This is a genomic window from Micromonospora sp. NPDC048907 (genome assembly GCF_055586885.1).
Genome location: NZ_JBVJHI010000005.1, coordinates 454,264 through 510,098, shown reverse-complemented (window position 1 = coordinate 510,098; position 55,835 = coordinate 454,264). Strand labels below are relative to the sequence as shown.

At 72.4% G+C, this 55,835-nt stretch carries 53 protein-coding genes (1 of these 53 running past the window's edge); 31 read left to right on the top strand and 22 right to left on the bottom strand.

What is annotated here, in order from left to right:
• The 3 genes from ACZ6PY_RS20430 to ACZ6PY_RS20420 all read left to right on the top strand — a co-directional run.
• Positions 1–1,089: the 3' portion of a glycoside hydrolase family 13 protein gene (locus ACZ6PY_RS20430; RefSeq protein ID WP_466074383.1), read on the top strand. The gene continues 537 nt to the left of window position 1, outside the view; only the last 1,089 of its 1,626 coding nucleotides appear in the window; the start codon falls outside the window, past its left edge; the stop codon is at positions 1,087–1,089.
• A 125-nt stretch (positions 1,090–1,214) separates the two neighbouring features.
• A complete protein-coding gene (locus ACZ6PY_RS20425) occupies positions 1,215–4,079 on the top strand; it encodes a galactose-binding domain-containing protein (RefSeq protein WP_466074381.1) in 2,865 nt (954 codons plus the stop codon).
• 94 nt (positions 4,080–4,173) lie between these two features.
• Entirely contained in the window at positions 4,174–8,454 is a 4,281-nt protein-coding gene (locus ACZ6PY_RS20420; RefSeq protein ID WP_466074379.1) for a galactose-binding domain-containing protein, read from the top strand.
• Positions 8,455–8,521: 67 nt separating this feature from the next.
• Here ACZ6PY_RS20420 and ACZ6PY_RS20415 read toward each other — a convergent pair whose 3' ends face one another.
• The 5 genes from ACZ6PY_RS20415 to ACZ6PY_RS20395 form a co-directional block, all read right to left on the bottom strand.
• Positions 8,522–9,586 (bottom strand): SRPBCC domain-containing protein, encoded by a 1,065-nt coding sequence (locus ACZ6PY_RS20415; protein ID WP_466074377.1) that lies wholly within the window; start codon positions 9,584–9,586, stop codon positions 8,522–8,524.
• 50 nt (positions 9,587–9,636) lie between these two features.
• Positions 9,637–10,968 (bottom strand): low temperature requirement protein A, encoded by a 1,332-nt coding sequence (locus ACZ6PY_RS20410; RefSeq protein ID WP_466074375.1) that lies wholly within the window; start codon positions 10,966–10,968, stop codon positions 9,637–9,639.
• Positions 10,969–11,052: 84 nt separating this feature from the next.
• Positions 11,053–11,679, bottom strand: a complete 627-nt coding sequence (locus ACZ6PY_RS20405; RefSeq protein WP_466074373.1) for a GNAT family N-acetyltransferase — start codon at positions 11,677–11,679, stop codon at positions 11,053–11,055.
• A 52-nt stretch (positions 11,680–11,731) separates the two neighbouring features.
• Positions 11,732–12,073, bottom strand: coding sequence for an MmcQ/YjbR family DNA-binding protein (locus ACZ6PY_RS20400; protein WP_466074370.1), 342 nt, complete (start codon positions 12,071–12,073; stop codon positions 11,732–11,734).
• Between the two features lie 30 nt (positions 12,074–12,103).
• Complete coding sequence (locus tag ACZ6PY_RS20395; protein ID WP_466074368.1) at positions 12,104–12,694, bottom strand: TetR/AcrR family transcriptional regulator; 591 nt, start codon at positions 12,692–12,694, stop codon at positions 12,104–12,106.
• A gap of 104 nt (positions 12,695–12,798) precedes the next feature.
• On the opposite strand from ACZ6PY_RS20395, the gene ACZ6PY_RS20390 reads away from it, so the two are divergent.
• From ACZ6PY_RS20390 to ACZ6PY_RS20380, 3 genes are all read left to right on the top strand, one after another.
• A complete protein-coding gene (locus ACZ6PY_RS20390) occupies positions 12,799–13,269 on the top strand; it encodes a MarR family winged helix-turn-helix transcriptional regulator (protein WP_466074366.1) in 471 nt (156 codons plus the stop codon).
• Positions 13,266–14,906, top strand: a complete 1,641-nt coding sequence (locus ACZ6PY_RS20385) for an MDR family MFS transporter (RefSeq protein ID WP_466074364.1) — start codon at positions 13,266–13,268, stop codon at positions 14,904–14,906. Before ACZ6PY_RS20390 ends, ACZ6PY_RS20385 begins: the two co-directional genes overlap by 4 nt.
• 97 nt (positions 14,907–15,003) lie before the next feature.
• Positions 15,004–15,888, top strand: coding sequence for a phosphatase PAP2 family protein (locus ACZ6PY_RS20380; RefSeq protein ID WP_466074362.1), 885 nt, complete (start codon positions 15,004–15,006; stop codon positions 15,886–15,888).
• Between the two features lie 12 nt (positions 15,889–15,900).
• On the opposite strand, the gene ACZ6PY_RS20375 is transcribed toward ACZ6PY_RS20380, so the two are convergent.
• On the bottom strand, positions 15,901–17,976 hold the full coding sequence (locus ACZ6PY_RS20375; RefSeq protein ID WP_466074360.1) for a cellulose binding domain-containing protein: 2,076 nt from the start codon (positions 17,974–17,976) through the stop codon (positions 15,901–15,903).
• Between the two features lie 246 nt (positions 17,977–18,222).
• Here ACZ6PY_RS20375 and ACZ6PY_RS20370 point away from each other — a divergent pair, with 246 nt between their 5' ends.
• Entirely contained in the window at positions 18,223–18,969 is a 747-nt protein-coding gene (locus tag ACZ6PY_RS20370) for a lytic polysaccharide monooxygenase (protein WP_466074358.1), read from the top strand.
• Between the two features lie 71 nt (positions 18,970–19,040).
• Positions 19,041–19,604: a DUF305 domain-containing protein gene (locus tag ACZ6PY_RS20365; RefSeq protein WP_466074356.1), complete on the top strand. Its 564-nt coding sequence runs from the start codon at positions 19,041–19,043 to the stop codon at positions 19,602–19,604.
• 12 nt (positions 19,605–19,616) lie between these two features.
• Here the strand turns inward: ACZ6PY_RS20365 and ACZ6PY_RS20360 are convergent, their stop codons facing one another.
• A complete protein-coding gene (locus tag ACZ6PY_RS20360) occupies positions 19,617–20,117 on the bottom strand; it encodes an anthrone oxygenase family protein (RefSeq protein WP_466074354.1) in 501 nt (166 codons plus the stop codon).
• A gap of 81 nt (positions 20,118–20,198) precedes the next feature.
• Between ACZ6PY_RS20360 and ACZ6PY_RS20355 the strand changes: the two genes are divergently transcribed.
• Positions 20,199–21,131, top strand: a complete 933-nt coding sequence (locus tag ACZ6PY_RS20355) for an AraC family transcriptional regulator (RefSeq protein ID WP_466074352.1) — start codon at positions 20,199–20,201, stop codon at positions 21,129–21,131.
• A 163-nt stretch (positions 21,132–21,294) separates the two neighbouring features.
• Complete coding sequence (locus ACZ6PY_RS20350; RefSeq protein ID WP_466074350.1) at positions 21,295–22,881, top strand: DHA2 family efflux MFS transporter permease subunit; 1,587 nt, start codon at positions 21,295–21,297, stop codon at positions 22,879–22,881.
• An 82-nt stretch (positions 22,882–22,963) separates the two neighbouring features.
• Here the strand turns inward: ACZ6PY_RS20350 and ACZ6PY_RS20345 are convergent, their stop codons facing one another.
• Positions 22,964–23,479, bottom strand: coding sequence for a DinB family protein (locus ACZ6PY_RS20345; protein ID WP_466074348.1), 516 nt, complete (start codon positions 23,477–23,479; stop codon positions 22,964–22,966).
• Between the two features lie 154 nt (positions 23,480–23,633).
• Here ACZ6PY_RS20345 and ACZ6PY_RS20340 point away from each other — a divergent pair, with 154 nt between their 5' ends.
• The 3 genes from ACZ6PY_RS20340 to ACZ6PY_RS20330 all read left to right on the top strand — a co-directional run bounded on the left by ACZ6PY_RS20340 (position 23,634) and on the right by ACZ6PY_RS20330 (position 25,347).
• Positions 23,634–24,047 (top strand): nuclear transport factor 2 family protein, encoded by a 414-nt coding sequence (locus tag ACZ6PY_RS20340; protein ID WP_466074346.1) that lies wholly within the window; start codon positions 23,634–23,636, stop codon positions 24,045–24,047.
• Positions 24,048–24,101: 54 nt separating this feature from the next.
• The gene (locus ACZ6PY_RS20335; RefSeq protein ID WP_466074344.1) at positions 24,102–24,590 is read left to right on the top strand and encodes a GNAT family N-acetyltransferase; all 489 of its coding nucleotides are present in this window, start codon (positions 24,102–24,104) and stop codon (positions 24,588–24,590) included.
• A 253-nt stretch (positions 24,591–24,843) separates the two neighbouring features.
• Positions 24,844–25,347 (top strand): winged helix-turn-helix domain-containing protein, encoded by a 504-nt coding sequence (locus ACZ6PY_RS20330; protein WP_466074687.1) that lies wholly within the window; start codon positions 24,844–24,846, stop codon positions 25,345–25,347.
• A 127-nt stretch (positions 25,348–25,474) separates the two neighbouring features.
• On the opposite strand, the gene ACZ6PY_RS20325 is transcribed toward ACZ6PY_RS20330, so the two are convergent.
• Entirely contained in the window at positions 25,475–29,878 is a 4,404-nt protein-coding gene (locus tag ACZ6PY_RS20325) for a S8 family serine peptidase (RefSeq protein WP_466074342.1), read from the bottom strand.
• A 247-nt stretch (positions 29,879–30,125) separates the two neighbouring features.
• Between ACZ6PY_RS20325 and ACZ6PY_RS20320 the strand changes: the two genes are divergently transcribed.
• From ACZ6PY_RS20320 to ACZ6PY_RS20305, 4 genes are all read left to right on the top strand, one after another.
• A complete protein-coding gene (locus tag ACZ6PY_RS20320) occupies positions 30,126–30,749 on the top strand; it encodes a winged helix-turn-helix domain-containing protein (RefSeq protein ID WP_466074340.1) in 624 nt (207 codons plus the stop codon).
• Positions 30,750–30,937: 188 nt separating this feature from the next.
• Complete coding sequence (locus tag ACZ6PY_RS20315) at positions 30,938–31,663, top strand: hypothetical protein (RefSeq protein WP_466074338.1); 726 nt, start codon at positions 30,938–30,940, stop codon at positions 31,661–31,663.
• 31 nt (positions 31,664–31,694) lie between these two features.
• Positions 31,695–31,919, top strand: a complete 225-nt coding sequence (locus tag ACZ6PY_RS20310; protein WP_466074336.1) for a hypothetical protein — start codon at positions 31,695–31,697, stop codon at positions 31,917–31,919.
• A 36-nt stretch (positions 31,920–31,955) separates the two neighbouring features.
• Positions 31,956–33,047 carry an NYN domain-containing protein gene (locus ACZ6PY_RS20305; RefSeq protein ID WP_466074334.1) on the top strand — a complete coding sequence of 364 codons (1,092 nt, stop codon included), beginning with the start codon at positions 31,956–31,958 and terminating at the stop codon, positions 33,045–33,047.
• Positions 33,048–33,066: 19 nt separating this feature from the next.
• Here the strand turns inward: ACZ6PY_RS20305 and ACZ6PY_RS20300 are convergent, their stop codons facing one another.
• Positions 33,067–34,305 carry a hypothetical protein gene (locus ACZ6PY_RS20300; protein ID WP_466074332.1) on the bottom strand — a complete coding sequence of 413 codons (1,239 nt, stop codon included), beginning with the start codon at positions 34,303–34,305 and terminating at the stop codon, positions 33,067–33,069.
• An 89-nt stretch (positions 34,306–34,394) separates the two neighbouring features.
• Between ACZ6PY_RS20300 and ACZ6PY_RS20295 the strand changes: the two genes are divergently transcribed.
• Together ACZ6PY_RS20295 and ACZ6PY_RS20290 are read left to right on the top strand one after the other, a co-directional pair.
• Positions 34,395–34,868, top strand: a complete 474-nt coding sequence (locus ACZ6PY_RS20295; RefSeq protein ID WP_466074330.1) for a molybdenum cofactor biosysynthesis protein — start codon at positions 34,395–34,397, stop codon at positions 34,866–34,868.
• A 152-nt stretch (positions 34,869–35,020) separates the two neighbouring features.
• On the top strand, positions 35,021–35,596 hold the full coding sequence (locus tag ACZ6PY_RS20290; protein ID WP_466074328.1) for a sigma-70 family RNA polymerase sigma factor: 576 nt from the start codon (positions 35,021–35,023) through the stop codon (positions 35,594–35,596).
• A gap of 15 nt (positions 35,597–35,611) precedes the next feature.
• Here ACZ6PY_RS20290 and ACZ6PY_RS20285 read toward each other — a convergent pair whose 3' ends face one another.
• On the bottom strand, positions 35,612–36,349 hold the full coding sequence (locus tag ACZ6PY_RS20285) for a zf-HC2 domain-containing protein (protein ID WP_466074326.1): 738 nt from the start codon (positions 36,347–36,349) through the stop codon (positions 35,612–35,614).
• A gap of 378 nt (positions 36,350–36,727) precedes the next feature.
• On the opposite strand from ACZ6PY_RS20285, the gene ACZ6PY_RS20280 reads away from it, so the two are divergent.
• The 3 genes from ACZ6PY_RS20280 (at position 36,728) to ACZ6PY_RS20270 (ending at position 37,849) form a co-directional block, all read left to right on the top strand.
• On the top strand, positions 36,728–37,291 hold the full coding sequence (locus ACZ6PY_RS20280; RefSeq protein ID WP_466074324.1) for a RidA family protein: 564 nt from the start codon (positions 36,728–36,730) through the stop codon (positions 37,289–37,291).
• Between the two features lie 128 nt (positions 37,292–37,419).
• Positions 37,420–37,710 carry a hypothetical protein gene (locus tag ACZ6PY_RS20275; RefSeq protein WP_466074322.1) on the top strand — a complete coding sequence of 97 codons (291 nt, stop codon included), beginning with the start codon at positions 37,420–37,422 and terminating at the stop codon, positions 37,708–37,710.
• Entirely contained in the window at positions 37,682–37,849 is a 168-nt protein-coding gene (locus ACZ6PY_RS20270) for a VOC family protein (RefSeq protein WP_466074320.1), read from the top strand. The genes ACZ6PY_RS20275 and ACZ6PY_RS20270 overlap by 29 nt, the downstream gene beginning before the upstream one ends.
• A gap of 397 nt (positions 37,850–38,246) precedes the next feature.
• On the opposite strand, the gene ACZ6PY_RS20265 is transcribed toward ACZ6PY_RS20270, so the two are convergent.
• Entirely contained in the window at positions 38,247–38,936 is a 690-nt protein-coding gene (locus tag ACZ6PY_RS20265) for a DUF899 domain-containing protein (RefSeq protein WP_466074318.1), read from the bottom strand.
• A 122-nt stretch (positions 38,937–39,058) separates the two neighbouring features.
• Between ACZ6PY_RS20265 and ACZ6PY_RS20260 the strand changes: the two genes are divergently transcribed.
• Positions 39,059–39,478, top strand: a complete 420-nt coding sequence (locus tag ACZ6PY_RS20260) for a dihydrofolate reductase family protein (protein ID WP_466074316.1) — start codon at positions 39,059–39,061, stop codon at positions 39,476–39,478.
• Between the two features lie 388 nt (positions 39,479–39,866).
• A complete protein-coding gene (locus ACZ6PY_RS20255) occupies positions 39,867–40,346 on the top strand; it encodes a sigma-70 family RNA polymerase sigma factor (protein ID WP_466074314.1) in 480 nt (159 codons plus the stop codon).
• 13 nt (positions 40,347–40,359) lie between these two features.
• Here the strand turns inward: ACZ6PY_RS20255 and ACZ6PY_RS20250 are convergent, their stop codons facing one another.
• Genes ACZ6PY_RS20250 through ACZ6PY_RS20240 form a run of 3 tightly spaced genes read right to left on the bottom strand, consistent with a single transcriptional unit; the run spans position 40,360 to position 44,230 of the window.
• Positions 40,360–42,351 (bottom strand): hypothetical protein, encoded by a 1,992-nt coding sequence (locus tag ACZ6PY_RS20250; protein WP_466074312.1) that lies wholly within the window; start codon positions 42,349–42,351, stop codon positions 40,360–40,362.
• Positions 42,351–43,505: a 5'-methylthioadenosine/S-adenosylhomocysteine nucleosidase family protein gene (locus ACZ6PY_RS20245; RefSeq protein ID WP_466074310.1), complete on the bottom strand. Its 1,155-nt coding sequence runs from the start codon at positions 43,503–43,505 to the stop codon at positions 42,351–42,353. Before ACZ6PY_RS20245 ends, ACZ6PY_RS20250 begins: the two co-directional genes overlap by 1 nt.
• Complete coding sequence (locus ACZ6PY_RS20240) at positions 43,502–44,230, bottom strand: NUDIX hydrolase (protein WP_466074308.1); 729 nt, start codon at positions 44,228–44,230, stop codon at positions 43,502–43,504. The genes ACZ6PY_RS20245 and ACZ6PY_RS20240 overlap by 4 nt, the downstream gene beginning before the upstream one ends.
• A gap of 177 nt (positions 44,231–44,407) precedes the next feature.
• Between ACZ6PY_RS20240 and ACZ6PY_RS20235 the strand changes: the two genes are divergently transcribed.
• The gene (locus ACZ6PY_RS20235; protein ID WP_466074306.1) at positions 44,408–45,781 is read left to right on the top strand and encodes a hypothetical protein; all 1,374 of its coding nucleotides are present in this window, start codon (positions 44,408–44,410) and stop codon (positions 45,779–45,781) included.
• Positions 45,782–46,056: 275 nt separating this feature from the next.
• Positions 46,057–46,404, top strand: a complete 348-nt coding sequence (locus ACZ6PY_RS20230; RefSeq protein ID WP_466074304.1) for a DUF302 domain-containing protein — start codon at positions 46,057–46,059, stop codon at positions 46,402–46,404.
• Between the two features lie 143 nt (positions 46,405–46,547).
• Here ACZ6PY_RS20230 and ACZ6PY_RS20225 read toward each other — a convergent pair whose 3' ends face one another.
• Positions 46,548–47,108: a hypothetical protein gene (locus ACZ6PY_RS20225; RefSeq protein WP_466074302.1), complete on the bottom strand. Its 561-nt coding sequence runs from the start codon at positions 47,106–47,108 to the stop codon at positions 46,548–46,550.
• A 192-nt stretch (positions 47,109–47,300) separates the two neighbouring features.
• Between ACZ6PY_RS20225 and ACZ6PY_RS20220 the strand changes: the two genes are divergently transcribed.
• Positions 47,301–48,437: a CaiB/BaiF CoA transferase family protein gene (locus tag ACZ6PY_RS20220; protein ID WP_466074300.1), complete on the top strand. Its 1,137-nt coding sequence runs from the start codon at positions 47,301–47,303 to the stop codon at positions 48,435–48,437.
• 4 nt (positions 48,438–48,441) lie between these two features.
• Here ACZ6PY_RS20220 and ACZ6PY_RS20215 read toward each other — a convergent pair whose 3' ends face one another.
• Positions 48,442–49,017, bottom strand: a complete 576-nt coding sequence (locus tag ACZ6PY_RS20215) for a TetR/AcrR family transcriptional regulator (protein ID WP_466074298.1) — start codon at positions 49,015–49,017, stop codon at positions 48,442–48,444.
• Positions 49,018–49,156: 139 nt separating this feature from the next.
• Between ACZ6PY_RS20215 and ACZ6PY_RS20210 the strand changes: the two genes are divergently transcribed.
• Entirely contained in the window at positions 49,157–50,350 is a 1,194-nt protein-coding gene (locus ACZ6PY_RS20210) for a thiolase family protein (RefSeq protein WP_466074296.1), read from the top strand.
• 18 nt (positions 50,351–50,368) lie between these two features.
• On the opposite strand, the gene ACZ6PY_RS20205 is transcribed toward ACZ6PY_RS20210, so the two are convergent.
• Complete coding sequence (locus ACZ6PY_RS20205; protein WP_466074294.1) at positions 50,369–50,797, bottom strand: PPOX class F420-dependent oxidoreductase; 429 nt, start codon at positions 50,795–50,797, stop codon at positions 50,369–50,371.
• A 143-nt stretch (positions 50,798–50,940) separates the two neighbouring features.
• Here ACZ6PY_RS20205 and ACZ6PY_RS20200 point away from each other — a divergent pair, with 143 nt between their 5' ends.
• Positions 50,941–52,152 carry an LCP family protein gene (locus ACZ6PY_RS20200; protein ID WP_466074292.1) on the top strand — a complete coding sequence of 404 codons (1,212 nt, stop codon included), beginning with the start codon at positions 50,941–50,943 and terminating at the stop codon, positions 52,150–52,152.
• 107 nt (positions 52,153–52,259) lie between these two features.
• Here ACZ6PY_RS20200 and ACZ6PY_RS20195 read toward each other — a convergent pair whose 3' ends face one another.
• On the bottom strand, positions 52,260–53,318 hold the full coding sequence (locus ACZ6PY_RS20195) for a S8 family peptidase (protein WP_466074290.1): 1,059 nt from the start codon (positions 53,316–53,318) through the stop codon (positions 52,260–52,262).
• A gap of 102 nt (positions 53,319–53,420) precedes the next feature.
• Here ACZ6PY_RS20195 and ACZ6PY_RS20190 point away from each other — a divergent pair, with 102 nt between their 5' ends.
• Complete coding sequence (locus tag ACZ6PY_RS20190; protein ID WP_466074288.1) at positions 53,421–53,645, top strand: hypothetical protein; 225 nt, start codon at positions 53,421–53,423, stop codon at positions 53,643–53,645.
• Positions 53,646–53,694: 49 nt separating this feature from the next.
• Here the strand turns inward: ACZ6PY_RS20190 and ACZ6PY_RS20185 are convergent, their stop codons facing one another.
• The gene (locus tag ACZ6PY_RS20185; RefSeq protein ID WP_466074286.1) at positions 53,695–54,108 is read right to left on the bottom strand and encodes a nuclear transport factor 2 family protein; all 414 of its coding nucleotides are present in this window, start codon (positions 54,106–54,108) and stop codon (positions 53,695–53,697) included.
• Between the two features lie 69 nt (positions 54,109–54,177).
• Positions 54,178–54,618, bottom strand: a complete 441-nt coding sequence (locus tag ACZ6PY_RS20180) for a MarR family winged helix-turn-helix transcriptional regulator (RefSeq protein WP_466074284.1) — start codon at positions 54,616–54,618, stop codon at positions 54,178–54,180.
• A gap of 109 nt (positions 54,619–54,727) precedes the next feature.
• On the opposite strand from ACZ6PY_RS20180, the gene ACZ6PY_RS20175 reads away from it, so the two are divergent.
• The gene (locus tag ACZ6PY_RS20175) at positions 54,728–55,231 is read left to right on the top strand and encodes a MarR family winged helix-turn-helix transcriptional regulator (protein WP_466074282.1); all 504 of its coding nucleotides are present in this window, start codon (positions 54,728–54,730) and stop codon (positions 55,229–55,231) included.
• Between the two features lie 62 nt (positions 55,232–55,293).
• On the opposite strand, the gene ACZ6PY_RS20170 is transcribed toward ACZ6PY_RS20175, so the two are convergent.
• Positions 55,294–55,815, bottom strand: a complete 522-nt coding sequence (locus tag ACZ6PY_RS20170) for a TetR/AcrR family transcriptional regulator (protein WP_466074280.1) — start codon at positions 55,813–55,815, stop codon at positions 55,294–55,296.
• Positions 55,816–55,835: the final 20 nt, after the last annotated feature.

The following is a 55,835-nucleotide window of genomic DNA, read 5'->3' as shown; positions in this document are numbered from 1 at the left end:
CCGGACTTCAACTGGGACCACCCGCGGGTGCGCGCCGAATTCGAGGACGTCCTGCGGTTCTGGTTCGACCGGGGCGTGGACGGCATCCGGATCGACTCGGCCGGCCTGCTGGTCAAGGACGGCACGCTGCCCGAGACCCTTCCCGACCGGCCGCACCCCTTCCGGGACCTCGACGGGGTGCACGAGATCTACCGGAGCTGGCGGCGGGTCGCCGACTCCTACCCCGGCGACCGGGCGCTGATCGGCGAGGTGTGGCTGCCGGACCGGCAGCGGTTCGCCAACTACCTGCGCCCGGACGAGCTGCACGCCGCCTTCAACTTCGACTTCCTCGGCTGCGCCTGGGACGCCTCGGCGCTGCGCGAGAGCATCGACGGGACGCTCAGCGCGCACGCGCCGGTCGGCGCCCCGGCCACCTGGGTGCTCTCCAACCACGACGTCACCCGGCACGTCACCCGCTACGGCCGGGCGGACACCCGGTTCAGTTTCGCGGCCAAGCGGGAGGGCATCCCCACCGACCTGGAACTGGGCACCCGACGGGCCCGGGCCGCCGCGCTGCTCTCCCTGGCGCTGCCCGGCGCCGCGTACGTCTACCAGGGGGAGGAGCTGGGCCTCTGGGAGGTCGAGGACATCCCGTACGAGCTGCGCCAGGACCCCATGTGGGAACGGTCCGGCCGGGTCGACCCGGGCCGGGACGGCTGCCGGGTGCCGCTGCCCTGGGCCGGTGACACCCCGCCGTTCGGGTTCAGCCCCGACGGCGCGGCGGCCGGGCCCTGGCTGCCTCAGCCGGCCGACTGGAAGGACCGCACGGTCCGCGCCCAGACCGGCGACCCGCACTCGATGCTGGAGCTCTACCGGGCGGCCATCGCGATCCGCCGGTCCGAGGCCGCGCTCGGCGACGGCACGCTCACCTGGCTGCCCGCCCCCGACCGGGTGCTCGCCTTCGCCCGGGAACCCGGCTTCACCTGCCTGGTCAACCTCTCCGCCGCCGCCGTGCCGCTGCCCGGGCACGAGCGGCTGCTGCTGGCCAGCGGTCCGCTCGACGACGACCGGCTGCCGCCGGACACCGCCGTCTGGCTGCGGACCGGCTGACCCGTCCCCGGTGCCGGCGGACCACCCCGCCGGCGCCGTCCGCCGCGCCACCCCGAGAGGAGGGAGGAGGAACCACCGCACCGCACGGGGGACCTGGCCATCCGACGAAAGGGAGCGCACCCCTCATGGCCGAGCACACCACCCCGCACCATCCCCGCCGCAGCCGGCTCCGCGCGGGGCTCGCCGTCCTGGCCGGCGCCGCGCTGGCCGCCACCTCCGTCACCGTCGTGGCGCTCACCACCACCGCCACCCCGGCCCGCGCCGCCGGGCTGTCCCCGTTCGACATCGCCGGTCGCGGTGCCACCGTTCCCTTTGTCGAGCACGAGGCCGAGAACGCCGTTCACACCGGCACCCGGATCGGCCCGGACCGCCGCTACGGCACCCTCCCGTCCGAGGCGTCCGGCCGGGAGGCGGTCACCCTCGACGCCGTGGGCGAGTACGTCGAGTTCACGCTCACCGCGCCGGCCAACGCGGTCACCTTCCGGTACAGCCTGCCGGACAACGCCGCCGGCACCGGCCGGGACGCCAGCATCGACCTGCGCGCCGGCGGCGCCCTGGTCAAGGCGGTCCCCGTGACCTCCCGGTACGGCTGGTACTACGGCGGGTACCCGTTCAACAACAACCCCGGCGACACGAACCCGCACCACTTCTACGACGAGACCCGCACCCTGTTCGGCACCACGTACCCGGCGGGCACGAAGATCCGCCTCCAGGTCTCCTCGACCGCGCAGTCGCCCAGCTTCACCATCGACCTGGCCGACTTCGAGCTGGTCGGCGGGCAGATCGCCAAGCCCGCCGGCGTGCTGGACGTGGTCACCGACTTCGGCGCCGACCCGAGCGGCGCGACCGACTCGACGGCGAAGTTCCAGGCCGCCGTGGACGCCGGCAAGGCCCAGGGGAAGACCGTCTGGATCCCCGCCGGCACGTTCACGCTGTGGGACCACGTGGTGGTCGACGGGGTGACCCTGCGCGGCGCCGGGCCGTGGTACTCGGTGCTCGGCGGCCGGCACCCCACCGACCGCAAGCGGGCCGCCGGCATCTACGGCAAGTACGTGCCCGGTGGCGGCTACAGCGGTGGGATCCGGCCGCACGAGGCCGGCGGGCCCAGCCGCAACGTCACCCTGCGCGACTTCGCCATCATCGGCGACATCCGCGAGCGGGTCGACGAGGACCAGGTCAACGCCCTCGGCGGGGCGATGTCGAACTCCGTGGTGGACAACCTCTGGTTGCAGCACACCAAGGTCGGCGCCTGGATGGACGGCCCCATGGACAACTTCACCATCCGCAACAGCCGGATCCTCGACCAGACGGCCGACGGGGTGAACTTCCACTGGGGCGTCACCAACTCCACGGTGACGAACACGTTCGTCCGCAACACCGGTGACGACGGCCTGGCCATGTGGGCGCAGAGCGTGCCGAACGTCAACAACGCCTTCACCTTCAACACGGTCGGCGTCACCATCCTGGCCAACAACCTGGTCACCTACGGCGGCCGGGACATCCGGATCACCGACAACGTCACGGCCGACTCGGTCACCAACGGCGGCGGCATCCACGTGGCCAACCGCTATCCCGGCGTGAACGGCCCGACCGCCGTCGCCGGCACGATCACCGTCGCCCGCAACACCCTGATCCGCAACGGCAACTCCGACTACAACTGGCGCTTCGGCGTCGGCGCGCTCTGGTTCTCGGCGCTCAACGAGCCGATCCAGGGCGCCACCATCAACGTCACCGACACCGACATCCTGGACAGCTCCTACGCCGCGCTGCACTGGATCGAGGGCCAGACCAGCGGGATCAACCTGAACAACGTGCGCATCGACGGCGCGGGGACCTTCGCGCTCCAGGTGCAGGCGCCCAGCCAGGTCAGCTTCACCAACGTCCGGGCCACCGGTATCGCCCAGGCCAACCCGATGTACAACTGCGTCGGCAGCGGCTTCCAGATCACCCAGGGCGCCGGCAACTCCGGCTGGTACTCGGCCAGCCCGTACTGCGGGCCCTGGCCCGAGCCGCAGTGGGGCAACGGCCCGTCCACCCCGCCCACCCCGACCCCGACCAGCCCGACGCCGAGCCCCACCCCGACCACCCCGCCGCCGTCGGGCGGCAACCTCGCGCTCGGCCGGCCGGCCACCGCGTCCAGCAGCACCCAGACGTACGCGGCGGCGAACGCCGTGGACGGCAACGCCGGCACCTACTGGGAGAGCGCCAACAACGCGTTCCCGCAGACGCTGAGCGTGGACCTCGGCGCGGCGCGCGCCGTCGACCGGGTGGTGGTCAAGCTGCCGCCCGGCTGGGAGCGGCGTACCGAGACGCTCTCGGTCCTCGGCTCCACCGACGGCTCGACCTGGAGCACGCTGAAGGCGTCGGCCGGCTACACCTTCGACCCGGCCACCGGCAACAGCGTGTCGATCGCGCTCCCGGCGGGGGAGCGGCGGCACCTGCGGCTCAGCGTCACCGGCAACACCGGCTGGCCGGCCGGCCAGGCCGCCGAGTTCGAGGTGTACGGCGGCAGCACCACCACCCCGCCGCCGACCACCACCCCGCCCCCGACCACCACCCCGCCACCGCCCACCGGCAACCTGGCCGCCGGGCGGCCGGTCACCGAGACCAGCCACGCCGACGTGTACGGCGCGGCCAACACGGTCGACGGCAACGCCGCGACGTACTGGGAGAGCGCCAACAACGCCTTCCCGCAGTCGCTGACCGTGGACCTCGGCGCGACGTACCCGGTGTCCCGGGTGGTGCTGAAGCTGCCACCGGCGTCGGCCTGGCAAACCCGCACCCAGACCCTGTCGGTGCTCGGCTCCACCGACGGGTCGACGTGGACCACCGTGAAGGCGTCGGCCGGATACACCTTCGACCCGGCCACCGGCAACACCGCCACCATCACCTTCCCCTCCGCCGGGCGCCGGCACCTCCGGCTCACCTTCACCGGCAACACCGGCTGGCCCGCCGGACAACTCGGCGAGTTCGAGGTGTACGCCAGCTGACCGCCCCCCGGGGTCCCCGCGGCGCGGCGGGGACCCCGGCCACCCCCCACCACACCCACCTCTCCACGTCCCCGGAAGAAGGTGTCCCTCCACCATGTCCAGATTCCGTACCCGGCTGGTCGCGGTGCTCGCCGCGGTCGCGCTGGCCGTCACGGCCCCGCCCCCGTCTCCGGCCGCCGCGGCCGGCGGCCCGAACCTCGCGCTCGGCCGCACCGCCACGGCCAGCAGCGTCAACGGCCCCTACGCGGCCGGCAACCTCACCGACGGCAACGCCGGCAGCTACTGGGAGAGCTCCGGCGCGTTCCCCCAGTGGGCCCAGGTCGACCTCGGTTCCGCCCAGTCGGTCGACCAGGTCGTGCTGAAGCTCCCCACCGGTTGGGAGACCCGCACCGAGACCCTGTCGGTGCAGGGCAGCACCGACGGCGGCACCTTCACCACCCTGGCCGCCTCGGCGGGCCGCACCTTCAGCCCGGCCAACGGCAACACGGTCACGCTGAGCTTCCCGGCGACCAGCGCCCGCCACGTCCGGATCACGGTCACCGCCAACACCGGCTGGGCCGCCGCGCAGCTCGCCGAGCTGGAGGTCTACGGGTCGGCGAGCGCGTCGGCCAACCTGGCCCTGGGCCGGACCATGGCGGAGAGCGGCCACTCCGACGTCTACGGCGCGGGCAACGCCAACGACGGCAACCCGGCCACCTACTGGGAGAGCGCCAACAACGCGTTCCCGCAGTGGATCCGGGTCGACCTCGGCGCCGCCGTGGCGGTCAACAAGGTGGTGCTGAAGCTTCCCGCCGGCTGGCCGGCACGCACCCAGACGCTCACCGTGCAGAGCAGCACCGACGGGTCCACCTTCGGCACCCTCGCCGGCTCGGCCGCGTACGCGTTCAACCCCGGCAGCGGCAACACGGTCACCGTCACCTTCGGCACGGCCACCACCCGCTACGTGCGGCTGCTGTTCACCGCCAACACCGGCTGGCCCGCCGGCCAGCTCGCCGAACTGGAGGTCTACGGCCCGGCCACCGGCGACACCCAGCCGCCGAGCGCCCCCGGCAACCTGGCCTTCACCGAGCCCGCCGCCGACCAGGTCCGGCTCACCTGGACGGCGTCCACCGACAACGTCGGCGTGACCGGCTACGACGTCTACGCCAACGGCACGCTGCGCACCAGCGTCAGCGGGTCGACCCTCACCTGGACCGACACCCAGCCGGCCGGCGCCACCGTCGCCTACACCGTCCGGGCCCGCGACGCGGCCGGCAACCAGTCGGCCAACAGCAACACCGTCACCCGCACCGGCAACACCGGCGACACCACCGCGCCGACCGCGCCGGGCAACCTCGCGTACACCCAGCCGGCGAGCGGGCAGATCCGGCTGACCTGGACGGCGTCGACCGACAACGTCGGGGTCACCGGCTACGACGTCTACGCCAACAACGCGCTGCGCGGCAGCGTCGGCGGCTCGACCCTGACGTACACCGACAGCCAGCCGGACAGCGCCACCGTCTCGTACTTCGTCCGGGCCCGGGACGCCGCCGGGAACGTCTCGGCGACCTCCAACACGGTCACCCGCACCGGCAGCACTCCGGGCGGCACCAACCTGGCCGCCGGCAAGCCGATCACCGCCTCCTCGGTGGTGCACGTCTTCAACGCGGTCAACGCCAACGACAACGACGTGACGACCTACTGGGAGGGCGCGCCGGGGGCGTACCCGAGCACGCTGACCGTCGCGCTCGGCGCCAACGCCAGCATCAGCGCGGTCGTCGTCAAGCTCAACCCGGACCCGGTCTGGGGGCCGCGCACCCAGACCTTCCAGGTGCTCGGCCGGGAGCAGTCCGCGTCCGGGTTCACCAGCGTGGTGGGCTCGGCGACGTACTCGTTCAACCCGAGCAGCAGCAACACGGTGACCATCCCGGTCAGCGCCACGGCCGCGGACGTGCGGCTGCAGTTCACCGCCAACTCCGGCTCGTCCAACGGGCAGGTCGCCGAGTTCCAGGTGATCGGCACGCCGGCGCCGAACCCGGACCTCACCGTCACCGCGCTGTCCGCGGCGCCGTCCGCGCCGGTGGAGACCGACGCCGTCGCGCTCTCCGCCACCGTCCGCAACGCCGGCACCGCGCCGGCCGCCGCCTCGGCGGTCACGTTCAACCTGGGTACGACCAAGGTCGGCACCGCGGCCGTCGGCGCGCTCGCGGCCGGCGCGTCGGCGACCGTCACCCTGAACATCGGCGCGCGCAACGCCGGCAGCTACGAGGTGACCGCCACGGCCGACGAGGCGAACACGGTCATCGAGCAGAACGAGTCGAACAACAGCCGCACCACCGCGCTGACCGTCAGCCCGGTGCCCAGCTCCGACCTGGTCGCGGGCGCGGTGAGCTGGTCACCCGGCACGCCGAGCGCCGGCACCGCGGTCAGCTTCGCGGTGTCGATCCGCAACCAGGGCACGGTCGCCTCGGCCGGTGGGGCGCACGGCATCACGCTCACCGTGCTCAGCGACACCGGCGCGGTCGTGCGGACCCTGACCGGCTCGTACAGCGGCACCCTGGCGGCCGGGGCGACCAGCCCGACGGTCAACCTGGGCAGCTGGACGGCGGCGAACGGCAAGTACACGGTGCGGGTGGCCCTCGCCGCCGACGCCAACGAGCTGCCGGTCAAGCAGCAGAACAACACCAGCGACCGGCCGCTCTTCGTCGGCCGGGGCGCGAACGTCCCGTACGACATGTACGAGGCCGAGGACGGCCGGGTCGGCGGCGGCGCGCAGGTGCTCGGGCCGAACCGGACCATCGGCGACCTGGCCGGTGAGGCGTCCGGCCGCCGGGCGGTCACCTTGAACACCACCGGCGCGTACGTCGAGTGGACCACCCGCGCGCCCACCAACACCCTGGTCACCCGCTTCTCCATCCCGGACGCCCCGGGCGGCGGCGGGATCGACTCGACGTTGAACATCTACGTCAACGGGGTGCTCCACAAGCCGATCAACCTGACCTCGAAGCACATCTGGCTCTACGGCGCCGAGGCCGGCCCCAGCGACTCCCCGGGCGCCGGCGCACCCCGCCACCTGTACGACGAGGCCAACGTGATGTTGAACTCGACCGTCCCGGCCGGAGCCACCATCCGGCTCCAAAAGGACCCGGCCAACAGCACCACCTACGCGATCGACTTCGTCAACACCGAGCTGGTGTCGCCCCGGGCCAACCCGGACCCGGCCCGGTACGCCGTGCCGAACGGCTTCAGCCACGCGGACGTGCAGAACGCCCTGGACGCCGTCCGGATGGACCCCACCGGCAACCTGGTCGGCGTCTACCTGCCGCCCGGCACCTACGACACCGCCCAGAAGTTCCAGGTGTACGGCAAGCCGGTCCGGGTGGTCGGCGCGGGCATGTGGTACACCCGCTTCCAGACGCCCACCAACCAGCAGAACACCGACGCCGGCTTCCGGGTGGAGTCCTCGGCGAGTGGGTCGACCTTCGCCCACCTGGCCTTCTTCGGCAACTACACCAACCGCATCGACGGTCCGGGCAAGGTGTGGGGCGAGCTGAAGGACGTCGACAACATGACGCTGGACAGCGTCTGGGTCGAGCACACCGTGTGCGCGTACTGGGGGGTGAGCGTCAGCGGGCTGACCATCCGGGACAGCCGGTTCCGCGACACCTTCGCCGACGCGGTCAACATGACCAACGCCAGCACGAACAACCTGGTCACCAACTCGGAGGGCCGCTCCAACGGCGACGACGCCTTCGCGCTGTTCTCCGCGACCGACCAGGGCGGCGCGGGCGGCAACCACGGCAACGTGTTCGAGAACCTCACCGCCACACTGACGTGGCGGGCGGCCGGCGTGGCGGTGTACGGCGGGTACGACAACATCTTCCGCAACCTCTACATTGCCGACCAGCTGACGTACTCGGGCATCACCATCAGCTCGCTGGACTTCGGCTACCCGTTCGTCGGGTTCGGCGCGAGCCCACCCACCCAGTTCCAGAACGTCTCGCTGATCCGGTCGGGCGGGCACTTCTGGGGCCAGCAGACCTTCCCGGCAATGTGGCTCTTCTCCGCCTCCAAGGAGTTCCGCGGCATCCGGATCTCCGACGTGGACATCGTCGACCCGACGTACTCGGGGATCATGTTCCAGACCAAGTACAACGGCAGCCAACCGGAGAATCCGGTCACCGACACGGTGCTGACCAACGTGTCGATCTCCGGGGCGAAGCGCAGCGGTGACGCCTTCGACGCCAAGTCCGGCTTCGGCATCTGGGTCAACGAGATGCCCGAGCCGGGGCAGGGCCCGGCGGTCGGCTCCGCCACCTTCACCAACCTCCGGCTCAGCGACAACTACCAGGACATCAGGAACACGACAAGCACCTTCACCATCAACCGGAACTGAGTCCTCGCTCAGCGGCGCCGCCGGGAGGAACGGTCCTCCCGGCGGCGCCGTGCCGTGGCCGAACGCGTCACACCCCGGCGCAGGCCGCCCCGTCCACCGTGCAGCCCTCCGGGCCCGTGGCCGACAGGTCGGGATCCCGCACGTCGAACCGGATCGTGGTCGACCCGCCCGCCGGCACCGCCGCGCCCGTGAAGGTGACGACCGCCCCGTCCTGGTCGGCCTCGGCCCCGTTGACGCTGCTGACCGTGGCGTCGTCGCCCAGCGTCACGGTCACCGTCCAGTCCTGCTTCGCCGCCGGACCGGGATTGCGCAGCACCACCTGACCGCGGTAGCCGAAGACCCGGTCGGAGACGGTCTCGTAGCTGGCGGTCAGGCGCGCGGTCGGCGGCGGGCTGAGGCTGGGCCGGCGGGTGGGGGAGGCGGGCGCGCTCGTCGTCGGCGCGGCGCTGCGGCGGCTGGCCGACGGCGTGGGCCGGGACGGGGTGGCCCGGGGCGGCGCGCTGCTCGCGGCCGGCGCGGCCAGCGACGACGGCGGTGTCGACGCCGGCCCGGCGGCCGGCGTGGTCGGCGCGGGCCGGGTGGCCCACACCGTCGCGCCGGCGGCCACGCCGAGCATCGCCAGCACGCCGGCCGCCAGCAGCACCAGACGGCGCCCGGCCCGGCCGCCCGCCGCACCGGGCCGGACCACCGGCAGTTCGGCGGTCAGCCCGTCCTCGGCCCGGCGCAGGTCGACCTCCTGGAACGCCAGCCAGTCGAGGATTGCCGGAAGTCGTCCGGTCACCGCCCGCTGGTGCTGCTCGGCGCGCCGGTCGGCGTCCCAGTCGCCCTGTTCCAGCACTTCCCGCACGGACAGCCGGCAACCGTGGCCGATGGGGGCCAGGTCGCACGCCAGCCGGGTGCTCCGGCCGCCCTCGCGGCAGCGCAGCACCAGCCGTTCCGGCGCGCGCAGCTCGACCACCTCCACCTCGGTGTCGGCGTCGTAGCCGGGCAGCCCCCCGGTCCGCAGCAGCGTTCGGTCACCGAGCGACTCGCTCCCGGCGAACCACTTGGCGAGCAGCGCCTGTTCCGTCAGCGCCCGCCAGATTCGTGCGGGCGGGTGGAACAGGTCGACCTCGGTGGCGATCTCGATCACGCGGGAGACTCTAAGGCCACCCCGTCCCACCATGGGGAACGGGCGACCGACTACCCCGCGGGCCGGTCCGCGCCGCCGTCGTGCCAGCGGGCGCGGAAGGCGGCCTCGCCCGCCTCGTGGCTGGCCTTCTCCTCGTAGACCGCCCGGCGCAGCGCGGTGCGGGCATCCGCCATCGTCAGCAGCTCGACCACGACGAGCGCGACGCAGATCGCGGTGAGCAGCCCGAGCGCGGCGAGCGCGGGCAGGTGCCGGGCGACCGGTAGCCCGACGGCGAGCGCGGTCAGGGCGGCGACCCGGGTCCACGACACGGTCTTCAGGGTGCGTAGCTGGAACCCCATGTCGGCGGCCAGGTAGATCATCACCCCGGCGAAGAGCAGCGGCACGGCTGGCCCGTGGGCCCGCTCGGCCACCCCGCCGACCGGGTCGGTGATCGTCCGCACCAGCTCCTCCGCGCCGATCGCGAACAGGATCACCCCGGCGATCATGGGCAGGTAGAGATAGGCGTACGCGTCCCGGGCCATCGCCACGCGCGGGTGCCCCTCGGCGGCGTGCAGGGCGATCCGGGCGGCCGGGCCGATCATGTCGAAGTGCACCCACCAGAGTGCCGCGGTGAACAGGATGCCGAAGATCGCCGCGGGAATGGCCGGCCAGGTGACCGGCTTACCGATCAGGTTGCCGCCGACGCCGACCGAGATCACCGACTCGCCCAGCGCGATGATCAGGATCAGGTCGTAACGCTCGGTCCAGTGCTCGGCGGAGGTGACCTGCCAGCCCTTCGTGCCGGACAGCAGGCCGCCGGCGTACTGCACGACGACCACGCCGATCCAGAGTCCGTCGCGCAGCCACAGCCCGAGGCCCGGGTCCGCGATCCTTGCCGGGAGCAGCGCCGCGACCAGCAGCAGGCAGGTGGTGATCAGCACCTCGGGCACGAACTGCCACAGCTTGCGCCGGCCCGCCGGGTCGCCCCGGGTCGCGGAGATGTAGAGCGCCAGGTGCACGGCGCGGATCACCACGTAGCTGACGGTGACCAGCATGGGCCCGGCGCTGCCCTGCTGGAGGTCGCCGAAGGTCTGCGGCAGGGCCAGCGCGAAGGTGAACAAGGCGATCATGCCGATCACCATGAGTGCCGGCACGAAACCCTCGCCCAGCCGGAGCCGGCTGGCCACCACGCTGTGCACCACCCAGCACCACCAGAGCACGGCGAGGACCAGCATGGCGTGCAGCAGTTCGCGCCCGGTCACGTTCGCCGCGGTGGCCCGCGTGATGATGAAGAACGACACCACGAAGACGAGGTCGAAGAAGATCTCGAATTTGTCTACCCGGGCGGCCGGGGCGATCGGCATGGCGGGGCCCAGCCCCTTGCGCCACCGGTCGCCGCCCACCGCACGAGTCTGTCAGCGCCGGACCGGCCGGCGGGGCGGAATCGATCGCCGTCCCGACCCCCTGGGGCCGCCCGTTGCCGCGGCTCAGGTGGTGGGACGCCCGAGGTAGGTGAGCGGGCCCGGCTCGGGCACCGGGATGACATGGAAGCCCAGCCGGTCGTAGAAACCCCGCGCGCGGACGTTGGCGGTGACCATGGCGACGTGCAGCGCGGGCGCGCCGGCGCGGGCGGCGGCGGCCAGGAACGTCTCCAGCAGCCGCCGGCCGTGGCCGCGCCCCTGGTGGCTGGGGAGCAGGTCGATGTGCAGGTGGGCCGGGTAGCCGGCCAGCTCCGGCAGGAGCATCCGCTCGGGGTGGTGGTGCAGGGCGATCATTTCCTCGTCCGGGGTGCGCGGGTCGCCGGCCGGCGCGGGGTAGCGGTGTGCCAGCCGCGGGATCCAGACGCGCCGGTAGGCGCGGACGAAGGCGGCGGTGTCGGCGGTGCCGACCACGTAGCCGACCACCCGGCCGGCGTCGGCCAGGACGAACGCCAGGTCCGGCTCGAGGTGCAGGTAGGGCCCGGCGAAGAGGTCGGGCATGAGATCGTCCGAGGCGTACCGGCCCCGGGCGTCGCCGCCGGCGTCGGCGGTGCGCACGCAGATGTCGTAGACGGCGTCGTGGTCGGCGGGCCGGTACGGCCGCACGGCCGCCGTGGATGTCGTGGTGCCGCTCATGCCGGGACCGTACGGCGTGGTATCGCTCTCACCGAAGCCCCGCCCGCCGCGGCTATCCGCCCAGCCGCTGGCGGGCCAGGAACTTCGGCACCACCATCCGCCACGCCTCGCAGACCAGTTCCGTCATCTGGTCGTGGTCGAGCCGTTCCAGGTGGCAGCAGACCCAGTTGAACCGCAGGTCGGAGGCTCGGGGCAGGAAGAACAGCCCCGGCTCGGCGGCGATCAGCCCGTCCCGCTGCTCCTTCGGGTAGCCGAAGCCCATGCTCCGCTCGTCGCGGCTGAACGCGACGTAGACGATCGCGCCGACCCGGAACTTGACCCGGTCGTGGATCAGGTGCTCGGTGGTGCGGGGCAGCGTGCGCGCCAGCGCACGGACGTCGTCGACGGTGACCACGCCGAGGACGCTAGCCCCACCGTGCGACAGTCAGCCGGCCGCCGGGGCGGCGTGGGCCAGCGCGGCCCGCAGCGTGTCGGTCAGCGGCTGGTCCGGCAGCTCGATCCACTGCTGGACGGCGACCCGCAGGGTGGCCAGGAAGGTGGCGGTCAGGATCCGCGCGCGCAGCGCCACGTCGGGGCCGGTGAGCCGGCGGCCGAGTTGCCCGGCCAGCTCCCGCTCGATCGCCGTGTACGCGGCCACCTGGTGCGCCAGCAGGCCCGGGTTGCCGTGCAGCCGGCGGCGCCGGTTGAGCCAGGATTCGGCGGTCTCGTCGTACATCTCGTCGGCCTGGCGCAGGGCGGCCCGGCTCAGCGCCGCCCACGGTGTCAGGTCCGCGGGTTGCTCGGCGATCAGGTCGAGCAACCGGCGCAGCCGCATGGTGTCGCCGTGGAAGAGCGCCTCCTCCTTGCTGGAGAAGTAGTTGGAGAAGGTGCGCCGGGACACGTTGGCGGCGTCGGCGATCGCCTCGACGGTGACCCGGTCGGGCCCCTGCTCGGCGGCGAGACGCAGGGCCGCCTCGTGCAGGGCGAGGCGGGTCGCCGCCTTCTTCCGCTCGCGCAGCCCGGTCGACTCGTCCATGGCTCCCCAGCGTACGTGATCCGTTTCTCAATGAGCAAACTTGCCTGATGGGCAAGATTCGCGAATCATTGCTTGAGGCAACCAAGGTAGGGGAGGGGGAAAGCGTGGACGCGACCAGCCGAGAACTCGTCGCCCGGTTGCAGGACCTGCTGACCGGCGTGCGGGTGCTCAAGCAGCGGCGCGCGGACGACCGTCCGGCCGTGCCGCCCGGCCTGGTGGGCCTGCTCCGGCACATCGACCGGGACGGCGCCACCGGCTGCCACGCCCGCGACCTGGCGGAGCGGAGCCGGCTCGACCCCTCGACGGTGAGCCGGGCGGTCGCCGCCCTGGTCGCCGACGGCCTGGTCGACCGGCGCACCGACCCGCACGACCGGCGGGCCAGTCACCTGACGATCACCCCGGCCGGCCGGGCCGCCATGACCGAGGCCTACGACTGGTACGGCGCGGTGGTCTCCCGGGCGCTCGCCGACTGGACCCCCGACGAGGTGGCGGCCCTGTGCACCGCGCTCGCGCGCCTCACCCGCGACCTTGAGGTCGCCCTCACCCGACACGACAACCTGGAGGACGCGCGATGAGCGCACCCACCGCGACGGCGGACGCCGCGCCCATGAGCCGGCGGAAGACGCTGGAAGCCCTCAGCGGCCTGTTGCTGGTGCTCTTCGTGGCCATGCTGAGCAGCACGGTCGTCTCGACCGCCCTACCGAAGATCATCGGAGCCCTCAACGGCTCGCAGACCCAGTACACCTGGGTGGTCACCGCCACCCTGCTCACCGCCACGGCGACCACCCCGATCTGGGGCAAGCTCGCCGACCTGTTCAACAAGAAGCTGCTCATCCAGGTCGCCATCGTGGTCTTCCTGGCCGGTTCGGTCGCGGCCGGCTTCGCGCACTCGGCCGGCCAGCTCATCGCCGCCCGCGCCTTCCAGGGCATCGGCGTCGGTGGCCTCCAGGCCCTGGTCCAGGTGGCCATCGCCGCGATGATCCCGCCGCGGGAGCGCGGTCGCTACAACGGCTACCTGGGTGGCGTCATGGCCCTCGCCACGGTCGGCGGCCCGCTGCTCGGCGGCCTCATCGTGGATACCTCCTGGCTCGGTTGGCGCTGGTGCTTCTTCGTCGGGGTGCCGGTCGCGGCCGTCGCGCTGCTCCTGCTCCAGGCCACCCTGCACCTGCCCACCGCGCGGCGGGACAACGTGAAGATCGACTACCTGGGCGCGACCCTGATCGCCGCCGGCGTCAGCCTGCTGCTGATCTGGATCTCGTTCGTCGACGACTCGTTCGCCTGGCTGTCCTGGCAGACCGGCGCGATGGTCGGCGGCTCGGTGCTGCTGCTCGCCCTCGCCGTCCTGGTGGAGTCGCGGGCCGCCGAGCCGGTCGTGCCGCTGGAGATCGTCCGCGAGCGCACCACGGCGCTGGCGATCCTCGGCAGCCTCGCGGTCGGCATGGCGATGTTCGGCGGCGCGGTCTTCCTCGGCCAGTACTTCCAGATCGGCCGCGGCTACAGCCCGACCGAGGCCGGCCTGCTCACCATCCCGATGATGGCCGGCGTGCTCCTCTCCTCGATCGTCGCCGGCCGGCTGATCACGTCCTCCGGGAAGATCAAGCCGTACATCGTCGCCGGGTCGATCATCCTGGTCGTCGGCTTCGCCCTGCTCGGCACCATCGACCACGAGACCTCGCTGGTTCTGGTCGGCGCCGCCATGTTCATCGTCGGCGTGGGCGTCGGCATGACCATGCAGAACCTGGTGCTCGCGGTGCAGAACACGGTGGCGCTCAAGGACATCGGCGCGGCCAGCTCCAGCGTCGCGTTCTTCCGCTCGCTCGGCGGCACCATCGGCGTGTCGGTGCTCGGCGCGGTCCTGGCCCGCCAGGTCACCGACCGGATCACCCACGACCTGGCCGCGGCGGGAATCCCCACCTCGGGTGGTGGCGGCAGCAGCACGCTCAACCTGGCCGCCCTGCCCGCGCCGGTGCAGCAGATTGTGCGGGCCGCGTATGGTGACGCGACCGGGCACATCTTCCTGATCTCGGCCGCCATCGCGGTCGTCGGGATCCTGGCCGCGCTGCTGCTCAAGCCGGTCACCCTGCGGTCCAGCCTGGACCTGCCCGACACCGCCCGCTCGGTCGCCGTCGCGGCCGACGCGGTCGACGGGGCGCCCGCCTTCGACGAGGTGGCCGTGGACGTCGCGGGGCCGGGTGAACGCGCCCGCCGCTGACGCCCCGTCGTCCCAGGGCCGTCGCCGATCCGGCGGCGGCCCTGGTCCGTGCCCACCCGGGCCGGCATGACGCCGGCCGCGACCGAATCGAGGCGCCGTGGACACCACGCAGCCCGCACCACCGCCGGTGGCCGTCGACGCGCGGCCGGCCGGGGCGGTGCGCCGGGCGGTCCGTGAGCTGACCCTCGTCGCCGCGCTCTTCCTCGCGTACAAGGCGGGCCGGGTGCTGGTGGCCGGGCGGTCCGGCACCGCCCGGGCCAACGGAGAGCGGATCTGGTGGCTGGAGCGGCTGCTCCACCTGCCGAACGAGGCCGCCGTGCAGGCCCCGTTGCTGGTCCACGAGCTGCCGGTCCGGCTGGCCAACTGCTACTACGCCTACGTGCACTTCCCGGCCACCGTGCTCTGCCTGGTGTGGCTCTACCTCCGCCATCCCGTGCACTACCGGTGGATGCGGCGGGCCCTCGCCGTGCTCACCGCGGCGGCGCTGGCCCTGCACGTCCTCGTGCCGCTCGCCCCGCCCCGGATGACCGCGCTCACCGGCCTGGTGGACACCGGCAGCCGGTACGGCCCCGCCGTCTACGGCCCGCCCGACACCGACACGCTGAGCAACCAGTACGCCGCGATGCCCTCCCTGCACGTCGGCTGGGCCCTGGCCGTCGCCGTCGCGCTGGTCACGGTCACCTCGGGGCGGTGGCGGTGGCTCTGGCTGGCGCACCCCGTGCTCACCTTGCTGGTGGTGGTCGGCACCGGTAACCACTACTGGCTCGACGGGATCGTCGCGGTGACGCTGCTCGGGGTGATCCTGGCGGGGCTGCCCCGGCCGGGCGCGTCCCGGCGGCGGCCGGCCGGGCCGGAGTACGCCGCGCGCCTGCGCCCGCACGTCGTCCCGGCCCCGCGCCGCCCGGGCGGTGCCGGCCGCCGGCGGAGCCCGCGGACCCCGTCGGCGGCCGACGGCCGGCTCCGACCACCCCGCCGGGGGTGACCTCGGCCCGGTTCACCCGGTGGAGCACACCGTCCCGTTGAGCCGGAACGCGCCGGGCGGCACGTTCGGCCCGCTGTACGCACCGACGAAGCCGGCGCTGGTGCTGCCGCCACCGGCGGCGAGCCGGCGGTTGTCGGCGGTGCTGGTCGCCGTGACCCGGGTCCCCACCTGGGACCAGTTGGCGCTCCAGCCGCTGCTCACCTGCTGCCAGTCGGTGGGCCAGGTCCAGATGAGCGTCCAGCCGTCGATCGCGCTCGGGCCGGTGTTCACGATGTCCACGGTCGCCACGTAGCCGTTGCCCCAGTCGGTGTCCGGGTGGAAGCGGACGGCGCAGGTGCTGGCGGCCGGGCTGCCGGTGACGAAGGTGAGCGGCGGGGAGGACCAGGAGACCCGCCCCGCGGTGTCCCGGGCCAGCACGTTGACGGTGTACCGGGTGCCCGGTTCGAGGTTGCCGACGGTGAGCGAGGTGCGGGCCGTCTCGCCGAGCTGCTCGCTGACCGCCCCGTGCTGCCGGTACACCTCGTACTTGGCGATCGGCGCGCCGCCCGGCGCGGCCGGCGGCCAGGTGATCGTCGCCGTCCGGTCGGTGACCGCACCGGTGGTGGGCCGGCCCGGCGTGCCGGGCCGGCCGGCGACCACACCGGCCGGGCGCAGCACGAGCGTGGTCAGCGAGTACGGCGGCAGCGTCCGGCTGGTCGCGTCGCCGGACCGGCCGGTGGCCACTCCGTCCGCGCCGTTGGCCAGCGTGTGCACCGTCGGCGCCTCGTCCGCCGGGGTGAAGCCGGCGTAGTCGATGGTTACCGCGTGCGCGGTGTCCGGGTCCTTGTTCAGCAGCAGGACCGCGAGGCTGCCGTCGGGCCGGCGGGCCGCGTGCGCCGTGACCAGGGGCTGGTCGGTGGCGGCGCGGACGAACTGGTCGCCGGCCCGGGCGAAGAGGTTCATCATGGACAACCCGTGGTAGGGCGCGAACGGCGTGTTGAACGGCGGCTCGCAGACCGACCCGTCGGCGGTGCAGCCGCCGCTGGAGAGCAGCCCGAAGTCGCCGTAGTCGGTCTGCCCGGCGACCTGGGAGACCGTGCCGATCCCGTTGTGCGTGTTCCACCACTGCACGGTGAAGACACCCTGCTCCAGCAGCCCGCTGTAGGCGTCGGTCAGGAAGAGCGCACCCGGCTGGGTGTTCTGGCCGGCGCCGACGTTCAGCTCGGTGAAGCTGATCCCGATCCGGCCGGCGTCCGGGCCGGCGTAGCGGGCGATCTGCTGGCGCAGCAGCCAGGCGGCGTCGGGGAGGTGGCTGGTCCGGGAGAGGGACTCCGCCGCCGTGCCGCCCGGGTACCAGTGCACGTCGACGAAGTCGATCTTCGGGCCGGCGAGGGAGAGCACGGTCTGGTTCCAGGGGCCGGGGTCCGCGCCGGCGGTCAGGCCGTCCGGCCAGTTGCCCGGCATGGTCAGGACCGCGCCGACCTTGATGTCCGGGTCGACCGCCTTCATGGCGTCGGCGTACTCGACGACCAGGCGGGCGTACTGGCCGGCGCTCTTGTCGGGGTGGTCGTCGGCCTCCCAGGCCGAGCCGTAGTGGCCGTTGCCGTAGTTCTCGTTGCCGACCGTCCACCACCTCGCGTCGTAGCCCTTGGTGACGTTGGCGTACCGCACCCACTCGGCGGCCTCGGCCGGGGTGCCGGTGCCGTAGTTGGCGATGATCATCGGCTCGGCGCCGACCCGCCGGGCCGCGGCCATGAAGGTGTCGAAGTCGGTGTTCGGGGCGACGTACCCGCCCGGCGCGGTGTGCGTCCGCCAGTGGTAGATGTCGGCGTACGAGCCGCCCGGGTAGCGCAGCATCGTGACGCCGGCCGCCCGGAGCAGGTCCGAGGTCTCGGTGCTGCCGAGCTGCGTGTCCCAGATGGCGTGGTTGACGCCGAGCGCGGTGTCCGGCACGGTCGCCAGCCCGGCGCGGGCGTTCACGGTCACCGTCACCGGGTCGGCGTCCGCGCCGGCGGCGGGCGGGCCGACGGCGGCCGGCGCGGCGAGGGCGAGCAGCAGGCTCGCCGCGTAGGCCGGGACCCGGCGCGGGGTGGAGGGGGTTCTGCTCATGCGGGGTTCCTTCGGGGGTCGGGCGATCGTCTGTCCTGCGTCGCCCTCCCGGCGTCCGGGTGCCCTAGGAACGACGTCGGCCCCGCGCAGAGCCATCGACGTCCCAGGATCCCATGCCGGCGCCGCAGCGCTCAAGGAGACCTCGGATACGCGCCTTAATTTATAGACAGGAGTCTTTACTGTTAACAAGGTTTAATTTATGTTCATTGACATCTCCTGCCACCGCCCCCCGAAGGAGTTGCCGCCATGCGCCGAAGAATCACCCTGCCGCTGCTCACCACGGGTGCCGTGACCGCCACCCTGGCGGTCGCCGCACCCGCCCAGGCCCACGGCTACGTCTCGTCGCCGCCCAGCCGCCAGGCGCTCTGCGCCCAGAACCGGGTGCCCGACTGCGGCCAGATCAAGTACGAGCCGCAGAGCGTCGAGGGACCCAAGGGCCTCAAGAGCTGCCACGCCGGCATCGCCCAGTTCGCCGTGCTCAACGACGACAGCCGTGGCTGGCCGGCCACCTCGGTCGGCAGTTCGGTGACGTTCACCTGGGTCAACACCGCCCGGCACGCCACGTCCAACTGGGAGTACTGGATCGGCAACACCCGGGTCGCGGTCGTCGACGGCGGCGGCCGCCAGCCCGACGCGACCGTCTCGCACACCGTCAACCTGGGTGGCTTCTCCGGCCGGCAGAAGCTCCTCGCCGTCTGGAACATCGCCGACACCGCGAACGCCTTCTACTCCTGCGTCGACCTCCAGATCGGTGGAGGCGGTGGCGGCAACCCCACGCCGTCGCCGACGCCCACCCCGGCCCCGACCACCCCGCGGCCCACCCCCACCCCGACCAGTTCGCCGGCCCCGGGCGGCACCTGGACCGCCGGGCGCGCCTACCAGGTCGGGGACACGGTCACCTACAACGGCCGGACCTACCGTTGCCGCCAGGCGCACACCGCGATCCCCGGCTGGGAACCGCCGAACGTGCCGGCGCTGTGGCTGCCGCTCTGACCGGACGGGTGCGGCCACGCTCCGCGTGCGCCGCACCCGGCACCCGCCGAGACGCCGATCGGAGGACCGGCATGGGCCGCCCGCTCGCCGCCGCCCTGGTGGCCGTGCTGCTCGCCGGGGCCGGCTGCACCAGCCAGCCGGCGCCGACCGCCGCCACCCGTCCCGGGCCGGCCGCCGAGACGGCGACCAGCGGCATCGACGCGCTCTTCCTGGCCATGATGGTGGCGCACACCGAGCAGACCCTGGACATCGTGGGGCTCGGGCTCGACCGCACCACCGACCCGGAGATCCGCACGCTGCTCGCCGCCGTCCGGGCCACCGAGACCGACGAACTGGCCACCATGCGCGGCTGGCTGCGCGAGGCCGGCCCGTCCGCGGCGGCGGCCGCCGAGCGGCACGACCACTCCGGCCACAGCGACGCCGCGGCCGGGCTGGCGCGGCTGCGGGCCGCCCCGCCCGGCGAGGCCGACCGGGTGCTGCTCGACGTGCTCGGCGCCCACCAGCGGACCGCCGCCGAGCTGGCCCGCGCCCAGGTCCAGGCCGGCACGAGCGCCCGGGTACGCGACCTCGCCGGCCGGATCGACCGATCCCGCACCGCCGAGGTCGCGTTGCTGGCGAAGCTGCGCGCCCGGTGACCCGGACGCCGGTCAGCCGGGCAGCGACCGGGCCACCAGCAGCGCCCAGCCGAGGCAGCCGAAGGCGGCGGTGTTCAGCACCGCCCGGACCACGTTCCAGCCCACCCAGGCGCTCTCGAACGCCGCGCGCAGCTCCGCCGGGTCGGCCCGCCGGGCCGCCCCGGCCTCCAGCCGGTCGTTGAGCGGCACGTTCACGGCGGCGGTCACCCCGAGCACCAGCACGTAGAGCACCAGGCCGGCGATCAGCCAGGGCAGCGGCTCGCGCAGCCGGGCGGGCAGGTGCAGCAGGACGGCCGCCAGGGCGCAGACCAGCGCGCCGCCGAAGCAGAGCGCGAACCAGCCGTTGAGGATGGCCTGGTTGATCGACCGCACGGCGGCGACGAACGCCCGGTCGTCGACCCGGGCCAGGCCCGGCATCACCGCGTACGCGAAGGCCGCGAAGAGCCCCGCCGTCAGGCCCGTCGTCATGGTGGCCAGCAGCAGCACGCCGGCCCGGATGTGCGATGCGGTCATGAGGACCATTGGACACGGGGAACGCTGGACGCTCCATGGCCGGAACGCCCCAAACCATACGCGAGCGTCTACGCTCACCGGGTGGACGTGCTCGCCGACGTGCTCCGCGGGCTGCGCGCCCGGGACGCGTTCCTGCTCCGTACCGTGATGGACCCGCCCTGGTCGATCCTGGTCCGCGACGCCGCCCCGCTGAGCGTCACCACCGTGGTCCGGGGCAGCGCCTGGGTGGTGCCCGACGGTGGCGCCCCCGCGGTGCTGCGCCCCGGGGACGTGGCCGTGCTGCGCGGGCCCGAGCCGTACACGGTGGCCGACCACCCGGACACCCCGCCGCAGGTGGTGATCCATCCCGGGCAGCGCTGCACCACCCTCGCCGGGCAGGAGCTGACCGACACCATGGCGCTGGGCCTGCGCACCTGGGGCACCCGGCCGGACGGCGCCACCGCGCTGCTCACCGGCACGTACGCCAGCAGCGGCGCGGTCGGCGCCGGTCTGCTCGCGGCCCTGCCGCCCCTGGTGGTGCTGACCGCCGCCGACGGCGAGCTGCCGGTCGTCGCGCTGCTCGCCGCGGAGCTGGACCGCGACGGACCCGGGCAGGAGGCGGTGCTGGACCGGCTGCTCGACCTGCTCGTGATCGGGGTGCTGCGCACCTGGCTGGCCCGCCCCGGCGCGCGACCGCCCGGCTGGTACCGGTCCTACGCCGACCCGGTCGTCGGTCACGCGGTCCGGCTGGTCCAGCACGACCCGGCAGGGGCCTGGACGGTGGCCGGTCTGGCCGCCGCCACCGGCACCTCCCGCGCCGCGTTCGCCCGCCGGTTCACCGAACTGGTCGGCGAGCCGCCCATGACCTTCGTCACCAACTGGCGCCTCGCGCTCGCCGCCGACCTGCTGCGCGACACCGAGCTGACCCTCACCGCGGTGGCCCGCAGAGTCGGTTACAGCAGCCCTTTCGCGCTCAGCGCGGCGTTCAAACGGGTCCGCGGCGTCAATCCGCGCGACCATCGGGCCACGGTCTGAGCCCGTCGGGCGTCGCCGGCGATCCCGGTAAACCGGCCGCGCGATGTCGCAGCCGGTCGCTACGCTTCCTGCCGGACGCCGCCCCTCACCGCACGTGACCCCGCGCCCTCACCGGCGCGGCGCGGCCACGGCCTCCGACCGGACCCGAACCAGGAGACTGTTTGTGACCCAGCAATCTGTCGCGACATCGAACAAGCTCGACGCCGCGGTGCTCAAGGTGGCCGGCGTCGTCGTGCTCGGTGCGATCATGTCGATCCTCGACGTGACGGTCGTCAGCGTGGCGCTGCCGACGTTCCAGAGCGAGTTCGGCGCCACGTACGCCCGGGTGGCGTGGACGATGACCGGCTACACCCTCGCGCTGGCCACGGTCATCCCGCTCAGCGGGTGGGCGGCCGACCGGTTCGGCACCAAACGCCTCTACATGGTGGCGCTCGCGCTGTTCACCATCGGCTCGGGGCTGTGCGCCACCGCCGACTCGATCGGTGAGCTGATCGCCTGGCGCGTGGTCCAGGGCCTCGGCGGCGGCATGCTCATGCCGCTCGGCATGACGATCATGACCCGGGCCGCCGGCCCGCACCGGATCGGCCGGCTGATGGCCGTCCTCGGCATCCCGATGCTGCTCGGCCCGATCGGCGGCCCGATCCTCGGCGGCTGGCTGATCGACACCGCCAGCTGGCACTGGATCTTCCTGATCAACCTGCCGATCGGCGTGGTCGCGCTGATCTACGCCCAGCTCGCCCTGCCGAAGGACAACCCCGAGCCGTCGGAGTCGTTCGACTTCCTCGGCATGCTGATGCTCTCGCCGGGCCTGGCGCTCTTCCTCTACGGCGTCTCGTCGCTGCCGGAGGCCGGCACGGTGCGCGACAACAAGGTGTGGCTGCCGATGCTGGTCGGCGCCGTGCTCGTGGTGTCGTTCGTGTTCTACTCGTTCCGGCCCCGGCACCCGCTGCTCGACCTGCGGCTGTTCCGCAACCGCAACCTGACCATCGCCACGGTGACCCTGTTCGTCTTCATCATCGCGTTCATGGGTGCGGGTCTGCTCTTCCCGAGCTACTTCCTGCAGGTCCGCGGTGAGTCGACGCTGACCGCCGGCCTGCTGATGGCGCCGCAGGGTCTCGGCGCGATGCTGACCATGCCGATCGCCGGCATGCTGGCCGACAAGGTGCCGGTCGGCCGGACGGTGCCGTTCGCGCTGGTGCTCATCGCCGCCGGGTTCTTCACCTTCACCCAGGTCGACCCGCACACGTCCTACTGGCTGCTCTGCGGCTCGCTGTTCGTGATGGGCCTGGGCATGGGCGGCACCATGATGCCGATCATGACCTCGGCGCTGAAGACCCTGCACGCCGCCGAGGTGGCCTGCGGCTCCACGCTGGTCAACATCCTCCAGCAGATCGGCGGCTCGGTCGGCGCCGCGGTGATGTCGGTGATCCTCACCAGCAAGCTGAACGGTTCCGAGGTGATCCCCGGCGTGACCGACCCGAGCGGCAAGCCGGTCACCCAGGCGGGCCTGGCCATCGCCGCGCAGCAGCGGCCGGAGCTGCTCCAGCAGTTCCCGGTGCCGCCGTCGCTGATCGAGCGCGGGCTCGACTTCGCGGCCAGCTCCTTCGCGACCACCTTCTGGGTCGGCTTCGCGCTGGTGCTGCTCACCTTCATCCCGGCCGCGTTCCTGCCCCGCCGGCGGGAGCCGTCGCACCTGCTCGACGGCGGGACCGGCGAGGAGCAGCGTCCGACGCCGGTGCCGATCCACTGACCGCCGGTCGGTCCGCCGGGCGACGCCCGGCGGTTCGACCCCGGTCCGGCTCGCCGTCGCGGGGCCTGACGCCGAACGGGCGTCAGGCCCCGCCGGCCGTTCCGGCCCCGGTGGCGCGGCGGATGTCGAGCAGGTGGTGCTCGGCCTCGTGGACCGTGTGCCGGCCGAGCCAGCGCAGCGTCCGCGTCTCACGCCGCGGCCACGGGTAGACGCCGGTGCGGGCCAGCTCGGTCTCGCCGAGCGCCGCGAAGCGGGCGGCGAACCCGTCGGCGGCCGTGGCCAGGTCGGCGAGGACCACCTCCGGGTCCTGCGCGTTGTAGCGCTCGGTGACCACCAGTTCGTCGCGGCCCATCGGCGCGAACTCCGGCACGGCCACGCGCAGGGCCAGGGCCAGCCGCTCGCCCTGCACGCGGAACACGTCCCGGACGTGGCAGGCGTACTCCAGCGGCGACCACACCTCCGGCGCGGGGCGCCGGCGCGGGTCCGGCACCCCGTGCAGGGCCGCCGGATAGCGCCCGGCCACGTCGCGCAACCGCTGCGGCAGCGCGCCGCTGTCGAGCGCGGAATAGACGAACAGGCACTCGTCACACCGATCCACGCGTTCAGGGTAGGTGGCGCGGCGGTGGGGTGCGGTGTGCCCGGTGGGAGGACGGCGCGCCGAATCCGCCCCTGCAGTGGACGCGCCGGCGGAGGATGAGCCGGGGCGGCCGAGGTCCGGGGCGCCCGGCGCAGGACGAGAACGGGAGCCGCCGATGACCGCCAACCGGGAGATCGTCGCGGACGCCTTCGCCGCCTGGTCCGCCGGCACCGGCGGCATCACCGGCATCTTCGCCGAGGACATGCGGTGGGAGATCACCGGCCGCTCCGTGGCCGCCGGGAGCTACCACCCGGCCCGCCAGTTCGTCGACGAGGTGCTGACCCCCTTCGACGCGCGTTTCACGGCCGAGGACCCCTTCCGGCCCGTGCTCATCCGGGGCATTCACGAGGACCCGACCACCGACACGGTGATCGTCGCGTGGAACGGCGCGGGCACCACCACGATCGGCACGACGTTCACCGACACGGTCGCCTGGTTCCTGCGGATGCGGGACGGCAAGGTGGTCGAGGGAACCGCCTTCTTCGACAGCACCGCCTTCAACGAACTCTGGCAGGACGTCCCCGCGTAGCGGAGGGGCGGCCCCGCCCCGCCCCTGCCGTCCACCTCGACGAGACTAAACGGCATGCTGACGACGGTCGCGCCGGTGACCCCGGGCCACGACGCGTTCGAGCCGGTGGTCGCCCTCTTCGACGACTACCGTGCGCACTACGGCCAACCACCGTCCCCTCCGCGCACCCGCGCCTGGCTGCACGACCAGGTCGCACAGCGCCGGCTCGCGGTCGCTGCCGCCGTCCGCGGCGAACAGGTCTGCGGCTTCATCACGACGGCCGTCACCCCGGCGTCGCTGCTGCTGGGTGCCGCGTGGTCGATCCGCGATCTCTACGTCGCCCCGCACCACCGGCGCAGCGGTGTCGCGAAGAGCCTGCTCCAGCACGTCGTCGACGAGGCGCGGGCGGCCGGCGCGCTCCGCGTGTCCCTGCAGACCGAGGTCGACAACACTCCCGCCCGGACGCTCTACGCCGAGATCGGTTTCCGGCGGGTGTCGGGACTGGAACTGCTCAACCTCACCCTTGCCCCGAAGCGCCCGGATTCAGATATCTCCGCCGATTGACTCGTGTCACCGCGTTACATCGACGTTAACTGCTATACCCATCATCGTTATACGGCTATATGATGCCGATCAACGGATCAGCAACGCCTCACAAGACACCAGCCTCAGTCACATTTTCCACGCCTGCGGCCGCCGCGCGTCCGAATCCACCCGCGCCCGACGGCCGATTCCCGCCGCCTGTGCCGCACGTGCACCGGTCATTGTCCGGCGCGTGGAAAAAGCATCAGAAAAGGGTGGAACGGAAGGGCGGATGATGGCGGGGGTGCCGTCCTTGGTCATCGGTATCGCGTCCTCGGCCGCGGAGCGCCGGCAGCTGGCCCAGCTGCTCGGCGGCACCGAGACGTTCCTGATCGTCTCCAGCGCGCACCAGGCGCGACGGTTCCTCGACCTGCTCCGCGCGCCCGGTGCGGCGCGCCCGGCCGCCGCCCGCGAGGCGGTCCCCGGCGGCCCGCCGCCGGCCGGCCCGCCGGCGTCCGGCCTGGACGTGGACTCCGACCGGCGCGTCCTGCGGTGGCGGGAGCGCGAGGTCGGGTTGACGCCGCTGGAGCACGACCTCCTGGTCTGCCTCGCCCGCACACCGGGCCAGGTCTGGACCTACGCGCAGCTGCACCGGGCGGTGTGGGGCAACGACCACCTCGGGCGCGGCTCCGACATGCACTCGGTCGTACGCCGGGTGCGCCGCAAGCTGGGCCGGATCGGCGCCGTGCCGACGATCCTGGCGGTGCGCGGCATCGGCTTCCGTCTCGCGCCGTCCTGACCCGTCACGCGCCCGCCGGCGTGCATGCCGAAGCCGCGCACAGCCCCTGATCGCAGCGGTGAACGCGGTCCGGCCCGCCCGGTGGGGAACACCGGGCGGGCCGGACCTGACAGTCGGCGGTCAGGGGTCAACAGCGGATGGGGGACAGGGTGAAGTCCTCCACGGTGGGCGTGGTGTTGTTGATCTTCGTCTGGCGCGTCTGGGGCTTCCAGCCGTCCTTGGCGACGATGATGCTGAGCGGGTTGTTGCGCCGGTCCATCCAGTAGGCGTACCTGCCGTCGGCGTCGGTGGCGAACGTCCAGGACATCGCCCACGAGTCGACCTGGACGACCGCGCCGGGAAGCGGTGCGACGGCGCCCTGGCAGCTCCTGCCGGAGACCGTGCCCATCAGCTTGCCCCAGCTGGTCGGCGGCTGCGCGATCATCGTGACCGCCACCGGCGGCACGGTGTACGGCGTGTTCTCCTTGATCGCGACCGACGCCGAGTAGGTGCCCGGCTGGTCCACGTTGGCCGTCATGCCGACGGTGACCGTGACCTTCTCACCGGGGGCCAGGGTGACCTTCGACTTGTCGATGGTCAGCCAGCTGACGTCCGCCGTCCCCTCGGCGCACTCCTCGAGGCCGGGCAGCACCTCGCTGTCCTTCGTGGCGTTGAAGCTGCCCGAGGAGCCGCCGATCTTGTAGAAGCCGCACGCCGCGCCACCGCGGTAGCGGGGGGTGTTGGCGTTGGGCAGGTTCGCCCACGAGTCGGTGGCCGGGTCGTACGCGAAGCCGGCGTTGGTGATGGCGCCGCCCTGCGAGCCACCGACCACCAGGAGCTTGCCGTTCGCGACGGCGAACGAGCTGGCCCAGTTGTCGGCCGGGGCGTCCGCGACGGCGGTCCAGGCGTTGGCGGCCGGGTCGAACGCGTAGCTGGCCTTCTGTGCGACGGAACCGTCGTTGCCGCCGGTGCAGTAGACCGTGCCGCCGATCCCGCCGCAGGACGCGAACGCGACCGACTTCGGGTAGTTCGGCAGGGTCTCCCAGGCGTCGGTGCCCGGGTCGTACCGGACCACCGAGTTGGACATCGGCAGGCAGCTGGCCGTGGTGCAGCCGCCGACGGCGTACAGCTTGCCGTCCGCGACGGCCTGGCCGGCGGCGGCGCGCGGCGCCGGGTTGTCGGCCTTCCTCGTCCAGGTGTTGGCCGCCGGGTCGTACGACCAGGTGGCGGCGTCCGGTCCGGCGGCGCCCCAGCCGCCGGTGGCGATGATCTTGCCGTCGACCACCCCGACCGTCATGGCGTTGCGGGCGGCGGGGAGGTCGGCGATCGCCGTCCAGCTCTGGGCGATCGGGTCGTAGACGTAGTTCTTCGCGCTGGACGTCGTGCCGTCACCGCCGGCGATCGAGTAGATCTTGCCGTCGAGGTTCACCACCCGGTTGTCCATCACGTTGGCCGGGTAGTTGGCGATGCCCGTCCAGGGCTCCGCCTGGGGACCCGCCGGCGCGGCGGCCGCGGTGGCCGACTTGCCGGACGGGCGGGCGGCGAGCGACGTCGGGGTGGTGAGCCGCTGCGCCGGCGCGCCGGTCGAGCCGAGCAGCTTCTGCTCGGACAACTGGGACCCGTCGGCCCGCTGCAGCACGAACCCGCCGTCCTGCTCGCTGAACTCGACAGTGACCGGGGCTCCGCCGGTATTGGTCACCGTGAAGGACTTGGTGACCTTTCCGGTGGGCATCCGGACGGTGCCGGTCACGGACGTCGGCTGCACGGCCAGCCGGCCCGCGGCGAGCTGGAAGTTCGCCGCCGTCGCCCAGTCGGCCTCGACGTCGACCTGCTTGGTCTGGCTGACGTAGTTGCCGGCCCTGGCGGTGAACGGGTGCTGGCCGGTCAGCGACGAGAACATCCAGTAGAAGCCGTCGGGGAGTTCGGTGTCGTCCGGGGTGGCCACGGTGGTGGCCTTCTCCGCCGGGCGGTCGTCACTCGTGACGGTGGCGCCGTTGACGTAGCCGTTGTCGTTCTTGTCGCGGACGTGACCGAGCACCAGGCCGCCGTCGATCGGCTTGCAGACGATCTTGCTGCCGATCAGCACGTTGTCGACCTGCCACCACCATTCCCAGGAGGCGTCGTAGTAGTGGAACCGGACCCGGACCTGCGCCTGGCCCGCCGCCTGCGGGATGGGCACCTCGGTGACCCGCGGCCCGCGCACGTCGGCCGCCTGCCGGAGCACGTTGCTCCAGGTGGTGCCGCCGTCGAGGCTCAGGTCGACGTCTGCCCGGTCGGTGCTCAGCCAGTTGAAGTCCTGGTTGAACCGGATCACCGGCGCGGCGACGTCGGTCAGGTTGACGACCGGGCTGACCAGCGAGGTGTCCTGCCGGCCGCCGCTGCCGTAGTCGTCGCTGTCGATGATGGCGAAGCCGCCGGAGCCGCCGGTCAGGTTGCCCCGGTCACCGCTGTCGGTGAACTTCCAGACCTGGCCGGTGCCGGCGTTGTCCACGACGGACCAGCCGTCGGGAACGCTCGTGCCGTCGAACGTCTCGTACTCGCCGTCGGAGCTGTCGGTGTAGCCGGGCGCCGCGGCGCACGCGTTCGGATCGGCCGGGACGGCGATGTTGCTGGTGGTGTTGCCCGAGCCGACCACGACCTCCTTGGTCACGGTCGGGTAGCCCGGGTACTGCGACTCGACCTTGAGCCGGTAGGTCGCCCCGGCCGGCAGCTTCAGGCTGTAGCGGCCGTTGGCGGGGGTGGTGTAGTCGGAGACGGGGAGGCCCTCGACGCTCACCTTCGCGTAGAGCGGCCAGCCGTGTCCGGAGCCGTCCGTGACCTGGCCGCTGACGGTGACGCTCGGCACCGCCGTCAGCGCGACGTCGAGCGTCGTGGTCGCGTTCGTGGTCACCGTCGCCGTGAGCGTCCTGCTCTGGTAGCCGAACGCCGAGACGGTGACCTGGTAGTCGCCCGCCGGCAGCAGCGACGAGTACGTCCCGTCGGCGGCGGTGGTCAGCGAGCGGGTCGCCGGACCGGTCAGGGCGATGGTGGCGCCGGCGATCGGTGCGCCGGTGGCCGAGTCGGTTACCTTGCCGGCCAGGGTGCCGTTGTCGCCGATCGGTGCGGCGTTGAGCAGCGCCAGCGCGTCCAGCCGGCCCTCGCCGTAGACGTTGTTGTCGTCGGTGGTGCCGCCGCACTGGGTGTCGGCCTTGTCCACCGCGGTGTCGTTCAGCAGCGCGCGGGTCGCCGTGACGTCACCGACGAGCGTGGGCGCCGCCGACCAGAGCAGGGCGATCGCCCCGGCGAGGTGCGGCGCCGCCATCGAGGTGCCGCTGTAGCTGGCGTACGAGTTGTCCGGGACGCTGGACCGGACGTTGACCCCGGGCGCCGACAGGTTGGGCTTGATCTCGCCGTTCTGCCCGGCGCCGCGGGAGGAGAAGCTGGCGATGTTGTTGTTGATGTCGTACGCGCCGGCCGAGTAGTTGCTGGCCAGACTGCCCGGGGAGCCGCTGGTCTGGCAGGCCGGCCCATTGTTGCCGTTGGACCAGGTGCCGAAGATGCCCGAGGCGGTCCAGGCGTCGGTCACGTCCTCCATGAACGGCTCGGTGGAGGGCAGCGTGGTGCCCCACGAGTTGTTGATGATGTTCGGCCGCTTGCTGGCGTCCGGGTTCTGCCCGTTGAGGTCGGTGGGCTCCAGCATCCACTGGCCGGAGGAGACCAGCGCCGCGTCGGTCGGGCAGCACCCGTTCGCGGCGATCCACTTGACCTCGGGGGCGACACCGATCTGGTTGGCGCCGTCGGAGCCGGCCATGGTGCCCATCGTGTGCGTGCCGTGGCCGTCCTCGTCGCACGGGGCGGTGGCGCAGGTGCCGGCGGCGTCGAACCAGTTGTAGTTGTGGTCGAAGGTGCCGTCACCGTTGTTGCCGCGGTACGAGTTGACAAGCGCCGGGTGGTCGAACTGGACGCCGCTGTCGATGCTCGCCACGGTGATGCCGGCGCCCTTGACCCCGAACTGGGACCAGACGTCGTCGGCGTTGATGTTCGCGATGCCCCACTCCAGGGCGTTCACCGACTTCTCGTCGGTGCCCTGGGTGACCTCCGGGAGCTTGTACTCCACCGGGGCGTAGAGGCCGTCCACCTCGGCGTGTGCGGCGAGGTTCTGCGCCATGGTGAGCGAGCCGCCGGTGACCTTGATGGCGTTGGTGGCCCAGAAGGTCTGGTACTTCGTGCCCGAGCGGTCGAGCTCGGCGCGGACCTTCGCCTGGCTGTCGGCGGCGGTCTTCTTCAGCGCGTCGGCGACCGCCGTGCCCCGCTTGGCCCAGTCCTTGACGGCGCCGGCCTTGCCCAGGTCCGCCTTGGCGCCGAAGTGGATCCAGAAGTCGCCCTCGCTCTTGCCCTGGAGCTGCCGGGTGAGTTCGGGGCGGATCTTGTCGCCGGCGGACGCGCCGGTTCCGGTCTGCGCAGCCTGTGCGCCTGTGCCGGTGGCGGCCATCGCGGTCGCGGCGAGAACCAGGGCCGCGCCCGCGCTCACCAGCCGACCGGCCAGGCCCCTCCTGTGTGGACGTCTCAGCATCGGTGCTGCCTCCTCCAGAACGACCCGCGGATGTTCGAGCCATGGCGGAAGGCGCAGGAGAACCCATCTCCCCTCGGATCGCACCGGTGTGAACGAGCCCCCCAAGCCCCCTTGGGCGCGCCGTGCGGGTCTACGCCGGCTGCCTGAGTGGACACTATGATCGACAGGAAAGCGCGATCAAGCACTCTACGTGAGCAACATGTCACCAACAGGCCCCCGTCGGTCGGCCCGGTTGACATTGACTGTCATGGCGATTCTCGAGAGCGGCGATCCGCGCCGCCGGTTGCTCCGGGCGGGGGTGACGGTGACCGAGAAGGACACGAGCGGGGCCACCGGTGGTCCCGACCCGGTGGAGCATCCGTTCCCGCTGGTGATCGGGGTCACGTCGTCGCCGGCTGAACGGATCCGCCTCACCGAACTCCTCGACGGCGTCGCGCCGCTGCTCCTGGTCGCCGACCTCGACGAGCTGCGCAAGCTGCTCACGCCCGCCGCGCCACCGGCGGATCCCGACATGCCGCCGCCCGCCACCCCGGCGCCGGACGACACGTTGGTGATCGACGCCGCCCGCTCGACCGCCCGGTGGGGCGACCGGGAGATCGTCCTCACCCGCCTCGAACGGGACCTGCTGGCCTGCCTGACCAGCGAGCCCGTCCGGGTCTGGAGCTACGCCGAGCTGCACCGCTCCGTGTGGCACGACGAGGGGCTGCGACACAAGGCGGATGTCCAGTCCCTGGTCAAGCGGCTGCGCCGCAAGCTCGACCAGTTGGGCACCGGCGTCACCGTCGTCGCGGTGCGCGGTGTCGGACTCCGGCTGACCGACCACCGGCGGCCCCGGGCGCAGGGCACCGGCCGCCCGCCGGGCGACCACTAGGGCCCACGCCGACCGTCCACACGGGTGGCCGACTACGTCGGGAAGCGTAGACCTGTACCCGCCCTGGCGTACCCCGGAGGCCGCCCCACGTCGGATGGCACGCCGCCCGCCCGCTGACACCATGACTGGCCGATGGAGGCGCATCCCGGCTCGTCCGGGCGCGTCCGGCCACACAAGGGAGGGCGGAAATGGGACCGAATCGGATTAGCGAGGCGGGCGGTGCGGCATCGCCGCGGTCGGCGGAGGCCCCGGGCCGGCGCTGGGGCTGGTGGGGCATCGTCTTCGTGGTCGCCTTCGTGGCCAGCATCGCCGCCGGCAGCGCCCTGAAGGTGGGGGAGAGCCTCTACCTGCCCGACGCGTCGGTCGCGCAGCTGCGGGACTTCTACGCCGGAAACGCCGTGGCGGTGCTGGTCCAGTCGGCGTTGCAGATCCTGGCGGCGGTCGCCCTGTACCGGTTCGGGTGGCGGCTGCGCGCCGCCCTGCGGACGGAAGGCACCCGTGCCGGTGCCGTGTTGGGCTGGGGGACCGCGATCACGGCGGGGTCGCTGCTCGCCTCGGTGCTGTGCGGGCTGGTCCTGCTGCTGGTCGCGGAGCGGGCCGGCGACTCGACCGTCGCCGCTCTCGGCCGGGCCGCGCTGGTGCTCGGCGGTGCGGCGCACCTGCTCGGCGCCGGCGTCCTGATCACCGTGGCCTCGGCGCTCGCGCGGCGGTCCCGCCGGCGGCCGCGCTGGGTGTTCGGCTACGGAAGGGTCGTGGGCCCCCTGGTGGCGGCCTCCGCCCTCTCGATCCTGGTGCCGCCGCTCGTCCGGCCGGAGCCGGCGTTCCGGCTCCTCGCGGCCGTCTGGCTGGTCGGCGTGGGCATCGGCGTCCTGCGGGGGACCTTCGACGAAGTGGGGCGGGACGTGCCGGCGTAGCACCTAGGCTGGCGGGAAGGAGGTGGCGGCGGTGGGCGCTGGTGGGGACCGGTCGGCGACGCGGCGCAGGCGCCTGCTCCTGGCCGGCCTGCTGGCGGTGGTCGGGCTGATCCTGCTGCTGCTCGGCCTCACCGTCGCCAACGGCGCCGTGGCCGGCGTCGAGGTCGTGCTGGCCCTGCTGCTCCTGATCGGCAGCTACGCGATCCAGCACGTGGCCCGCCGTGACACCCTCTACCGCGACGAGCGGCCTCGGTGAGCGGGCCGGACCCGGAACCCGGCTAGGCTGGCCGGCGTGGATCAGGAAGACCGGATCGCGCTGTTCCTCGACTACGAGAACCTGGCGCTGGGTGTGCGCGACCATCACGGTGGTCGGCCGTTCGATTTCCGCCCGATCGCCGACGCTCTCGCCGAGCGCGGCCGGGTGGTGGTGCGCCGCGCCTACGCGGACTGGTCGTACTTCGACGAGGACCGGCGGATGCTCACCCGGTCGCACGTCGAGCTCATCGAGATACCGCAGCGGATGGGCGCCTCCCGAAAGAACGCGGCCGACATCAAGATGGCCGTCGACGCCGTCGAGTTGGCCTTCGAGCGGGGATACATCTCCACGTTCGTGATCTGCACCGGGGACAGCGACTTCACGCCGCTGGTGCACAAGCTCCGTGAACTCAACAAGCGGGTGATCGGGGTCGGTGTGGAGAACTCCACCTCGGCGCTGCTCCCGCCCGCCTGCGACGAGTTCCTCTTCTACGACCGCCTCGAAGGGGTCGACGTGCCGCCCGCGGCCGGCCGCCGGGGTCGGGCGGCCCGCCCGGCCGAGCCCGAGACGCCGCCGCCGGCGGAGCCGCGGGTGGAGGCGCCGGCCGAGGTCCCGCCGCCGGGGGAGGAAGCCGCCCGGGACGTCGACACGCTCTCCGTGCTCGTGGCCCAGACCGTGGCCGGCATGCAGGGCAGCTCCAGCGGCGAGGTGACGGCCTCCGGCCTGAAGCGCACCCTGCTCCGCAAGGACCCGACGTTCAGCGAGTCCGACTACGGCTTCCGCACCTTCGGAGAGCTGCTGCGCCACCTGGCCGGGCACAACGTCATCGAGCTCGCCGCGGGACCCGCCAAGGGCGACCCGGAGGTGTCGCTGCCCGAGCGCGGCGACCGGGAGGTGGCCTTCGCGCTGCTGCGGTCCGTGGTGGTGGACCTGGCCGGTGAGGGCGGCGCGGTGGCGCTGTCCGGGCTCAAGGACCAGCTCCGCCGGGCACGGCCCGACTTCAGCGAGAAGAAGCTCGGCTACCGCAGCTTCCTCCAGTTCTGCAAGGCGGCCGCCACGAGCGGCGCCGTGGCGCTGCGGTGGAGCCCGGAGGCGGAGGACTACCTGCTCACCCCGCAGACCCCCTGAGGTCCGGTGCCGCCCCCGTTCAGGTCCGGCGGCACAGCAGCGGGTCCAGCACCGGCAGCCGGAGCGGATCCAGGCAGATGCCCGCCAGGGTCGGCTCGCTCGGCGACGGCGAGCCGGTCGGCGCCACGGTGGGGCTCGCGCTCGGGACCACGGCCGGCGGTGGGCTCCCGGTCGGGCTCACCACCGGCGGCGGGGTCGACGGCGCGGTCACCGGGGGCGTGGTGGCGCGGGACGGCGCCGGCAGCACGACGGGCTCCGTGCCGACCCGCACCGGAGGTCCGGCGACGACGGGCCGCGGGCCGTCGTCGGCCGGCCCGGGGCGCCGGGTGGGCTCCCCGGCGGGCGACCGGGCCGGGCCGCCGTCGGGCTGGCCGGGTGTGCTGAGGACGGGGTCCGCCGCGAGGTCGTCGTCGGGAGCGCCGGCCGGGCCGACCCCGGCCCCCGCCGCCGGGCGCACCGGCCCGGCCGTCGCCGGCCAGGTGCCCGCGGCCGCCACGCCGAGGAGCACCGCGACCGCCACGGCACCGGCCGCGACCAGGCGCTCCGGACGCCGCCGTTCCACCGGGGCGTCCGCGACGCCGAGCGGTCGCGGCGGTCGGGGCCGGGCGGCGCGGTGCGCCGCCAGCAGCGCGTCGAGCTGCGTGCCGAGAGCGTCGCGGGTCCCGGTGGCGGTGGCGTACGCGAGGGTGAGGTAGAAGCGGAAGTTCGCCGCGCCGGTGACCGGCACCCGGAGTCCGTCCGGGCGCCGGCCGTCTTCCGGGTGCAGCAGGGTGACCGGCAGGTCGGCGTGGTGCCCGAGGCCGAGCAGGTCACGGTGGGCCCACTCGCGGTGGCCGGCCCGCCCGGCGAAGGCGACCCGCCGGTCGGTCACCACGGCGGCACCGCTGTCGACCACCCGCAGCCCGGCCGGGAGCGCGCCGTCGGCCGGGTCGAGCAGCTCCGCGGTCAGCGCCGGCTCGGGCGCGGGGAGCCCGGGCACGTGCCGGGCCTCCGCCTCGACCAGCTCGACGACCGGCACGATGCGGTAGACCACCTCGCCGTCGTCCAGCTCGACCGGCAGCTCCGTGCCGGGCAGGGTGCAGCCGTGGAACCCGGTCGCCTCGATCCGCAGCCGCTCCAGGTGCTCGTTGCGCCGGCGCCACGTCCGGGCCGCCGCCTCGTACGCGCGCCGCCGGCGTTCGTTCTCGCGCCGCGTCCACGCAATCTGTCGTCCCAGCTCCGGGTGACGCCCGGCCGGGGGAAACCGTCTCGCCGTCACACCCGGTACAACGGCCTCCACCCAGCGTGGACACGTGAGGATGGCTATCGTCCGCTTTGGTGCCGGTACGTCCGTGCGAGAATCGGCGGATGCCGCAGATCGTCCAGTTGCTGGCCTCGCCGGTGCACCGCTACGTGGGCCGGCCGGCCGACGGCCCGGCCCCGGCGCCGCCCGGCGAACTGGTCGAGGACGTCCGCATCCGGGCCGGACTGGGCATCGTCGGTGACCGCTACTTCGGCCGGCCGGCGCACCGCGAGGCGAGCGTGACCCTGATCGCGCAGGAGTCGCTGCCCCCCGGCGCCGACCTCACCCAGGTCCGGCGCAACGTGCTGACCCACGGCATCGCCGTGGACGAACTGGTCGGCCTGGTGCTCACCCTGGACTCCGGCGACGGGCCGGTCCGCCTGCGGGTCCACCGGGCCGCGCCGCCCTGCGCCTGGCTGGACGTCACCGTCGCGCCGGGCACCTGGAAGGCGCTGCGCGGCCGGGGCGGCGTCCGCTGCGCCCCGCTCACCGACGGCGTCCTGCGGGTCGGGCCGGTCGAGGTGACCGTCGACTCCTGACCCGGTCCGGGAACTTTCCGGCCCCGCCGGCCGACCAACCTGCGACCGTCCGGCCGGCGGCGGGGTGACGAGGAGGACGGCGGGATGAACCGAGCAGGGCCCGCGCCCGTACCGTCGACCATGACGGTGGTGGACCGGCGGGCCGGTCGCGGATGAGCGCCGAGCCCGACGACGAGCAGGTCACCCGGTGGGCGCGGCGGGCCGGCCGGGGCGACCAACAGGCCGCGGCCGCGTTCGTCCGGGCACTCCAGGGGCCGGTGTGGCGGTTCCTCGCGCACCTGGCCGGTCCCGCCGAGGCCGACGACCTGACCCAGGAGACGTTCCTGCGCGCGCTGCGCGGCCTGCCCGGTTTCGCCGGCCGGTCCGCGGCCCGTACCTGGGTGTTCACCATCGCCCGCCGGGTCGCCGTGGACCACGTCCGGGCCGCGACGGCGCGCCCCCGGGTGGCCGCGCTGCCGGACTGGCAGGCCGCCGCCGAGGCGGCCGGGGCGGTCACCCCGGGCGGGGACGAGACCGTCACCCTGCGCGGGCTGATCGCCGGGCTCGCCCCGGAGCGGCGGGAGGCGTTCGTCGCCACCCAGGTGCTCGGCCTCTCCTACGCCGAGGCCGCGGAGGTGTGCGGCTGCCCGGTCGGCACCATCCGGTCCCGGGTCGCCCGGGCCCGCGAGGACCTGGTCGCCGCCTGGCAGGGCGACGCCCGGCCGACCCGGGGCAGCCGGGTGGTCTAACGGCGCCCCGGACCGTCAGGCGGCCCGGCGGTCGCGGGCCTGCGCGGCGTACGGCGTGGGCGGCAGCAGGCGCAGCGGGGCCGGCTCGGAGGGTTCCTCGGTACGCAGCGACCAGCGTGACCCGGCCGACCGGCCCTGCCGGGGCGGCGTGCCGCCCGGGCGCCACCGGGGTCGGGCGAGCAGCACCATCACCACCCAGCCGACCAGCAGGAAGCCGTGGCTGACCAGCCGCTGCACCGCCACCTGCCCGGTGATCAGATCGTTCACCGACAGCAGCACCAGGGTGGCGACGAACGCGCTGAGCATCGGCAGCAGCCCCGCCGGGGCGGAGCGCCGCAGCGCCACGTAGAGGAAGCCGGCGCCCACGGCCACGTTCCAGGCGGCCGACTCGTGCCAGAGGTGCTGGCCGGTGGTGTGCGCGTGGTCGATCACGGCCTCCCGGCCCACCTGGGCCAGACCGAGCACGAGCTGCACGGCGCCGAGCAGCCCGAGCACCCCGCGCAGCCCGAGCGCCACGCGCTCCGGCCACCCGGGTCGCGCCGGCGGCGCCGCGGCGAGCACCGCCTCGACCAGGTCGGGCACCGGCGGGGCGAGCTGCGTACGGGCCCGCCGGGTCACCGCTACGGCCGACTCGAACCAGCCCTGGCAGCCGCCGCAGCCCGCCAGGTGCGCCTCGGCCGCCGCGCTCTCCGACCGGGTCGCCTCCCCGTCCAGCTCCGCCGACAGGATCTCCCGCCACTGCTCACACGCCATGTACAGGTAGTCGTCCGCACCGGCCGCCTGGTTCCCGCGGCCCGGTCGGCCCGTCGCTCGGGCGCCGGAAGAATTCCAGGTAGGCGTCGACCTTGTGGGCGGGCGTGGGCCCGCCGGGTGCGCCGGCAGGGCCCCGCTCCCGCGCCGCGCGGCAGCGGGGTCTCCGCCGGGACATGGTGGTGTCCGCGACCCACCGCGTGCGCCGGCAGGTCCGCCACCGGGAACGGCGGTGGGCCGCCGGGCAGCAGCCCGGGGTCGCGTTGACCGCCAGGCCGGCGTGGGCCGGCCGCCGCCGTGGCGCGGCACCGACCCGACCGGGTACGCGGCGGACAGCCGCCCGCCCAGCGCGGCGAGCCGGTCCGGGTCGGCGTCGGCCAGGTGCAGCTCGGCTACCCCGGCGTCGAGCAGGGCGACCTCGATGGCACCGCCGGCGCCGCCCACACCCAGCAGGCAGACCCGCCGGTCGAGCGGTCGTATCCGGCCGCCTCATCGGAACCTCGCTGCTCTGCGATGCTATGTGCCATGTCCTCCTTGCGTCGCTTGGTCACTTCAGGCTCACCGCTGGAACCGGAAATCGGCTTTTCTCGAGCCGTGCGGATCGGGCAGTTCGTATCCGTGGCCGGGACCGCTCCGATCGCCGACGACGGCGGCACGGCCGGTCCCGGAGATGTGTACGCCCAGTCGGTTCGCTGCCTGGACATCGCCGAGCATGCGCTGCGCGAGGCCGGTGCGACGCTCACTGACGTCATCAGAACCAGAGTCATGCTCGTTGACATCACTCATTGGCGCGACGCGGCGCGCGCCCATGGCGAACGGTTCGGTCAGATACGCCCGGCCTGCACCTTCGTCGAGGTATCCCGCTTCATCGACCCGGCGTGGCTGGTCGAGTTCGAGATTGACGCCGTCGTGGCGACGAGCGACCGTGCCGCCCCGGCGTCCTGACCTGCCGCTGATCGCGCGCCCGGTCAGCGTCCGCTCGTGCCGATGAGCGGATGCCGTGGCGGGCCGTCCCCGGAGGTCGCCATGCCGCAGTGGGTATACGTTCGGCCGTCGGTGTTGGGTTCGCACCCATGACGGTGCAGGTCAGCGCCGGGCGTTTCCATGCGGCCGACGGTGTCGAGGACTGGCGTTGTCTCTACCACCTGGTCTCGGCCCACTTCCGGACGGGCTCCCTGTCGGCGGGGATCGCGTTCGTCGACGAGATCGGTCGGATCGCCGGCCGCGACGACCAGGATTACCTCAACGTGGACCTGCGTCATGCGGGTGTCACCGTGTCGCTGTCCCGGCGCGACGTCTCACTGGCCCGACGGATCGCGATCGCAACGCAACCGCATGCACATCGACATCGCCGTCCCGCATGATCAAGCCGAGGACCGCATCGCCGCTGCCCTGGCCGCCGGGGGCCGCGTGACTTCCGCAGCGCAAGCGCCGATGTGGTGGGTGCTGGCCGACGCCGAGAGCAACGAGGCATGCATCGCCACGTGGGTCGGCCGCGAATAGCGGGCCCGCTTGAACAACGTGTGGCAAGGCCATACGAGCACGCCCTACGGGCGGACGTGCGGACTGCAGGCCGTCCGGATCTGCCGTTGGTCGCGCGGTGCGCGTGTCGAGGCCTGGCCACCCAGCGGCACGAGACTACGTCCTCCTTTGGGACCTCGACAACCTGATTAAGCCGACGCTGGATGCAATGGAAGGCGTCTTTGGCCTCCGTCCATGGCGGGGGCGGCTCAGGCAACCGATGACCGAGTCGACCACCTGGAGGCCAGCAAGCGCACCGTCCGAAGCGGCGAAGTACCTGGGGCGCGGATCGAGGTCCGGCGGCTGGTGCGGTAGCGCGCTCATGCCGCACCGCGAACGGCGCGTTCCGTCACTTCCTCTGGCAGGCTGCCAAGCGTTCTCACGCATCTGGCCCGTAGAGCGCGGCAATGTCTTCGGAGCTGGCCCACCGGCTGTACGTGGGCGACTGCGGCCAACCCTCGGGCGAGTCCTGCCACTCCTCCTGCCGCCCATAGGGCAGCAGATCGATCAGCGCAAAGGTGTGGCTGAGCTGCTCGGTGCCACGGCCGTTGGTGTGCCAGGTGCGATAAACGGTGTCGCCATCGCGCAGGAACACATTGACAGCGAATCCGCCGCCGGGCGGTGCGCCGACATCACCGCCGAATGGACTGTTTGCCGTGGAGTACCAGGTCATCTTGTTTCCGACCCGCCGCTTGTACGCGAGTGCCTCCTCGATCGGACCTTGGGTGACGATCACAAAGCGGGCGTCGTAGTTGTCCAGTACATCCAACCGGGTGAACTGCGAGGTGAACCCGGTGCAGCCGGAACACTGCCACTGCTCGTGGGGGAACCACATGTGGTTGTAGACGATCAGCTGTGACCTGCCACCGAACACGTCGACCAGCCGGATCGGCCCCTGCTCACCCTCCAAGGTGTAGTCGGGCATGTTAACCATCGGCAGTCGCCGGCGCTGCGCGGCGATCGCGTCCAGTTCTCGGGTTGCCGCTTTCTCCCGAGCACGCAGTGCGTCAAGCTGGCGCTGCCACGTGCCGGCGTCGACAACGGGGGGTAGTGCTGCAGAGGCGGTCATAGCATCTCCTTACGGATCCCTGAACGGAGCTTGCGGTCTGTGGTTGTAGACCCTGCCGGGCCGCCTAACTCATCGGTGGCTCGCCGCGTTCATCGAGTGACGACCTCCTGACGAACCGGATCTTGGTCGGTCGCTCGATAACGGGGCTCGCTGCGCCGGTGAAGTTCTGGCAGGGTCGCCATACGTTGGACGTCCCCGTCGTCGTGGTGACACACCGCGTCCCTTCAGATTGGGTCGAAGCACACCCCGAGGCACCGTTCACCTTCGTGACAGACGGTGTCGCAGCCGCGGTCGCTCATGCCCAGACGCTCGCCGGCGACCGCGTCGTCGCGGTAACCGGTGGCACCATCGCCCGACAGTGCCTCGAACTGGGGCTGCTCGACGAGGTGGCCGTCGATCTCGTTCCGGTCGTGATGGGCGAGGGCAACCGCCCCTTCTTCGGCAACCTCTCTGCGGAGGACGTCCTGCTCGACAACCCCACCGTCTGCGTTCAGGGCGACCGGGTCACGCACCTCGTGTTTCCGGTGGCTCGGCGACCGTGATCCGTGCGCGAGAGCACGAACGGCGTGAAGCCGAATCCCTTGCCTCAGCGACGCGCCTTGTAGCGGCCCAGCACAGTATGCGGATCCCGTTCGGCTCAAGGACCTCGCCGCGGCCGCAGGGATCGGGATGCCACGGGCGCACCCCCGTCTGCTGCGCCACACCTTCGTGACCACCATGCCCGACGCCGGCGTCAGCCTGCGCGACGTGCCGACCGCCGCTGACCTGGCCTGCGGGGCTTGGCCAGCGCTCGTGGCGGTGCCGGGATGAGTGCGGGCTCCCGGATCGTCGTGGCCGGATGAGCCTGAATGCGACCACCGCTGAGTTTCGATCACCACCCCACAACCGAAACGGGCACCGGGCCACTCCTAGTGTGGGTGGGAGGCTGGGTTGCGGAGTGAGCGAGAGTACGTCGAGTACGTGCAGGCACGCATGCCATGGGTGCGACGGCTGGCGTACCGGCTGTGCGGGCAGTGGTCGGCTGCGGACGACCTGGTGCAGGAGTGCCTCGTCGCCCTGTACCGGCATTGGCGCAGGGCGTCGGCAGCGGAGTCGGTCGACGCCTACGTGCGGGCGGTGCTGGTCCACGCCTACCTGGCCGAGCGGGAGCGGTCCTGGACCCGTCGGGTCCGTCCCGTGGCCGACGTGACCGGGCCACCGGCGACGCCGTTGGCCGGTGCCGACCACCGCGTCGACCTGCTGGGCGCGCTCGCGAAGCTGTCGCGCGGGCAGCGCGCGGTGCTGGTCCTGCGCTACTGGGAAGACCTCGACGTCGCCCAGACCGCCGCGGCGCTGGGCTGCTCGACCGGCACCGCGAAGGTACACCATCCAAATAGGTTGAATCCTGCCCAATCTTGGCAATGGTGTTGAACGCCGCCCTGACCTAATCGAGCAGCCCGCGTATGGCGCTCGCGAGGTTGGCAAGCCTTTCGTCTGCGCGGTGGCGTCGGTGTTTGACCCATTCCTTGCCTTCGGCCGCGATGCCTTCGAGGACATGCAGGGTGTGACTGAGCCCGGCGGCGTCTAGCGACAGCTCAGCGATCTTGGTTGGGTTCTCGTCGTGCTGGAGCGCTCCGTTATCAGGATCGCTCACTCGGATTGAGATGGGTTCTCCGTTGAACAGAGTCAGCTCGAAGGTCTGCTGTCGGGTGGCGATGCCGTCGATCCGTACGGCGGCGAGGGCGTCGAAACGGTAGTTGAGCCGTTGGGTGGTGCGGCTTGCCGAGGCTTCGAAGTCGAGATCGATGTTGACCTGCCGGACGCCGTCGTCGGTGAGGAGAAACAGCAGCAGGCGATACCGCGAGTACCGCCATGGTCCTTGCGGGTAGCGGGCCTTTTTGCATGAGGGTGCCGGCGCCTCGATGAAGGCGTGTGCGATTACCTGGCTGGGGCGGAGTCGGTATTGCTGCATGGCCTGGTCGACCAGGACTTTGCGGTCGCTTTCCAACCAGGTGGCCATCTCGGTGTCCGACGGCTTGTCGGACAGCTTGTGGCACCACCGGTGGTATGCCGCCCAGCGGGCCGTGTCCTTGTCGTTGCGTTCCGCATGGTCGTCGGCGACCCTGCGTCGCTCGGCGACGATCCGAAACGACGAGCGCACCGCCGGCACCGCGGACGCCACAGCGAGCAGGAACCAACCTGTGCCGGACAAGGGGGCGCTGGTCACGACGGCAGGAACGGCGCAGAGGCTTCCCGCGGCAAGGAGGGCCAGTCCCCCGACGTGGAGGGTCTTGGTCCTGGCAGGGCTACGCAGCTGCTGGCGGTACGCCGTCAGCGTGTTTCGTTCCCATTGCCCTCGGACATCTCCCACCAGGTGTCGGACGAGCCAGGCGACCTGTTCGGCCTCGATGCGCTGTTCCCGGTAGAGCTCGACCACCTCGTCGCGGAGGTGCCGCCGGATCCCCGCCGTCTGGTCGAGCCAGTAGGCTCGGTCGGTTCCTTCGGGCACGTACCGGCGGAAGTAGCGGTCGAAGAGCCGGTCCACCTTGCGGGCAAAGCCTCCCGGTGGTGCATATCGTCGCCGCTGCCGGGGTGGACGGATCTGGGCTTCCTTTGCGCGCAGCCGTGTCCCGCGGTAGTACCGGTCCGCCCCACCGACGCAAAACGCGGCCAGTCCGACCAGGGCGGCGAGTAGACCGAGGAACGGGTCGAGCGTGCTGCGGGCCGCCACCAGCAAGATCATCTGCACCACGGCGAGAGTGAACACGGCCGCGCCGGCGCCGGCGCGTAGCCAGTCGCGCAGCGCAACAGCAGCGGGTTGCACCGGTAGGGTCCTAGGCTGCGCGGGTGTGGAGTGGAAAAACTTCCAGACGCGGTTGAATCGGTCCCCCGCTGTGCGCTGCGAGTCCGCCAGGGCGACGGACTTCCGCCATATCTCTTCTTGCATCGCGCCTTCGAGTAGCGCCTCGAGGTGGCCGTAGATACCGTCGCGTTGACGCCGGTTCAGCGCATCGATTTCCTTGACCACGAGATCCGTCTCGGCGGCGCCGACGGGGGCCAGGAGGCGGATGATTACCTTCAACCCCGCAGTCCACTCGTCATGGTCGTCGAGGTGGGGCAGGCTGGCGCAGATAGCGGTGAGGCGATCCAGCTCCTCGGGGGCGAGTTGGCGCAGGGTACGTCCGCTCAATAGGGCGATGAGGCGGTAGAACTGGACCTCGGTAGTCATATACCCACCTGCGACCGCCTTTTCGATGAGCTCGCGCGCCTGATCACGAACTCGCGCGTCGAGATACTTCAGCGCGAAGGCGAACTGCTCCTCCGGACTCGGGTCTGGCGGCAGCCGGTAGAAGTTGATGTCACCGTGGACTACGCCTGCCTGTACGTCGACGTGCGCATCTCCTTGGGCAATGTTGGTCGCGGTCGGGGTCGTCATCACATGCCCCGTACCACGGCGATGATCGCCGCAAGCCGCGCCGCCAGCTCAGACACGTCGGCTACTAGGCCCCGCAACCGCTTGAGCGCGACCATCAGGCCACTCTTCTTCTCGGCTTTGCCGGCCGAGACGCATGCCGTCGCCGCCTCCAGTTCCGACTCGGCCGCGGCATAGGTTTCTTCGTCCAACTGTCCGTCGAGGTGGGCCTGCTTGAGGTGGGTTCGCAGGTCTGCGATGGTCGCTGCCAGATCGATCGGCCGATCGGCGCCAGCGCCGACGGTGACGTTGCCGTAGATCTGCCCGGCTTGCACCCCGACGTGGGCGTTCCCGGTGGCGATGTTGCGGTTGGCCGTCGGCATCGTGGGGCTCCCGTCCCGGTCCGCGCCGTCTTGGCTGGCCGGCCCGTCGATGATCAGTTCTCGCGCCAGTGCGGTAGCAAACGCGGCGGCGTGGCGTGCGGCCTTCGGTTGCCAATCCTGTCCGTCCGTGGCTGCCTTGCTGCCGTCGGCGTGGTCGCTGATGCCGCGCACGACCACCACGGGCAAGGCACGGTTGAGATGGCCCGCCTGGGCCACACCGGCCGCTTCCATCTCGATCGCTACGGCGTCGTTGTAGTGCTGGCGGATCCAGTGGGCCTGTTCGGAGATTCCCGAGTCCTGCACCACTTCCCCTGCGGCGATTGGCCCAAAGTGGACTTTGGGTGCTGCTCCTACGGGAAGACCACGGCGCCACGCCGCGAACCTGTCGACGTGGTGGGCGATCTGGTCGGCCTCGTGGGGGATCTCCCACGCCTTCGGTCGGGCTTTCAAACCGTCGTCCTCGCTGGTGCCGCCGTGGTAGGCGTAGATTTTGCTGGCGACGACGACGTCACCGAGTCGGATGTTGGGCCAAAGGCCACCGGCGACTCCCACGAACAGCACAGCGGCCGGGGAGAACTCGGCCATCGCCCGTTCGGCGAGCACCGCGGCCGGATGATTGCCCTTACCGACCAGCCCGAGGGCGACCCGGCAGTCGCTTTGGCCGATCCGGCCGACCTCGAAGCGGGTGCCGGCGGGGTGCCGCCGCACACGTAGTTCGGTCAATTGGTCTCGGACCGCTGCGTATTCGAGGTCCAGCGCCGTGAGGATCACGACGAGACCGCTGTTGGTGCTCACGCTGTCTCCCTGTCTGCCTGGCTGAGGGGTCGGATCATCGGAGGGTGAAGAGTCGTGCGGGGCCCGGGACGGAATAGCCGAGCGGGACGCCCGCCATCGGTCTTGCGACTCGGCCCGGCGGGGACGATGAAGCCGTCCAAGCTCTGCACTTTCCGGTAGAAGTTCCGCGCATCGAGCGGCACGCCCCACACCGCCTCGTAGACGTCCTGAAGCTCCGAGATCGTGAAGGTCGGACCACAAAAGGCGGTGGCGAGCGCCGAGCGCTCCAACTTCTCCCTCGCGCGGTCGATCCCATCGGTCAGGATCTGCTCATGATCGAAGGCGAGTTGCGCGTCACCGGACAACGCCTGCGCCACCGAGGTCCAACACGCCCGGGATGCGTCGGTGCCGGCGACCGGCTCGGGTAGCCGAGGGGCAATGGCCAGGTAAGCCGCAGAGACCACCCGCCCTCGGGGGTCACGATCCGGCGCCCCATAGACGCCAAGTTGTTCCAGGTGCAACTGATCCGGCCCCAAGCCCGCCTCCTCGGCAAGCTCTCGATGGGCAGCCGTCACGAGGTCTTCCTTCTCGTGACCGAGGAAACCGCCAGGCAGGGCCAAGGCGCCCTGATAGGGCTCAACCCCGCGCTCGATCAACAGAACATGAAGGCAGGACTCCCGCAAGGTGAGGATGACGAGGTCAACCGCAAGAAGAACGGTCGGCGGAACCCAACGATCGTCAGACATGAATCGACCATAGACTTATTGTCACTCTGACAGGAAGACTGCCGAGTGTCGGATTTCAGCGCCGCACAGGGTTGGCTTCTACCAACGCGTGACTACCGTGAAGAGCCAGACCTCGTACGCCATCGCGGCGCTGCGCCGCCTGCTGCCGAACTACGTGCCTGGAGGGGTGGACACGCCATGAAAGAACTGTTCGCCACCCTGCCGGACGAACCTCCGCCGCTGCCACCCGGGTACCTGGACACCGTGCTCATCCGGGCTCGCCGCTCGGTCCGGCACCACCGGATCGCCACCACGGCGGCGTGGGCAGTTGTCGTGCTCGTCCTGGCCGGTCTGGTCGTGCCCGGCGTCCCGCTTCCGGTCCGGCCGGCAGACCCGGCGACCACGCCGAGCCTGCCGGACCGCTTCGCCGGGTACTCGATGCTCACCAGCACCGTCACGTCGGCCCCGCCCGGCCGCGCGATAGCCCTCTACGGTTACGGCAGCGGCGAAACGTTCAACATGTTCCAGTCGTTGGTCGTCGGGGCTGACGGGGACACGTACCGGCGGGTCGACGCCATGGAGGAGCGCGACCGCCCCTCGGCGTTGCTCGCCCCGGACGGCACCAGCGTGCTGCTCGGCGACGATCGCGGCGCGACCCGCGACCTGGTCCTGGTCGACCTGGCCACGGGCAAGCGCCGGTCGATCCCGCTCGGGGACCCGGTCGGCGTGCGGCTGCTGGCCTGGTCGCCCGACGGCCGCCACGTTGCCTACAGCGCCGCCCCCCTCAGTCACTCCGGAGAATTCGGCACCGTGAACGTCGTCGAGGCTGAGGTGGCCCGCATCGGCACGCTGCGGCTGCTTGATCTGTCGACCGGGCGCAGCACCGAGGTGCCGGCGATCAAGCCGGCGTGGACGGCGGCGTTCGCGGCCGACAGCCGACGGCTCGCCGTGCAGGTGGGTCAGACGGCCCACCTCGTCGACCTCGACGGCCGCGAGCTCGGCAGGGTGCAGATCCCGAGCGGACGCGAGCTGGCGGCCGAGGTCGGCTGGTCGCCGGACGGCACGTTACTCGCCACCGTGCCATGGCTCTCGGAGGGGCCGGTCACCGGCAGCAGGGGCGGCGACACCAATCATGGTGTCTTCCTGTGGAAGGCCGGCGACGTCCAGTTCGTGCCTCTTTCCGGGGTCCGGACACCACCGGGGCCGGTCCCGGACGTCGTGCAACTGCTCGGCTGGCGCTCGGCGGGCAGCGTGGTCGTCGCGACCGTCAACGACGCGGGTCACGCATCGCTGGCGGAGGTGCAACTCGATGCCGGCACCCGGCGGACCCTGTCCGCCTTCGCCACCGGTAGTAGCTGCGAACTGGGCGCCCAGAGCTGCCAGCTTTTCGACCTGCACCTCGCCACCGGGCTGCTGACCGAGTTGACCGTCCGGAACGCCGGTCGTCCGCAGCGCGGCCCCCGACCAGTGCTCGTGGACGCTCTCATCGGCGTGGTCGTTCTCGGCGGCGCGCTCCTGCTCTGGCGCCGGACACGTCCGCCGACGGGTCGACGACGTCCGAGAGGGGAATAGCCACTCGTTCGGTCGTCAGCCGCGCGGTCATGCCGCGAGCGGGCCTCAGGATCCGGACCGGTCTGGTGACGGTGGCACGGACAGAGCCTTCGCAGCCGCCGTCACATGCGGCCACGGCAGGCAATCTGCCGTCGGGGAGTACCGGCTGCCGTTTTACGGCAAACTCCCCGGACCTGCCCCGGTTGCGGGCAAGATGAGATGGATTCGCCCAGCGACACGGTGAGCGGGGGTCGGCCGTGAACGACGGATTGGTGACCAGGCGGAGCACCCACGGTGTGGGAGAGACAATCTCCGCGCTGCGGGCAGAGGCGGAACGCGCGGGCGCTGCGGTGGCGGCGGTGGTCGACCATGCGGCGGCCGCACGCAAGGCCGGGCTGAACATGCCCGACACACAGGTGATCATCTTCGGGAATCCGCAGGCGGGCACTCCGCTCATGCTGGCCCGTCCCGAGATCGCCATCGACCTGCCGATGCGACTCATGGTGCGGGACGACGGCCAGCCCGGCTCGCTGGTCACCTGGCAGGACCCCGCGTACCTCGCCCGGCGGTACGGACTGGACGAGGATCAGCTCGCACCGCTGAACGCCCCCGCCAAGATCGCCTCCGTCGTCGACGGCCACTGAGCACGGCCCGAAGCGGGCGCCCCCACAGTCCACATGAGGCCACCCCACTGCGGCCTGTCCCGGGCGAGCGGTGACCGTCGGCAGGGCGAACGGCTCAGGCACCCGCTCGACCGGACCGTTGAACACCCGTGCGCCGGACCGGGTCAGCCGTCCCGGTCCAGCCGCTTCAGCGTCGCGGCAGCGGCCAGGCTGTACGCGACGTACGGTAGGGCGTCCTCGAGCCAGCCCTCGGCGCCCCAGCGGCGCGGGTCCGTCACTCCGAGCGCGGTCATCGACCCGTCGGCCACCAGCATGCCACCGATCCCGATCACCCCCGCCGCCACCGGCAGCGGTGGCCGCCGCCGCCCGGTGAGCACCGCGAAGAGCGACACGGCCAACACCCCGTTCACGAACCCGAACACGGGCCCGAACCCCGCACGCCGGTTCGCCGCCCGGTCTTCGGGCCCCAGATTCACGTGGGCCAGATCCACCATCCGCTGCACGGCACGCTCGTGCGTGTCGCTCATCGGTCGAGCCCGAAGGCCGACGTCGAGATTGCTGAACAGTTCGCGGGCGAGCGTACCGGCCGCACCGGCGATGATCCCGTTCGTCAGGTTGGACCGCCAGCTCCTTGCCATGAGATCACCTCGGCCTTGTCCGTTGTCGCCTGCGTCCCGCCGACCTCTGGCCGCGGTGTCCGGCATACCCATCCCGTGCCACGTCATGAAAGCATTCGGGCCCGGCTCAGCAACTTGTCTCCGAGGGGACGGAATTTTCAGCGGCGCTTCGCCCGCGGCGGTCTCCCCGACGATCGTCGCCGTCGGGGCTCGGCGGGGCGCCGGGCGACGGTCGGTGTGCCATCGTTGGCCGTTCGGTCCGGGCGCCGTGGCGGTGCCCGGCGGAGGGAGGGAGCGGCCATGAGGGAGGCATCGTCGGGGCCGCTGCGGGGCGTCCTGGTCGCGGACTTCTCCCGGATCCTGGCCGGCCCGTACGCGACGATGCTCCTCGCCGACCTGGGCGCCGACGTAATCAAGGTGGAGGCGCCGGGCGGCGACGACACCCGCACCTGGCAGCCCCCCGTCCGCGACGGGGTGTCGACCTACTACCTCGGCGTCAACCGCAACAAGCGTTCCCTGGTGCTCGATTTCGCCGATCCCGACGACGCGTTGCTGGCCCGCCGCCTCGCCGCCCGGGCCGACGTCCTGATCCAGAACTTCCGGCCCGGCGCGCTGCGCCGCTTCGGCCTCGACCACGACACCGTCACGGCCACGAACCCGCGCCTCGTGTACGCCTCGATCAGCGGGTTCGGCGCGGCCGGCGGCGCGGACCTGCCCGGGTACGACCTCATGGTGCAGGCGGCATCCGGGCTCATGAGCCTGACCGGGGCGGCGGACGGCCCGCCGTACAAGGCCGGGGTGGCGGTCTTCGACGTGATCGCGGGGCTGCACGCGGCGGTCGGGATCCTGGCCGCGCTGCACCACCGGGCGGCCACCGGCGTCGGGCAGCACGTCGAGGTGGACCTGCTCTCCTCGGCGCTGTCCGGGCTGGTCAACCACGCCAGCGCGCACGTCGCGGCGGGTGTGGTGCCGCACCGGATGGGCAATGCCCACCCGAGCATCGTGCCGTACGAGCCGCTGCCGACCGCCGACGGCGAACTCGTGGTGATCGCCGGCAACGACGGCCAGTTCCGCACCCTGTGCCAGGTGCTCGGCCTGCCCGGGCTGCCCGACGATCCCCGGTTCCGGCGCAACCGGGACCGCACCGCGCACCGCGACGCGCTGCGGCCGTTGCTGGTGGCCGCGCTGGCCCGGCGGACCAGCGCCGAGTGGTTCCGCGAGCTGCGCGCCGCGGGCGTGCCGTGCAGCCCGATCAACACGGTCGCCGACGGGGTGGCCCTGGCCGAGGGGCTCGGGCTCGACCCGGTGGTCACGGTCGGCGGCGTGCCGGGGGTGCGCCACCCGATCCGCCTGTCGGCCACCCCGCCCCGCCACGACCTGCCACCCCCGGGGTTGGACGAGCACGGCGCGGAGCTGCGGGCCTGGTTGGCCGGGTGAGGGGTCAGCGTCCGGCGGCGGCCAGCAGGTCGTCGACGAGCCCGGTCGCGGTCTGCGCCGCGGCGGTGGCGTCCGGACGCCCGGCGCTGCCATAGAGGCCCTCGACGACCAGCCAGATCCGGTCGGCGAGCCGGCGCGGGTCGGCCACGTCCAGCCGGGCCACCAGGGCGTCGATCTCGGCGCGGGTGTCGCGCAGGTAGTCCCGCGCCACCCGGCCGGGCTCGCCGGCGTCGCCGGGGAACTCCGCGAGGAAGAGGCGGAACGCGCAGCCGCGGAAGTCGGCGGCGGTGGCGGTGGCGGCGATCTCCGCGACCAGCGCCCGCAGCCGGGTCGCCGGGTCGTCGGGCAGCCCTTCGGCCGCCGCGGCGCCGGACCGCTCGCGCTCGCGCCGGCACGCCCGCAGGTACGCGGCCACCAGATCGTCCTTGCTGGGGAAGTGCGTGTAGAGCAGGTTCTTGCCGCAGCCGGCGGCGTCGATGACCTGGTTCATCCCGACGGCCCGGACGCCGTGGCGGTAGAACAGCTCGCCGGCGGTGCGCAGGATCCGCTCCCGGCTGCCGGGTGCCGCGGTGCGGGCCATCGCTCCTCCTTCGGTCGTCTGTGGCGAGGATAACGGACCGATCGGTCCGTCGACGATTGACCGGTTGCCGACCGGTGGCGCACTATCGGACCAATCAGTCCCGGACCGATCGGTCCGGTAACGTGTCCAGGAGGCAGCGATGCGCGACGCGGTCATCGTCGAGGCGGTACGGACCCCGGTGGGCCGGGCGAAGCGGGGCGGGGCGTACCTCGACGTCCACCCGGTGGACCTGCACGCGCACGCGCTGCGCAGCCTGGTCGCCCGGGTGCCCGGGCTGGACCCCGCCGAGATCGACGACGTGGTCGGCGGCACCGTCGCCCAGGTCGGCGAGCAGAGCACCAACACCACCCGGCTCGCCGCGCTCGCCGCCGGCTTCCCCGAGTCGGTGCCCGGGGTGACCGTGGACCGGCAGTGCGGCAGCAGCCAGCAGGCCCTCAGCTTCGCCGCCCAGGGCCTGGTCGCCGGGGCGTACGACATCGTGGTCGCCTCCGGCGTCGAGTCGATGAGCCGGGTGCCGATCGGCAGCGCCGCCGTCGTCGACGGTGTCCGCACCGACTTCGCCGGGCCCGCCGTCGCCGCGCGCTACCCGGGCGGGCTCGTCCCGCAGGGCATCGCCGCCGAGCTGATCGCCCGCACGTGGGGCCTGTCCCGCACCCGACTCGACGAGTACGCCGCCACCAGTCACCACCGCGCCGCCGAGGCGTGGCGGCAGGGGCGGTTCGCCGGCCAGGTCGCGCCGCTGCCCGGCGTCGACCTCGCCATGGACGAGACCATCCGGCCCGGGACCACCGTGGCCCGCCTCGCCGACCTGCCGCCGGCGTTCGCCGCCGACCACTGGACCGCCCGCTTCGGCGAGCTGGACTGGAAGGTCACGGCCGGCAACTCCAGCCCGCTCAACGACGGCGCGGCGGCCCTGCTGCTCACCACCGGCGAGACCGCCCGCCGCCGGGGCTGGCGGCCCCGGGCCCGGATCCACACCGCCACCGTGGTCGGCGACGACCCGGTCATGATGCTCACCGGCATCATCCCGGCCACCGCCAGGGTGCTCGCCCGGGCCGGCCTCACCATCGACGACATCGACGCGTTCGAGGTCAACGAGGCGTTCTCGTCGGTCGTGCTGGCCTGGCTGGCCGAGACCGGCGCGGACCCGGCGAAGGTGAACGTCGACGGCGGCGCCATCGCCATCGGTCACCCGCTCGGGGCCAGCGGCGCCCGGCTCGCCACCACCCTGCTGCACGTCCTCGAACGCACCGGCGGCCGCTACGGCCTGCAGACGATGTGCGAGGCCGGCGGCACCGCCAACGCCACGATCATCGAACGCCTCGACGGCTGACCGGTCGGGCGCGGCGGCTCAGTCCGCGATGCCGCTGAACGCGACCACGTGCTCGGCGCGCAGCCGGACCAGCAGCTCACCGGGCACGGCGTTGCGCCGGCCGTACTCCTCGGCACGGTCGGCGCCCATGTAGCGGGCGGCGATCCGGGTGGACCAGGGCAGCGACTCGACCGGGTCCTCGCTGATCGTCACCGGGCCACGCACGGTGACGAAGGCGTAGGGCGGCTGCTCCTCGTCGACGGTCAGTGCCGCCCGCGGGTCGCGGGCCAGGTTGCGCCCCTTCACGCTGCTCCGGCCCGTGTTGAAGACGAGGTCGTCGCCGTCGAGCACGAACCAGATCGGGGCCACGTGCGGGGAGCCGTCGGCCCGCACGGTGGCCAGCTTCCCCGTCCGGGTGCCGGCGGTCACGAAGGCCCGCCACTGGTCGTCGCTCATCCGCTGTGCCATGCGCCCATTCTGGTCCACCGTCCCGACACGTCCGCCCGGTGCCCGCTCCCAGCCAGTTCACAGCCGCGCGACCTGTCCGGCCGGCCGGGCCCGGCATACCCTGGACCGGCCCTGCCACCCCCGCTGACCTGGGAGATCACACGGTGTCGTACCCCACTACCGCCGGACCGGCCGGTCCGGTCCCGCCGCGCGGGTCCGCGCGGCGGCCCTGGCCCCGCTGGGCCCGGTGGTGCGTCGCGGTCGGCACCACCCTCATGACGCTGAGCGGCGTGGCGCTGGGCGGCAGCGCCTACCTGCTGCACGCGGCGACCGGCGAGGTCACCCAGCAGAACCTCCTGGGTGCCGCCGCCGCGCCCGCCGAGCAGCACCGGACCATCACCGGGGCGAAGAACATCCTGCTCGTCGGCGTCGACACCCGCGCCAACCAGGACCCGAGCCAGCTCACCCGCGCGGACTCGATCATCCTGCTGCACATCCCGGCCGACCACACCCGGGCGTACCTGGTCTCGCTGCCCCGGGACTCGCTGGTGACCATCCCCGCGTACGACAACGGGGCCACGCCGTTCCGCGGCGGGCAGAACAAGATCAACGCGGCCTTCGCGTTCGGCAGCCGAGGGCTGACCGGCTCCGCGGCGCTCTCGCACGGCTTCGAACTGCTGGCGCTGACCGTCCGCGACCTGACCGGCATCACCCCCGACGCCGGCGGGATCATCGACTTCCAGGGCTTCAAGAAGATCGTCCAGGTGCTCGGCCAGGTCTGCATGTACGTCGACGAGACCACCACCTCGATCCACGTCGGGCACGACGCCGCCGGCAAGCCCGCCGCGCCCTACGCGATCAACCCGGACGGCACGGTCAACCACCGCATCCCCGGCGTCACCCCGAACGTCTACACCAAGGGCCAGCACTGCCTCGACCCGGCGCAGGCGCTGGACTTCGTCCGGCAGCGGGACCTGCTGGCCAACCACGACTTCGACTACGGCCGGCAGCGCCACCAGCAGCAGTTCGTCAAGGCCGTGCTCGCCCAGGTGGTCAGCAAGGGGCTGGACTCGCCCACGAAACTGCCCGGGCTGCTGTCGGCGGTCGGCCGGACCATGACCGTGGACGACGGCGGCATCTCCCTCGCCGACTGGGCCTTCGCCATGCGCGGTGTCCACCCCGACGCGATCACCACGCTCAAGACCAACGGCGGCACCTTCAACAGCCGTACCGTGCCGGGGGTCGGCAGCGCCGAGATCCTCAGCCCGACCAGCATGCAGCTGCTCCACGCGGTACGCGACGACACGGTCGCCGCGTTCGTCGCCGCCCACCCCACCTGGGTGGCCGACTCCGGCCCGGCGTCCCCGGCGCACTAGGTCCGTTGCCGAGTGGGCGAGGTCGCAGGCTGCGCACACGTCCCAGCCCCGGCCGGGTAGGTGCCCGAGCCGGGGCCTCGATCACCGCGGGGGACGTTCCGGCGGCCTCAGGTGCGCGGCGCGGCCACGGCGGCCTGGGCGTCGACGACGCCCCACCCGTACAGAGGCGTGTAGACGCCGCGCAGCCCGACGATCGGAGTCCGGGCGGTCGACATCAGCACCGCGTACACGTTGGCCACGCTGCGCCGCTGGGCGACGAGAAGTGCCGCCACCCCGGACACGTACGGCGTGGCCATCGACGTGCCGGCGTAGGCGTCGTAGTCGCCCTGCCCGCAGGTAGCCGCGCCGGCGCCCACCGGGACGGTGGACCAGATGTCGTCGTCGCAGTTGACAAGGCCGGCTCCGCCGGGCGCGGCGACGGCCTTCAGGTCGGCCTTGACACCCAGGTTCGAGTACCACGCCTTGACCTCGTTGCGGTCGGTGGCCGTGACGCAGAGGGCCCCGGCCTCCCAGGCCGGGGTGTCGCACAGCGGCGCGGTCTCGTTGCCGGCGGCCGCGATGACGGCGACGCCCTTCGCCTGCGCGTAGGCGATCGCCTCGGTCGCCGCGGACTCCAGGCCGGTGATGGTGAGGGCCTGGCTGCCCGGCAGTGCGCCGAGGCTGAGGTTGACCACCTTGGCGCCGTGGTCGGCCGCGTAGCGGATGCCGGCGGCGATGTCGGCGAAGCTGCCGCTGCCCGCCTCCAGCACCTTGATCGGCATGATCTTCGCGTCGCGGGCGACGCCGGCGACACCGACACCGTTGCCGGTGGCCGCGGCGGCGATACCGGCCACGTGGGTGCCGTGCTCGTCGCCGGCATCCGGCACGCCGTCGGGGCCGCGCCAGTCGCCGTTGCCGCACGGGGCCGGGCCGCAGTCGACGAAGGTCGCGCCGGGGACGAGCTTGGCGGCCAGGTCCGGGTGGCCGAGGTCGACGCCGGTGTCCACCACCGCGATGACGACGCCCGCTCCCGTGCTGGTCGCCCAGGCCTGCTCGGCGTGGATCTGCCGCAGGCCCCACTGCTTGTCGTACAACGGATCGTTGACGGCCGCCTGGGCGGGCGCCGCCGCGGTCGCCACCAGCGCGGTGACCATCGCGGTGCCGGCGAGTAACCGGGTGAACGACATCTGATCTCCCTTCCCACGGACAGCACTTCATCTATGGATCGGGGATGGGGCGCGAAACGCAACAGCGGTGGGATCACCCTCCGGCCACGGCGTGACGCGAGCGTGACGGCCGCGCGGCGGACCAGGTGCAGCGCACCGTCGCCCCCGGTCCGGCGGGAGTCCGGGCAGCGCGCCGCGGACGCGCACCGGGCCTGCGGCGCGCGCACCGAGACGATCACCATGACGGTCGACGTCGACGCCACCGACCGGTTGGTGACCGGCGACACCGTGCAGGTGCTCGGCCACGTCTGCATGTACGCCGATGAGACCGTCACCTCGGTGTGGTGAGCGGCGCATCCCCGGCCCGTCGTGCACGTGGAGCGTGACCGTCGAGAGGTCAGTTCGCACGGGTCCAGGCGGGCGTGATCCGCTGTTCGCGGATTCGCCAGCCCGCTGGCGTGCGTACCACGGTGCCGGCCGTTCGCAGGCCGCCGGTGAAGTGGGGTGCTTGGCCGTCGCGGTAGTAGTACACCAGCGAGTTCGCCGAGACGGCGGCCTGGTCGCCGTCGATGTCCACCAGCAGGTCGGTGGTGGTGTGCTGGGTGTGCTGCCCCTCGACCTCGCTCTGTCGCATGAAGCCGACGACCTTGTCGATGCCGCGGAGTTCGCCTCCGCGGGGCGAGTGCACCGCCACATCGTCGGTGAAGACGGCGTCGGCGTCCTCCCACCGCTTCTCGTCGAGCAGGAGCGCGAAGCGGGTGAACAGGTCGGTGATCTCGATGCGGTCGGCGATCAGCGTCTCTCTGGACATGGGATCCTTTTTCATTCTCAACGGCGGATGTTGTCTTGTGTCGGGTGGCGAGTTCCGAGGACGAAGGGTTCAGCGGCCGGCCAGCACCGCGTTGGCCCGGTCCAGGACGATGCCCAGGACGCGGCCCGCGGCGGCCAGGTCCTCGGCCGGCAGGTCGCCCCACAGTTCCTGGGTGATCGGGCCGATCGTGGTGCGGACCCGCGTCCAGCGCGCCTGCCCTTCGTCGGTGACCTGGACGCGGCCGTCGCCGTCGTCGCGCAGGAACCCCGCGGCGGTCAGTTCGGTGATGCGTTCGACCACCGCAGCCTGGCTGAACTGTGTGGCAGCGCCGACCCGGCGGATGAGCTCGGCCCGGTCGATGGCCCCACCACTGAGCACGGTCAGCGTGAGGGTCACCCACTGGGGTTCGGTGATGCCGGTCCCGGCGAGCTGCCGGTCCAGGATCGCGTTGAGCGCCTTCTCGGTCTGGCCGATGAGCGCGGTACCGAAGGTCTGGGTTGTGGTCGTCACGACGACCTCCAATTCCGTCTGTCAGACGAACGTTCAGTCCAGAAACGTTTATGACACTAACGAAAGTATCTCGTTAGTCCGACTAACGCAACCGGGTATGGTCAGCGTCATGAACAGCGGGGCCGAAGCCGCGGACATGCCCGACGACGGCGGGATCAAGACGCCGGACAGGCTGCGCCGGCGCGCCAGTCGACTGCTGTCACACCTGGCCGCGCAGTCCGACCGGCTGGTCGCCGAAGGGCTGGCCGGGGCCGACGCCCGCAGGTGGCACTACGCCGTGCTCGCCTCGCTGCAGGAGTACGGCCCGGGCAGCCAGGCGACGCTGAGCCGACGCACCGGCATCTACCGCAGCGACATGGTCGGCGTCCTCAACGAACTGGCGGAGCGCGGCCTCGTCGAGCGGGCACCGGATCCCGGCGACCGCCGCCGCAACGTCATCACGATCACCGCCCAGGGCCGCCGGCACCTGCGCCACCTCGACAAGGTCATGGACGACCTCCACGAGCAGCTGCTCGCCCCGCTGCTCCCCGCCGAACGCGACCAGTTCGTGCAACTGCTCACCCGCCTGCTGGACCACCACACGCAGCAGGCACCCCGGCCGCCGTTCCCCTGACCCCGGCATCGAGCGTTCTCATCCGCGCTGCGTGGACGCGACTCCGCTCGCTGTCGGTCCGGTCATCCCGATCGTGAGGCTCTCAGTCCATCCAGGACCAGTCCGACGACGCGGGAACGACTGTCGTCGGAGGTGGCATGCTCCGCAGCGCGAGACGCCCCGACCAGCACCGCCATGAGGTCGGGCAACGCGAGATCGGGACGTACCGCGCCGTCCCGTTGCGCCCGGATGAGCAATGCCTCGAGCGCCTCGGAGAGCTCGCGGGACTCCTCCGCTGAAGCATTATGGACGTCCACCCCAGCCTTGGTCAGCGCATCAGCGACGGCGATCTTCGTGGCGGAATGCTGTACGGCATCCGCCAGAAGGCCGAAGAAGGCTTCGCCCGGATCCGCGGCGTCGGCTGTTGCGCGAGCGGCTTCGGCCATCCGCCGCAGCCGGCCTCGGTACAGGGCCTCGAGCAAGGCCTCCTTCGTGGGGAAGTGTCGGAACACGGTGCCCACGCCGACGCCGGCGGCATGTGCGACCTCCTCGGTCGATGCCGAGACACCCTTGGCCGCGAAGACAACCTCGGCTGCCTCGAGCACCCTCGCGCGGTTACGCCGCG

Bases quoted from the DNA above. Each gene is read 5' to 3' on its own strand.
- ACZ6PY_RS20195 (WP_466074290.1), bottom strand. From the start codon at position 53,318: ATGTCGTTCACCCGGTTACTCGCCGGCACCGCGATGGTCACCGCGCTG.
- ACZ6PY_RS20225 (WP_466074302.1), bottom strand. From the start codon at position 47,108: ATGACGTGGCACGGGATGGGTATGCCGGACACCGCGGCCAGAGGTCGG.
- ACZ6PY_RS20275 (WP_466074322.1), top strand. From the start codon at position 37,420: ATGACGGTGCAGGTCAGCGCCGGGCGTTTCCATGCGGCCGACGGTGTC.
- ACZ6PY_RS20420 (WP_466074379.1), top strand. From the start codon at position 4,174: ATGTCCAGATTCCGTACCCGGCTGGTCGCGGTGCTCGCCGCGGTCGCG.
- ACZ6PY_RS20215 (WP_466074298.1), bottom strand. From the start codon at position 49,017: ATGGCCCGCACCGCGGCACCCGGCAGCCGGGAGCGGATCCTGCGCACC.
- ACZ6PY_RS20250 (WP_466074312.1), bottom strand. From the start codon at position 42,351: ATGACGACCCCGACCGCGACCAACATTGCCCAAGGAGATGCGCACGTC.
- ACZ6PY_RS20285 (WP_466074326.1), bottom strand. From the start codon at position 36,349: ATGGCGTGTGAGCAGTGGCGGGAGATCCTGTCGGCGGAGCTGGACGGG.
- ACZ6PY_RS20235 (WP_466074306.1), top strand. From the start codon at position 44,408: ATGAAAGAACTGTTCGCCACCCTGCCGGACGAACCTCCGCCGCTGCCA.
- ACZ6PY_RS20325 (WP_466074342.1), bottom strand. From the start codon at position 29,878: ATGCTGAGACGTCCACACAGGAGGGGCCTGGCCGGTCGGCTGGTGAGC.
- ACZ6PY_RS20185 (WP_466074286.1), bottom strand. From the start codon at position 54,108: ATGTCCAGAGAGACGCTGATCGCCGACCGCATCGAGATCACCGACCTG.
- ACZ6PY_RS20425 (WP_466074381.1), top strand. From the start codon at position 1,215: ATGGCCGAGCACACCACCCCGCACCATCCCCGCCGCAGCCGGCTCCGC.
- ACZ6PY_RS20270 (WP_466074320.1), top strand. From the start codon at position 37,682: ATGCACATCGACATCGCCGTCCCGCATGATCAAGCCGAGGACCGCATC.
- ACZ6PY_RS20340 (WP_466074346.1), top strand. From the start codon at position 23,634: ATGACCGCCAACCGGGAGATCGTCGCGGACGCCTTCGCCGCCTGGTCC.
- ACZ6PY_RS20395 (WP_466074368.1), bottom strand. From the start codon at position 12,694: ATGGACGAGTCGACCGGGCTGCGCGAGCGGAAGAAGGCGGCGACCCGC.
- ACZ6PY_RS20315 (WP_466074338.1), top strand. From the start codon at position 30,938: ATGGGACCGAATCGGATTAGCGAGGCGGGCGGTGCGGCATCGCCGCGG.
- ACZ6PY_RS20205 (WP_466074294.1), bottom strand. From the start codon at position 50,797: ATGGCACAGCGGATGAGCGACGACCAGTGGCGGGCCTTCGTGACCGCC.
- ACZ6PY_RS20370 (WP_466074358.1), top strand. From the start codon at position 18,223: ATGCGCCGAAGAATCACCCTGCCGCTGCTCACCACGGGTGCCGTGACC.
- ACZ6PY_RS20365 (WP_466074356.1), top strand. From the start codon at position 19,041: ATGGGCCGCCCGCTCGCCGCCGCCCTGGTGGCCGTGCTGCTCGCCGGG.
- ACZ6PY_RS20220 (WP_466074300.1), top strand. From the start codon at position 47,301: ATGAGGGAGGCATCGTCGGGGCCGCTGCGGGGCGTCCTGGTCGCGGAC.
- ACZ6PY_RS20405 (WP_466074373.1), bottom strand. From the start codon at position 11,679: ATGAGCGGCACCACGACATCCACGGCGGCCGTGCGGCCGTACCGGCCC.
- ACZ6PY_RS20240 (WP_466074308.1), bottom strand. From the start codon at position 44,230: ATGTCTGACGATCGTTGGGTTCCGCCGACCGTTCTTCTTGCGGTTGAC.
- ACZ6PY_RS20335 (WP_466074344.1), top strand. From the start codon at position 24,102: ATGCTGACGACGGTCGCGCCGGTGACCCCGGGCCACGACGCGTTCGAG.
- ACZ6PY_RS20210 (WP_466074296.1), top strand. From the start codon at position 49,157: ATGCGCGACGCGGTCATCGTCGAGGCGGTACGGACCCCGGTGGGCCGG.
- ACZ6PY_RS20385 (WP_466074364.1), top strand. From the start codon at position 13,266: ATGAGCGCACCCACCGCGACGGCGGACGCCGCGCCCATGAGCCGGCGG.
- ACZ6PY_RS20175 (WP_466074282.1), top strand. From the start codon at position 54,728: ATGAACAGCGGGGCCGAAGCCGCGGACATGCCCGACGACGGCGGGATC.
- ACZ6PY_RS20320 (WP_466074340.1), top strand. From the start codon at position 30,126: ATGGCGATTCTCGAGAGCGGCGATCCGCGCCGCCGGTTGCTCCGGGCG.
- ACZ6PY_RS20265 (WP_466074318.1), bottom strand. From the start codon at position 38,936: ATGACCGCCTCTGCAGCACTACCCCCCGTTGTCGACGCCGGCACGTGG.
- ACZ6PY_RS20360 (WP_466074354.1), bottom strand. From the start codon at position 20,117: ATGACCGCATCGCACATCCGGGCCGGCGTGCTGCTGCTGGCCACCATG.
- ACZ6PY_RS20330 (WP_466074687.1), top strand. From the start codon at position 24,844: ATGGCGGGGGTGCCGTCCTTGGTCATCGGTATCGCGTCCTCGGCCGCG.
- ACZ6PY_RS20290 (WP_466074328.1), top strand. From the start codon at position 35,021: ATGAGCGCCGAGCCCGACGACGAGCAGGTCACCCGGTGGGCGCGGCGG.
- ACZ6PY_RS20295 (WP_466074330.1), top strand. From the start codon at position 34,395: ATGCCGCAGATCGTCCAGTTGCTGGCCTCGCCGGTGCACCGCTACGTG.
- ACZ6PY_RS20375 (WP_466074360.1), bottom strand. From the start codon at position 17,976: ATGAGCAGAACCCCCTCCACCCCGCGCCGGGTCCCGGCCTACGCGGCG.